The 55,562-nt window shown below is 63.0% G+C and carries 56 protein-coding genes, 1 tRNA gene and 2 pseudogenes (1 of these 59 running past the window's edge); 37 read left to right on the forward strand and 22 right to left on the reverse strand.

Annotation, left to right across the window (positions count from 1 at the left end; genetic code table 11):
* Positions 1-392 precede the first annotated feature (392 nt).
* Both rpoH and RFM98_RS21600 read right to left on the reverse strand, forming a co-directional pair.
* A complete protein-coding gene (gene rpoH, locus RFM98_RS21595; protein ID WP_320216692.1) occupies positions 393-1,304 on the reverse strand; it encodes an RNA polymerase sigma factor RpoH in 912 nt (303 codons plus the stop codon).
* A gap of 214 nt (positions 1,305-1,518) precedes the next feature.
* Positions 1,519-2,589 carry an RluA family pseudouridine synthase gene (locus RFM98_RS21600; RefSeq protein WP_320310741.1) on the reverse strand — a complete coding sequence of 357 codons (1,071 nt, stop codon included), beginning with the start codon at positions 2,587-2,589 and terminating at the stop codon, positions 1,519-1,521.
* A gap of 26 nt (positions 2,590-2,615) precedes the next feature.
* On the opposite strand from RFM98_RS21600, the gene RFM98_RS21605 reads away from it, so the two are divergent.
* The 5 genes from RFM98_RS21605 (at position 2,616) to RFM98_RS21625 (ending at position 5,257) form a co-directional block, all read left to right on the forward strand.
* A complete protein-coding gene (locus RFM98_RS21605; protein ID WP_320310742.1) occupies positions 2,616-2,999 on the forward strand; it encodes a fimbrial protein in 384 nt (127 codons plus the stop codon).
* Positions 2,996-3,409, forward strand: a complete 414-nt coding sequence (locus RFM98_RS21610) for a VOC family protein (protein WP_320310743.1) — start codon at positions 2,996-2,998, stop codon at positions 3,407-3,409. The genes RFM98_RS21605 and RFM98_RS21610 overlap by 4 nt, the downstream gene beginning before the upstream one ends.
* 190 nt (positions 3,410-3,599) lie before the next feature.
* Positions 3,600-3,674, forward strand: a tRNA-Glu gene (locus tag RFM98_RS21615).
* Between the two features lie 157 nt (positions 3,675-3,831).
* Positions 3,832-4,413, forward strand: coding sequence for a VOC family protein (locus tag RFM98_RS21620; RefSeq protein WP_320310744.1), 582 nt, complete (start codon positions 3,832-3,834; stop codon positions 4,411-4,413).
* Positions 4,414-4,435: 22 nt separating this feature from the next.
* Positions 4,436-5,257 carry a glutathione S-transferase family protein gene (locus RFM98_RS21625; RefSeq protein WP_320310745.1) on the forward strand — a complete coding sequence of 274 codons (822 nt, stop codon included), beginning with the start codon at positions 4,436-4,438 and terminating at the stop codon, positions 5,255-5,257.
* A 298-nt stretch (positions 5,258-5,555) separates the two neighbouring features.
* Here the strand turns inward: RFM98_RS21625 and RFM98_RS31270 are convergent.
* From RFM98_RS31270 to RFM98_RS21655, 5 genes and pseudogenes are all read right to left on the reverse strand, one after another.
* A pseudogene (locus RFM98_RS31270) lies at positions 5,556-5,992 on the reverse strand (GMC family oxidoreductase); the annotation flags it as partial.
* A 31-nt stretch (positions 5,993-6,023) separates the two neighbouring features.
* Positions 6,024-6,773 carry a 2-amino-5-chloromuconate deaminase CnbZ gene (cnbZ, locus tag RFM98_RS21640; RefSeq protein ID WP_320310747.1) on the reverse strand — a complete coding sequence of 250 codons (750 nt, stop codon included), beginning with the start codon at positions 6,771-6,773 and terminating at the stop codon, positions 6,024-6,026.
* A 123-nt stretch (positions 6,774-6,896) separates the two neighbouring features.
* Entirely contained in the window at positions 6,897-7,760 is an 864-nt protein-coding gene (locus tag RFM98_RS21645) for a fumarylacetoacetate hydrolase family protein (RefSeq protein ID WP_320310748.1), read from the reverse strand.
* 129 nt (positions 7,761-7,889) lie between these two features.
* Positions 7,890-9,329, reverse strand: coding sequence for an aldehyde dehydrogenase family protein (locus RFM98_RS21650; RefSeq protein WP_320310749.1), 1,440 nt, complete (start codon positions 9,327-9,329; stop codon positions 7,890-7,892).
* A 25-nt stretch (positions 9,330-9,354) separates the two neighbouring features.
* Positions 9,355-10,515 (reverse strand): amidohydrolase family protein, encoded by a 1,161-nt coding sequence (locus RFM98_RS21655; RefSeq protein ID WP_320310750.1) that lies wholly within the window; start codon positions 10,513-10,515, stop codon positions 9,355-9,357.
* 192 nt (positions 10,516-10,707) lie between these two features.
* Here RFM98_RS21655 and RFM98_RS21660 point away from each other — a divergent pair, with 192 nt between their 5' ends.
* The 7 genes from RFM98_RS21660 to tolA all read left to right on the forward strand — a co-directional run bounded on the left by RFM98_RS21660 (position 10,708) and on the right by tolA (position 17,095).
* A complete protein-coding gene (locus RFM98_RS21660; RefSeq protein WP_320310751.1) occupies positions 10,708-11,952 on the forward strand; it encodes an ABC transporter substrate-binding protein in 1,245 nt (414 codons plus the stop codon).
* A gap of 88 nt (positions 11,953-12,040) precedes the next feature.
* Positions 12,041-12,985: a carbohydrate ABC transporter permease gene (locus RFM98_RS21665; protein WP_320310752.1), complete on the forward strand. Its 945-nt coding sequence runs from the start codon at positions 12,041-12,043 to the stop codon at positions 12,983-12,985.
* Positions 12,978-13,805: a carbohydrate ABC transporter permease gene (locus RFM98_RS21670; RefSeq protein ID WP_320310753.1), complete on the forward strand. Its 828-nt coding sequence runs from the start codon at positions 12,978-12,980 to the stop codon at positions 13,803-13,805. The genes RFM98_RS21665 and RFM98_RS21670 overlap by 8 nt, the downstream gene beginning before the upstream one ends.
* A 10-nt stretch (positions 13,806-13,815) precedes the next feature.
* Positions 13,816-14,895, forward strand: coding sequence for an ABC transporter ATP-binding protein (locus tag RFM98_RS21675; RefSeq protein WP_320310754.1), 1,080 nt, complete (start codon positions 13,816-13,818; stop codon positions 14,893-14,895).
* Positions 14,889-15,581: a TetR family transcriptional regulator gene (locus RFM98_RS21680; RefSeq protein WP_320310755.1), complete on the forward strand. Its 693-nt coding sequence runs from the start codon at positions 14,889-14,891 to the stop codon at positions 15,579-15,581. The genes RFM98_RS21675 and RFM98_RS21680 overlap by 7 nt, the downstream gene beginning before the upstream one ends.
* Positions 15,578-16,675: a D-TA family PLP-dependent enzyme gene (locus RFM98_RS21685; RefSeq protein ID WP_320310756.1), complete on the forward strand. Its 1,098-nt coding sequence runs from the start codon at positions 15,578-15,580 to the stop codon at positions 16,673-16,675. Before RFM98_RS21680 ends, RFM98_RS21685 begins: the two co-directional genes overlap by 4 nt.
* Before the next feature lie 54 nt (positions 16,676-16,729).
* Positions 16,730-17,095, forward strand: a complete 366-nt coding sequence (tolA, locus tag RFM98_RS21690; protein ID WP_320310757.1) for a cell envelope integrity protein TolA — start codon at positions 16,730-16,732, stop codon at positions 17,093-17,095.
* A gap of 102 nt (positions 17,096-17,197) precedes the next feature.
* Here tolA and RFM98_RS21695 read toward each other — a convergent pair whose 3' ends face one another.
* Both RFM98_RS21695 and RFM98_RS21700 read right to left on the reverse strand, forming a co-directional pair.
* Positions 17,198-17,419: a hypothetical protein gene (locus RFM98_RS21695; RefSeq protein WP_320310758.1), complete on the reverse strand. Its 222-nt coding sequence runs from the start codon at positions 17,417-17,419 to the stop codon at positions 17,198-17,200.
* A gap of 645 nt (positions 17,420-18,064) precedes the next feature.
* Positions 18,065-18,412, reverse strand: coding sequence for a hypothetical protein (locus RFM98_RS21700; RefSeq protein WP_320310759.1), 348 nt, complete (start codon positions 18,410-18,412; stop codon positions 18,065-18,067).
* Between the two features lie 197 nt (positions 18,413-18,609).
* On the opposite strand from RFM98_RS21700, the gene RFM98_RS21705 reads away from it, so the two are divergent.
* The 7 genes from RFM98_RS21705 (at position 18,610) to phoB (ending at position 27,654) form a co-directional block, all read left to right on the forward strand.
* Positions 18,610-21,960, forward strand: a complete 3,351-nt coding sequence (locus RFM98_RS21705; protein ID WP_320310760.1) for a response regulator — start codon at positions 18,610-18,612, stop codon at positions 21,958-21,960.
* A 494-nt stretch (positions 21,961-22,454) separates the two neighbouring features.
* The gene (gene pstS / locus RFM98_RS21710; protein WP_320310761.1) at positions 22,455-23,513 is read left to right on the forward strand and encodes a phosphate ABC transporter substrate-binding protein PstS; all 1,059 of its coding nucleotides are present in this window, start codon (positions 22,455-22,457) and stop codon (positions 23,511-23,513) included.
* Positions 23,514-23,580: 67 nt separating this feature from the next.
* On the forward strand, positions 23,581-24,567 hold the full coding sequence (gene pstC / locus RFM98_RS21715) for a phosphate ABC transporter permease subunit PstC (RefSeq protein ID WP_320310762.1): 987 nt from the start codon (positions 23,581-23,583) through the stop codon (positions 24,565-24,567).
* A 3-nt stretch (positions 24,568-24,570) separates the two neighbouring features.
* Complete coding sequence (gene pstA, locus RFM98_RS21720) at positions 24,571-25,422, forward strand: phosphate ABC transporter permease PstA (protein WP_320310763.1); 852 nt, start codon at positions 24,571-24,573, stop codon at positions 25,420-25,422.
* A complete protein-coding gene (gene pstB, locus RFM98_RS21725) occupies positions 25,419-26,222 on the forward strand; it encodes a phosphate ABC transporter ATP-binding protein PstB (protein ID WP_320310764.1) in 804 nt (267 codons plus the stop codon). Before pstA ends, pstB begins: the two co-directional genes overlap by 4 nt.
* 19 nt (positions 26,223-26,241) lie before the next feature.
* Complete coding sequence (gene phoU, locus RFM98_RS21730) at positions 26,242-26,949, forward strand: phosphate signaling complex protein PhoU (RefSeq protein ID WP_320310765.1); 708 nt, start codon at positions 26,242-26,244, stop codon at positions 26,947-26,949.
* Between the two features lie 15 nt (positions 26,950-26,964).
* Complete coding sequence (gene phoB / locus RFM98_RS21735; protein ID WP_010911896.1) at positions 26,965-27,654, forward strand: phosphate regulon transcriptional regulator PhoB; 690 nt, start codon at positions 26,965-26,967, stop codon at positions 27,652-27,654.
* Positions 27,655-27,879: 225 nt separating this feature from the next.
* Here phoB and RFM98_RS21740 read toward each other — a convergent pair whose 3' ends face one another.
* Positions 27,880-29,115 carry an ROK family protein gene (locus RFM98_RS21740; RefSeq protein WP_320310766.1) on the reverse strand — a complete coding sequence of 412 codons (1,236 nt, stop codon included), beginning with the start codon at positions 29,113-29,115 and terminating at the stop codon, positions 27,880-27,882.
* A 270-nt stretch (positions 29,116-29,385) separates the two neighbouring features.
* Between RFM98_RS21740 and xylF the strand changes: the two genes are divergently transcribed.
* The 4 genes from xylF to RFM98_RS21760 all read left to right on the forward strand — a co-directional run bounded on the left by xylF (position 29,386) and on the right by RFM98_RS21760 (position 34,667).
* Positions 29,386-30,426 (forward strand): D-xylose ABC transporter substrate-binding protein, encoded by a 1,041-nt coding sequence (xylF, locus tag RFM98_RS21745; RefSeq protein ID WP_320310767.1) that lies wholly within the window; start codon positions 29,386-29,388, stop codon positions 30,424-30,426.
* A gap of 244 nt (positions 30,427-30,670) precedes the next feature.
* Positions 30,671-32,023 carry a sugar ABC transporter permease gene (locus tag RFM98_RS21750; protein WP_320310768.1) on the forward strand — a complete coding sequence of 451 codons (1,353 nt, stop codon included), beginning with the start codon at positions 30,671-30,673 and terminating at the stop codon, positions 32,021-32,023.
* A gap of 75 nt (positions 32,024-32,098) precedes the next feature.
* Positions 32,099-32,902, forward strand: coding sequence for an ATP-binding cassette domain-containing protein (locus tag RFM98_RS21755; protein ID WP_320310769.1), 804 nt, complete (start codon positions 32,099-32,101; stop codon positions 32,900-32,902).
* A 124-nt stretch (positions 32,903-33,026) separates the two neighbouring features.
* The gene (locus RFM98_RS21760) at positions 33,027-34,667 is read left to right on the forward strand and encodes a CHASE domain-containing protein (protein WP_320310770.1); all 1,641 of its coding nucleotides are present in this window, start codon (positions 33,027-33,029) and stop codon (positions 34,665-34,667) included.
* A gap of 94 nt (positions 34,668-34,761) precedes the next feature.
* Here the strand turns inward: RFM98_RS21760 and RFM98_RS21765 are convergent, their stop codons facing one another.
* The 6 genes from RFM98_RS21765 to RFM98_RS21790 form a co-directional block, all read right to left on the reverse strand.
* Positions 34,762-35,007 (reverse strand): YMGG-like glycine zipper-containing protein, encoded by a 246-nt coding sequence (locus tag RFM98_RS21765; protein ID WP_027166589.1) that lies wholly within the window; start codon positions 35,005-35,007, stop codon positions 34,762-34,764.
* A gap of 83 nt (positions 35,008-35,090) precedes the next feature.
* Positions 35,091-35,417, reverse strand: coding sequence for a hypothetical protein (locus tag RFM98_RS21770; protein ID WP_320310771.1), 327 nt, complete (start codon positions 35,415-35,417; stop codon positions 35,091-35,093).
* A gap of 94 nt (positions 35,418-35,511) precedes the next feature.
* Entirely contained in the window at positions 35,512-35,682 is a 171-nt protein-coding gene (locus RFM98_RS21775) for a hypothetical protein (protein ID WP_320310772.1), read from the reverse strand.
* 175 nt (positions 35,683-35,857) lie between these two features.
* On the reverse strand, positions 35,858-36,889 hold the full coding sequence (locus tag RFM98_RS21780) for a sensor histidine kinase (RefSeq protein ID WP_430682334.1): 1,032 nt from the start codon (positions 36,887-36,889) through the stop codon (positions 35,858-35,860).
* A 171-nt stretch (positions 36,890-37,060) separates the two neighbouring features.
* Positions 37,061-37,225, reverse strand: a complete 165-nt coding sequence (locus RFM98_RS21785; protein ID WP_018429836.1) for a DUF1328 domain-containing protein — start codon at positions 37,223-37,225, stop codon at positions 37,061-37,063.
* 171 nt (positions 37,226-37,396) lie between these two features.
* A complete protein-coding gene (locus RFM98_RS21790; protein ID WP_320214945.1) occupies positions 37,397-38,191 on the reverse strand; it encodes a response regulator in 795 nt (264 codons plus the stop codon).
* A gap of 217 nt (positions 38,192-38,408) precedes the next feature.
* Here RFM98_RS21790 and RFM98_RS21795 point away from each other — a divergent pair, with 217 nt between their 5' ends.
* Together RFM98_RS21795 and RFM98_RS21800 are read left to right on the forward strand one after the other, a co-directional pair.
* Positions 38,409-38,612, forward strand: coding sequence for a NepR family anti-sigma factor (locus RFM98_RS21795; protein WP_095767379.1), 204 nt, complete (start codon positions 38,409-38,411; stop codon positions 38,610-38,612).
* A 3-nt stretch (positions 38,613-38,615) separates the two neighbouring features.
* Entirely contained in the window at positions 38,616-39,167 is a 552-nt protein-coding gene (locus RFM98_RS21800; protein WP_027166584.1) for an RNA polymerase sigma factor, read from the forward strand.
* A gap of 37 nt (positions 39,168-39,204) precedes the next feature.
* On the opposite strand, the gene RFM98_RS21805 is transcribed toward RFM98_RS21800, so the two are convergent.
* Positions 39,205-39,585 (reverse strand): response regulator, encoded by a 381-nt coding sequence (locus tag RFM98_RS21805; protein ID WP_320214946.1) that lies wholly within the window; start codon positions 39,583-39,585, stop codon positions 39,205-39,207.
* 152 nt (positions 39,586-39,737) lie between these two features.
* Between RFM98_RS21805 and RFM98_RS21810 the strand changes: the two genes are divergently transcribed.
* From RFM98_RS21810 to RFM98_RS21825, 4 genes are all read left to right on the forward strand, one after another.
* Positions 39,738-40,499: a Crp/Fnr family transcriptional regulator gene (locus RFM98_RS21810; protein WP_320310896.1), complete on the forward strand. Its 762-nt coding sequence runs from the start codon at positions 39,738-39,740 to the stop codon at positions 40,497-40,499.
* Between the two features lie 198 nt (positions 40,500-40,697).
* Positions 40,698-41,024 carry an ElaB/YgaM/YqjD family protein gene (locus tag RFM98_RS21815; RefSeq protein WP_320310773.1) on the forward strand — a complete coding sequence of 109 codons (327 nt, stop codon included), beginning with the start codon at positions 40,698-40,700 and terminating at the stop codon, positions 41,022-41,024.
* Positions 41,025-41,030: 6 nt separating this feature from the next.
* Positions 41,031-41,495, forward strand: coding sequence for a phage holin family protein (locus RFM98_RS21820; protein ID WP_320310774.1), 465 nt, complete (start codon positions 41,031-41,033; stop codon positions 41,493-41,495).
* A gap of 167 nt (positions 41,496-41,662) precedes the next feature.
* Positions 41,663-41,869, forward strand: coding sequence for a hypothetical protein (locus RFM98_RS21825; RefSeq protein WP_430682335.1), 207 nt, complete (start codon positions 41,663-41,665; stop codon positions 41,867-41,869).
* Between the two features lie 7 nt (positions 41,870-41,876).
* Here the strand turns inward: RFM98_RS21825 and RFM98_RS21830 are convergent, their stop codons facing one another.
* Positions 41,877-42,401, reverse strand: a complete 525-nt coding sequence (locus tag RFM98_RS21830) for a diacylglycerol/lipid kinase family protein (protein WP_320310903.1) — start codon at positions 42,399-42,401, stop codon at positions 41,877-41,879.
* A 78-nt stretch (positions 42,402-42,479) separates the two neighbouring features.
* A pseudogene (locus RFM98_RS21835) lies at positions 42,480-42,797 on the reverse strand (diacylglycerol/lipid kinase family protein); the annotation flags it as partial.
* A gap of 242 nt (positions 42,798-43,039) precedes the next feature.
* Between RFM98_RS21835 and RFM98_RS21840 the strand changes: the two are divergent.
* Positions 43,040-44,407: a PRC-barrel domain-containing protein gene (locus RFM98_RS21840; protein WP_320310775.1), complete on the forward strand. Its 1,368-nt coding sequence runs from the start codon at positions 43,040-43,042 to the stop codon at positions 44,405-44,407.
* A gap of 162 nt (positions 44,408-44,569) precedes the next feature.
* Here RFM98_RS21840 and RFM98_RS21845 read toward each other — a convergent pair whose 3' ends face one another.
* Positions 44,570-46,123 carry an alkaline phosphatase family protein gene (locus RFM98_RS21845; protein ID WP_320310776.1) on the reverse strand — a complete coding sequence of 518 codons (1,554 nt, stop codon included), beginning with the start codon at positions 46,121-46,123 and terminating at the stop codon, positions 44,570-44,572.
* Positions 46,124-46,337: 214 nt separating this feature from the next.
* Between RFM98_RS21845 and RFM98_RS21850 the strand changes: the two genes are divergently transcribed.
* The 6 genes from RFM98_RS21850 to RFM98_RS21875 all read left to right on the forward strand — a co-directional run bounded on the left by RFM98_RS21850 (position 46,338) and on the right by RFM98_RS21875 (position 51,745).
* Positions 46,338-47,270 carry a VOC family protein gene (locus RFM98_RS21850; protein WP_320310777.1) on the forward strand — a complete coding sequence of 311 codons (933 nt, stop codon included), beginning with the start codon at positions 46,338-46,340 and terminating at the stop codon, positions 47,268-47,270.
* Between the two features lie 4 nt (positions 47,271-47,274).
* On the forward strand, positions 47,275-47,904 hold the full coding sequence (locus RFM98_RS21855) for an alpha/beta hydrolase (protein WP_320310778.1): 630 nt from the start codon (positions 47,275-47,277) through the stop codon (positions 47,902-47,904).
* Position 47,905: 1 nt separating this feature from the next.
* On the forward strand, positions 47,906-48,205 hold the full coding sequence (locus RFM98_RS21860) for a GNAT family N-acetyltransferase (RefSeq protein WP_040998912.1): 300 nt from the start codon (positions 47,906-47,908) through the stop codon (positions 48,203-48,205).
* Positions 48,206-48,466: 261 nt separating this feature from the next.
* Complete coding sequence (locus RFM98_RS21865) at positions 48,467-49,525, forward strand: dipeptidase (protein ID WP_320310779.1); 1,059 nt, start codon at positions 48,467-48,469, stop codon at positions 49,523-49,525.
* Positions 49,526-49,713: 188 nt separating this feature from the next.
* A complete protein-coding gene (locus RFM98_RS21870; RefSeq protein WP_320310780.1) occupies positions 49,714-51,024 on the forward strand; it encodes a flavin monoamine oxidase family protein in 1,311 nt (436 codons plus the stop codon).
* Between the two features lie 310 nt (positions 51,025-51,334).
* Entirely contained in the window at positions 51,335-51,745 is a 411-nt protein-coding gene (locus RFM98_RS21875; protein ID WP_320310781.1) for a hypothetical protein, read from the forward strand.
* Positions 51,746-51,992: 247 nt separating this feature from the next.
* On the opposite strand, the gene RFM98_RS21880 is transcribed toward RFM98_RS21875, so the two are convergent.
* Both RFM98_RS21880 and RFM98_RS21885 read right to left on the reverse strand, forming a co-directional pair.
* Positions 51,993-54,095: a GAF domain-containing sensor histidine kinase gene (locus RFM98_RS21880; protein ID WP_320310782.1), complete on the reverse strand. Its 2,103-nt coding sequence runs from the start codon at positions 54,093-54,095 to the stop codon at positions 51,993-51,995.
* A 34-nt stretch (positions 54,096-54,129) separates the two neighbouring features.
* On the reverse strand, positions 54,130-54,858 hold the full coding sequence (locus RFM98_RS21885) for a response regulator (RefSeq protein ID WP_320310783.1): 729 nt from the start codon (positions 54,856-54,858) through the stop codon (positions 54,130-54,132).
* 93 nt (positions 54,859-54,951) lie between these two features.
* Here RFM98_RS21885 and RFM98_RS21890 point away from each other — a divergent pair, with 93 nt between their 5' ends.
* Positions 54,952-55,562: the 5' portion of a winged helix-turn-helix domain-containing protein gene (locus tag RFM98_RS21890; RefSeq protein WP_320310784.1), read on the forward strand. The gene runs 91 nt beyond the window's last position; only the first 611 of its 702 coding nucleotides appear in the window; the start codon lies at positions 54,952-54,954; the stop codon falls past the right edge of the window.

Raw genomic sequence — 55,562 nt, forward strand, 5'->3', positions numbered from 1 at the left:
ACATCTTGACCGCTCACCCCCTCGACAAACCTATCGCAAGCAAAATGCGCAGAGCCAACTGGAGCAAAGACTTCTTCTATGAGCTCTTTACTCATATGCGATAGCCCTACCGTGAACGGGGAGAAGGTGCCCGAAGGGCGGATGAGGGGCGGCGCGGCGTTCCGAGGGTGAGCGCGCCGGCCCTTTGAAGCGATTGTTGGCTGATCGATAACCCCGCAGCGTCGGCGCTGCCCCTCATTGCCCTGCCCGTCCTTCGCTGCAGCTGCGCTGCAGCTACGGAGGGTGGACCGGGCTCCCCGTATACTGACGGGGAGAAAGGGCTGCTCCGCCGCTTTCGCCAAACAAAAAAGGCGGCGCCGAAGCGCCGCCTTTTCATTTATGCCTTGAGCTCGTTAAGCCGCCGGCTGCGCCTCGATGGTGCGCAGCGCCTGGGTCTGGCGCTTGGCGGCGGCCTTGACCGCGTCCTGCACCTTCTCGAAGGCGCGCACCTCGATCTGGCGCACGCGCTCGCGGCTGATGTCGAATTCGGCCGACAGCTCTTCCAGCGTCAGCGGCTCTTCGGCCAGGCGACGCGCCTCGAAGATGCGCCGCTCGCGGTCGTTGAGCACTGACAGAGCACCCGACAGCATGCCGCGCCGGTTTTCCAGCTCGTCCTGCTCGATCAGCATCTCTTCCTGGCTTTCATGGTCGTCGACCAGCCAGTCCTGCCATTCGCCGGACTCGCCTTCGCTCGCCCGGATCGGGGCGTTGAGCGAAGCGTCGCCCGACAGGCGGCGGTTCATCGACACCACTTCGGCCTCGGAGACGTTGAGGCGGGTGGCGATCTCGGCGATCTGATCGGGCTTCAAGTCGCCATCGTCAAGCGCCTGGATCTTGCCCTTCACCTTGCGCAGGTTGAAGAACAGGCGCTTCTGGTTGGCGGTAGTGCCCATCTTGACCAGGCTCCACGAGCGCAGGATGTATTCCTGGATCGAGGCCTTGATCCACCACATGGCATAGGTGGCGAGCCGGAAACCACGCTCCGGTTCGAATTTCTTCACGGCCTGCATGAGGCCGACATTGCCTTCCGAGATCACCTCGCCGATCGGCAGGCCGTAGCCGCGATAGCCCATGGCGATCTTGGCGACGAGCCGCAAATGGCTGGTGACGAGCTTGTGGGCAGCCGAAGTGTCCTGATGCTCGGCATAACGCTTGGCGAGCATGTACTCTTCCTGCGGCTGAAGCATCGGAAAGCGGCGGATTTCTTCCAGGTAACGGGCGAGACCGCCTTCACCGGAAACGATACTGGGTAATGATTGGGCCATGATAGCGCCCCTCTCTCTTTGGAGTGGATGCCCCCGAAACGCGGCGGGCATTCGACGCGGATGCCAAAGGCTCATCCGCGACAACCTGTGTATATAGGAACAAAACCAGAAAAGACAGGCATTTGTTCAACGCTAAACAGTCTGTCACGCTGAAGTGAACAACGCCGGTCAGGTTTTTTGATGCTGGTTTGCAGCTTGTTGGTGGCGGGTCGGTTCAGAGTTTTCGGAAGTCGCCGACGAGTACCTCCATGTCTCCCGGCATCGGCGCTTCGAACCTCATCGTTAGATGGGTGGTCGGATGCCGGAATTCAAGGAGCCAGGCGTGCAGGGCTTGCCGGGGAAAGGCATCAACCTTGCCTTTCAAGGGTTCCGGCAGCCGGTTGGCCTTGGTGCGGAAGGCCAGCCCGTAATCCGGGTCGCCGATGACGGGGTGGCCGATATGGGCCATGTGGACGCGGATCTGGTGGGTGCGGCCGGTCTCCAGCCGGCATTCGATCAGGCTGGCAGTGGCGAAAGCCTGCTGTCCTTCGCCGAAGCGCTCGACGACGCTGAAATGGGTGACGGCGTGGCGGGCGTCGTCGCGGCCCTCGGGCACGACCGCGCGGCGAACGCGGTCGGCGGCGCGGCCCAGGGCTGCATCGATGGTGCCGGTCGGCCGCCGCGGAATGCCCCAGACCAGCGCCAGATAGGCGCGCTCGAGATCTCCGGTGCGGCCGTGGTCGGCAAAGGCCTCCGACAAAGCCTTGTGGGCGCGGTCGGTCTTGGCCACGACCATGACGCCGCTGGTCTCCTTGTCCAGCCGGTGCACGATGCCCGGCCGCCTGACGCCGCCGATGCCGGACAGGCTGTCGCCGCAATGGTGGATCAGCGCGTTGACCAGCGTGCCGGTCCAGTTGCCGGCGCCGGGATGGACGACCAGCCCCGCCGGCTTGTTGATGACGATCAGCTCGTCGTCCTCGTAGAGGATGTCGAGGGCAATGTCCTCGCCTTGCGGCTCGGCGGGCTCCGGCGCGGGCACAAGAATTTCGATGCGCTCACCGGTGGTCAGCTTGCGCTTGGCTTCCAGCACCGGCTTGCCGGCGATGGAGACCGCGCCTTGTTTGATCAGTGCCTGCACGCGGCTGCGCGAGAGCTCCGGCTCGAGCCGGGCGGCGAGCCACTGGTCGAGACGCTGGCCGGCGGCATCCGAGCCGGCTTCGAGCACGACGGCTTCGCCCTCCTCGGATACATCTCCCGCCGATATCTGCCCTATCAATGTCGGGGTGTCTTCGTTATGAGCGCTCATTGAAACCCGTTGCGGATTGCTTAGCCATGGCCCGGCCCCTTGCCGAAGAAGATGAGGAAAAGCCGCTCGACCCGGCGGCCGAAAACGTGCGCCGCAAGCTCGTCCGCTTCATGATCGTCAATCTCGGCCTTCTGTTCCTCGCCCTTATGGTGGTGATCGGGGCGCTTGTCTACAAAGCCCGCAACGCGCCGGTTGCCGGCTTGGCGCCAGCCGGCGAGGTCCAGGTTCCGGCCGGCGTGCCGCTGTCGGGCGACATCGTGCTTCCCGTGGGCGCCAAGGTGGTTAGCCAGTCCTTGTCCGGCAACCGCCTGTCGATCGATGCCGAGCTGGCGGACGGCAGCCGTTCGATCTTCGTCTACGACATCGCCGAACGCCGCGTGATCGGCCAGTTCGCGATCCGTAACAAATGAGTGGCTTTGCCGAAAACCGCAGCGTTGCGACCGTCGCGCTGGTCGTGGGCAATTATGACGAGGCGGTTCGCTGGTATGTCGAGCGGCTCGGCTTCGCGCTGAGCGAGGATGTCGACCTCGGCGGCGGCAAGCGCTGGGTCACCGTTGCGCCAGCGAAGGGCCAAGGCGCGCGGCTGCTCCTGGCGGAAGCAGCCGGCGAGGAGCAGGCAAGCCGCGTCGGCAACCAGACCGGCGGCCGGGTGTTCCTGTTCCTCGAAACCGACGATTTTTCCCGCGACCATCAGGCGATGCTCGGCAAGGGCGTCGAGTTCCGCGAGGCACCGCGCCATGAGGCCTACGGCACCGTGGCCGTCTTTGCCGATCTCTACGGCAATCTCTGGGACCTGATCGAGCCGAAACGGCAGGGCTGAGCACCGCCGTTTGGCAAAGCGCGCGAAGCGGTCGAAAGCCCAAGCGGGGCATTCCTTGGCAAGCCAACGAATGCCCCGCTTGGGTCTATTTGTTTGTCGCAGATTTCTGTCGGAAAACCGCACGACACTTTTCCGGAATCTGCTCGGTTGCTTTTTCGCGGCCGCCAGCCTATGTAGCCGGTTCTTGAGCGCGCCCATCGTCTAGCGGTCAGGACACCGCCCTCTCACGGCGGGAACAGGGGTTCGATTCCCCTTGGGCGTACCAAGTCTTCTTCCTCAGCTCCGCCTTGCACGCTCGCGCATCTCTCTGGCGTGGCGCTGCCGATTGAATTAGCATTGCGTCATAATCCTTGGCAAAGGCACCAACGGTAACGGTCTCGAACTTGCCCGGCAAAGAGGCGAGCGAGCGGAGGAGGAGCTAGATGCAAAAACTGCAGTCGCAAGGCGTTCATCACATCACGCTGGTCGGCGCCGGGCGTCAGACCTCGATCGACTTCTGGGAGGGCGTGCTCGGCATGCCTTTCATCTTCGAGCAGCCCAATCTCGACAAGGCGAGCGAAAGCCATCTCTATTTCGATCCGGGCGACGGTCGGCTGATCACGGTCTTCACCGACGAGAGCCGGAGCCCGGTCAAGCGGCGCACGCCGACCGATATCGGCTGCGTCCACCACATCGCGTTCTCGGTGTCGCGGGTCACCTTCCTGCAGGCGGTCGAGCGGCTTGAGGAGCGCGGCATCAAGCACAGCGGCGTCAAGGATCGCGGCTTCATGGATTCGATTTATTTCGAGGATCCGCTGGGACTGTTGATCGAGCTTGCGTCCTACCGCTTCGAGCCGCCGGCCGGCTTCACCCATGCCGACGTGCTGATGGAGGCGCACGAGATCCGTGTGGCACGCGGCGACTACAACATCGCCGAACTCCACCTTGCCGATGCCATCCAGGCGCTGGTCGAGCAGTCGCGTGAAACCTTGTCGGAAAACAGGGCGGCAAAAAATCCGTACTAACCAGGTCAGAGGGAGGAGCAAAATGGCAAGGGCTGCAACGAAGATCGCGAAGAAACCCGCGGCCAAGGCCGCGCCAAAGCCAGTGGCAAAAGCCGCGTCCCAGGCGACGGCAAAAGCCGCGCCTAAAGCCAAAGCGAAGCCGGCTAAGAAGCCGGGCGTGAAACTCAGCATGCTGAGGCCAAGCGTCAACAACATGACGGTGCGGGTGTTCGCGCGCGCGGCCGGGCTCGATCCCGCGGAGACCGACGCCTGGGGCCAGACGCGCTCGCCGGAGTTCCTGGCGCGCAATCCGGCGCATCTGACGCCGATGATCGAGGACAAGGGCCTGCCGCGCGGCGTGCTGTGGGAAAGCTGCGCCATCATGCAATATCTCGCCAACAAGCATGGGCTGGAGAAGTTCTATCCGAAGGCGCCGGCCAAGCGGGCCATGGTAGACAGCGCCATGTTCTACCTCGTCGGCACGCTTTATCCTTATGTCGCCAGAGCCACCTATCCGGCGCTCGGCTTCCCGCAATATGCCGGCGAGGTCGGCCACAGCGATGCCCATCCGGAGAAGAAATCGGAAGCGCAGAAGGCCGCGATGGCCGCAATCGCCGAGCCGCTCGAGGTGTTTCACTCTTTCTTCCGCGACGGCAAACCGTTCATCGGCGGCAAGAATCCGTCGATCGCTGATATCCGGCTCGCGGCAACGCTCGAATTCCTGGCCGTCATCGACTACGCGCTGCCCAAATGGGCGAAGGAGTACATGGCGGCGCTGGAGAAGAAGCTCGGCAAGGCTTATGCGGAACCGGCCGGCGACGTGCGCGGCTATATCGCGCATGTGAAATCGCAGGCCAGGGCGTAGCAGCCCCGACGCCCGCCACTCGCGTTAAGGTTTCGTTTACCTAAGACCTGTCTACTGGTCGCAGTCCTCGCCGCGACCACGGATGTACTGGCGCCATGACGAGGCAAGGGAAAGGTCGGCTCCGTGCCGGCCTTTTGCTTTTTAGCGCAATCACGACAGTATGATTGCGTCGCCGACGGGCAGGCTGAAATCCTGTTGTCATCCTCGTCATGGATCGTACGATGCCGTCAGGCGACTGAGCGATGGCTTTCCCGGTTGCAGAAATCCCGCCCAAGCACCTGCGGCTGTAACCGACTACGTCGACCCGGAGTTCGCCGCCTTGGCCATGGAACGGACCGGAAAGGGTATGGTGGTCTTCCGACTTCCTGAACAGCGGCAGCACGTCGTCCCAGCCCCAGCCCGGATTTCCAAGCTGGCGCCAGTGATCGTAGTCGGCGGCCTGGCCTCGTATGTAGATCATGCCGTTGATGGACGAGCAGCCGCCCATCACTTGCCGCGTGGATAGGCGAGAGAGCGGCCGTTCAGGTCGGGCTCCGTTGCTGTCCGGTAGCCCCAGTCCGTGCGCGGATTGCCCATGCAGTAGAGATAGCCGACCGGGATGTGTATCCAGTGATAATTGTCCGAACCGCCGGCTTCCAGAAGCAGTACGCGCTTGCCGGGATCGGCGCTCAGCCGGTTTGCCAGAACGCAACCGGACGAGCCCGCTCCGACGATGACATAGTCATAGCTGCCGATGTCAGTACGCAGGGTCGTCCGACAAACACTTTCAGACGACGTGTTCCGCGGCGACGCCCCGGAGATCCATCTCGTATTCGAGATCCACGACGGGGGGATTGTTGTAGTGCCAGGTCAGGCCGGCGCGCGCAGCACCGCGCTTGACGATTTCGTCGGCCAGGAACGGGTAGAGATTGTGCACCGTGTAGACTTGGACCGCCGTCGCATTTTCCCATCCGAAGCCCAGCGTGCTGGCGCGACGCTCCATTTCCTCCAGCACGAATTGCGCCTTGGTGCGCAGGCCTTTGGAAGAGAGATCACCACGGCTGACGATATGGTCGCGATAGGCCGCATGTCCTTCCGGAACTTCGGCGGAACCGGAGATGACGAATGATGGCGTGACTTCGGTGGTAAGCACCGTGAACGAGAAGGCATAGATCGACGGAACCGGCGGCGGCGCAATCTGTGGACAGACGTTGCTGCGCGCCACGGGATTGAGGCCGGTGTCGAGCAGACCCCACGCCTTCAGCGTCTCCGTGTAGCTGCTGTTGAAGGCAACGAAACCCTCTTCGGTAAATGGCGCCGGAGACCGCAGTTCGCACGCTGCAAATGCCGTGAGGGGCCTGCCGGCAGCCTTGATGATCTTCTCGACCTCGGCAAAACCCTCATCCAGGGGCAGAGGCTGCGAGAAGCGCACCCGCTCCAGGCGAAAGCCCGGCAAGGCCGCGACACCACCCGAATATTGCGATACGCCTTTGATGAAACGGTAGCCGCCAGACGGAAATTCAATCACTTCGCCCATGGTGTCTCTCCTGAAAATGAATGCCAGATGGGCCTGTCGCCGTCTGGTCTGGATAAACGAACCTGCCCCTCGCCAAGTGCCGACCTGGCAAGGCAGGCACGGCTGTGCCTAGGCGCGTTGCCGCTAGGCGCTTTGGATGGCTTCACGCGCAATCCAGTTGCGCAGCAGGCCGACACCTTCGATGTCGACTTCGACCACGTCGCCTTCCTTCATGAAGAGGGGCGGCACGCGGGCGAAGCCGACCCCGCCAGGTGTGCCTGTCACAATCACGTCGCCGGACGATAGTGGAGTGATGCGCGAGATGTAGGCGATCAACTGCGCTACAGAGTGGATCATCTGGCTGGTACGCGCCGCCTGGACGGTGTCGCCGTTCAACCGGCAACTGATGGCCAGGTCCTGTGGGCAGGGGATCTCGTCGGCTGTGACGAGGAATGGCCCGAATGCACCGGTTGCGGGGAAGTTTTTGCCCGGGAGGAACTGCGACGTGTGGACCTGCCAGTCGCGTACGGAGCCGTCGTTGTAGCACGAGTAGCCGGCCACATGATCCAATGCGGCGTCCGCCTGGATGTTGCGGCCGCTCTTACCGATGATGACGGCGAGCTCTGCCTCGAAGTCAAACTGGGCGGAAGCCGCCGGCATCAGCATCGGCTCGCCATGCGCGCACTGGGAGTCGGCGAAGCGGGCAAACAAGGTAGGATGCTGTGTCGGCGCATGGCGCGTTTCGACCATGTGGTCGTGATAGTTCAACCCGACACAGATGATCTTTCCCGGATTGGGGATTGGCGCTTGCAGCCCGATGCCGGCAAGCGGCATTTCGGCGCTGCGGTCGATCGCCTGGGTGCTGATGGCGAGGAAGTTCTCCTCGGCGAGGAGACTGGCGAGCGTCGGAAAGCGGTCGCCAAGGACGCCGCTGATGTCGATGATGCGGTCGTCTGCCACGATGCCGTATCCGCCTCGGCCGTTATGGATATAGCTACAAAGTCGCATCGTTCCTCGCTGCGATTCGATGGTGTTTGGTCCCGGAACCCGGGGCATGTTCGCGGGTGGCGCGAAGCCGGCCGAGTTTGATTGGTGGTCTGCGAACCGGGCGGAGGCGGCCGCCGCCCGACCTGTTCCTCAGCTGATGTCGAACGTGATCGTCTTGACGTCGGTGACTTCGCGCAGCGTGTGCTTGCCGCCGAGGCGGCCCAGCCCGCTGGCCTTGCCCGACGCCCCGCCAAACGGCAGGTGCAGTTCCCAGTAGCAACTTGGGCTGTTGATATTGACGAGACCGGCACGCAGTTTCTCGCCGAATGAAAAGGCGCGGCTGAGATCGCGGGTGAACACGCTGGCGGCAAGTCCGTGCGATGAAGCGTTGGCCGTATCGAGCAAGTCGGCATCATCCGCGCAAACCACCAGAGGCGCTACGGGTCCGAAAGTCTCGGATGTGTTGAGCAGGGCCTGGCGGTCCACGCGTCCCATGACGGTGGGGTGGTACAGCAGACCAGCCCCCTTCTTTCCACCGGTGAGGATGTCGGCCCCGCGGGACAATCCGTCCGCAACATGTTGCTCGACCTTGGCGACCACCTGGTGGTTGTTCAGCGGTCCCATTGTCGTTTCGGCGCGAAGCGGATCGCCAAGGCGGATCGCCTCGGCAATGTCGGCGATGCGGGCGGCAAGGGCATCGTGGTTCTTTTCGGTGACGAGGATTCGGCCAGTGGCGGCGCAGACCTGCCCGGCATTGAAGAAGCTGCCGAAAGCGGCGGCCTTTGCCGCCCGATCCAGATCTGCATCATCGAGCACGACGACAGGCCCGTTACCGCCGAGTTCCAGCAGCATCGGCTTGCCGGCACCACGTTTTGCGATGGCGTTTCCGGTCTGCGGGCTGCCGGTGAAGCCGATCCCGTGTGTGCCAGGATTGGCGACGATCTCGTCGCCGACAACTGCTCCTGGACCGAGGACAAGGTTGACCGCACCATCGGGTAGACCAGCCTCCGCGATGCATTCCATCAGCTTGACGGCACAAAGCGATGTTGTCGGGGCGGGCACCCACACCACCGCGTTGCCTGCCGCGAGGCAGGGCGCGAGATACTCGACGGGAATGTTGATCGGGAAGTTCCAAGGCGTGACGATCGCGTAGGCGCCACGCGCCTGACGAAAGCTAATGGCTCGCTTGCCAGGTGTCTCGACTGGGATGAACTGGCCTTCGAGCCACTTGATCAGTTCGGCAGCTTCCCGGAATCCGGTGGCGGCGGCATCGACCTCGCCATAGGCCTCCGTTGCCAGCGGTTTGCCTTGCTCGTGTGCGAGCGTGAGCGCCAGTTCGTCGCGGCGCCTCTCGATGATATCGGCGACACGGTTGCAGAGGCGTGACCGATCCCATGCCGACATTCGGGATAACGCATTGAAACCGGCTTCCGCCGCCTTGATTGCATCTTGCGCGTCGCTGCGGTCACCCTCGGCAAGCGTTGCCAGGAGCTTGCCGTCGTAAGGTGACCTCGCCTCGAACGTCTTGCCGCTGTGTGAGGGCGTCCACTTGCCTGCTATGAAATGGTGCGCCTGAACGCTGTGATCCATCGTCGTTGTTCCGTCGGGGTTGTCTTTACTGGGATTGCAAGTGATGGCTGCCGCCCGCGGCGTCGATCTGGCGACCCTTCACGATAAGGCGATCGCACACCAATCTTCTGGTGACATCGAGGGCTTCGCCGGCCGCGTCCCTGAACGTCCAGGGTTCATCCCGCCATTTCAGGACGGCGACGTTGGCTTCGTCGCCGACAGCGATACGGCCGAGGTCTGGACGGCCGATCACCATCGCAGGGTTGGCGCTGCCGGCAGCTAGAGCCGTCGTCTGGTCGACGCCGAGTGCGACCATCTTGTTGATCGTGGTCAGAAGGTCGAAGGCAGGACCGTTGACCGAAAGGGAATGGATGTCCGAACTGATCAGGTCGGGCACGAAGCCTTCAGCCAGCATCTCGCGGCAGACGCGGAAGGAGAAGCCGCCCATGCCGTGACCGATATCGAAATGGACGCCGTTCTCGCGCGCCCGCCATACCGCCTCGCGGACGCGGCCATTTTCGGTCGCCGCATTCGGCTCCGGCCGGCAGCAATGCGTGATGATGTCACCGGGCCGCAGCCGCTGCAGGACTTCCTCGATGGTGGGAGGGTCAAGGTCAACGTGACACATCACCGGCAGGCTAAGGCGTTCGGCCACTTCAAGCGCAACCTCGAGAACGGCGCCGCCATTTTCGCCGGAAGCTTTCCGGCCGGCGCGCACCTTGATGCCGACGATGCGCTCCGGGTAAGCCTGCGCGGCTTCGATGCAGCTCTCGGCGTCGACGAGGCGCATGTCGCAGCATTCGCCGATCATGACGCGCTTCGAGAAGCCGAAGATTCCTGGAAACGAGATGTTAAGAAAGGCAAATGCGTGGAACGGCAAGGCTTCGAAGATGAAGGTCTTCAGACCTTCGAAGTTTCCTGCCCCGGCCGAACCAGCGTCGACGAAGGTTCCTGTCGCGGATCGATGCGCAACCAGATTAGGCCGGACTCCCAAAGAGGTAGCACCCCAGTAGATATGGGTGTGGATGTCGGCCAGCGCAGGTAGAACGATTGCTTCTCGCGCGTCGACGACGATATCCTCCGGGCGCGACAAGCCTGTGCCGATAGCGACAATGCGACCGTCGGCGATGGCGATATCGGCACCGGTTCCCGGGGCGCCGCCGAAGGCCAGGACGTGGCCGCCTTGTAGAACTGTTCGTCGTGCCATTGGCGAGTACTTGTCTCCAGTAGGGTTCCCGTATCGAGCCGGTGGTCAAGCTCCGGGGTCGTGCTGCGTTGGGTGATCGCCTGCGTGATAAAAAGCACATACCGACCAGTCAGTCAATATTGACAATAGCGCCGTTTTCGTACCTGATGGCTGCGTCATCCGACAACTTACAGCACTATTTGGGAGGTTCTGATGGGTAAGAAGTTTTGGGCCGCGCTGATCGTCAGCACGGCCACTGCAACTGCGCTGCTGCATTCCGGCAGCGCCTGGGCAAAGGACACCGTTCGGGTCCGCGTCGCAGAATACAGCGCCAAGACCGGTCCATTTTTCCAGGATCTGGCGGCAAAGTTCAACGCGGCGAACCCCGAAATCGAGGTCAAGGTCGAGCACCTGCCCTGGCCGGAGATGCAGCAGCAGCTGGTGAGCGACATTTCTGCCGGTACCGCGCCTGATGTCTCGCATATGGCGACACGCTGGATGGCGGGATTTGCAAAGGACGGGGCGCTCGCCCCGATCGAAGGACTGATGTCGCCTGGCTTCGCCGACACTTTTGTGCCGACCTACCTCGATCTTCAGAAGCAGGGTGACCATACCTGGGGACTGCCGATTGCGGCATCCGCACGAGGGCTATTCTACAACAAGAAGTTGCTCGAGCAGGCAGGGATCGCAAATCCGCCGGCAACCTGGGATGAGGCATTTGAGGCGGCCAAGAAGATCGATGCGCTGGGCGAGGGAGTCTATGGCATTGGCGTCCAAGGTAGAGACCTCGATACCGAAGGTTATTGGTTCTACAGCCTCTGGACCCATGGCGGCAGCATTCTGGGGCCGGACGGCAAGAGTGGATTCGCCTCGCCTGAGGCCGTAACGGCGACCAACAACTATTTGCGCATGATCAAGGCGAATGTCACCCAGCCGGGCGTTACTGGTTCCAGCCGCGAGGACCTGCAGAATCTCTTCGCCGCCGGAAAGATGGGCATGGTCCTGTCGGGTCCCTGGTTCAATGCGCAGCTCGCCGAACAGGGCAAGGATGTCGAGTACGGCATTAGCCGAATTCCGGTCGCCACGACCGAGGCGACCTATGGCGTCACCGACACCATCGCCGTCCTGGAATCCTCGAAGGTGAAGCCACAGGCTATGAAGTTCCTGGAGTTCATCTTCAACAAGGAGAACAGGCTTGAGTTCGGCAAGCTCGAAGGATTTGTGCCGGTCCTGAAGGCGGAATCGACCGAGCCCTTCTTCACCGAGAATCCGAAGATGTCGGTGTTCCTCGAAATGGGATCGATAGCCAAGTTCGCACCGCTGTTCCCGCGCTGGGAAGAGATGGCGGACGGCCTCAAGTCCGAACTGTCCAGGATCTACGCAGGCGAGATTTCGGCCGAGGAAGGCCTGAAGCAGGCGGCCGCAAAGATGGACACGATTCTGGCCGAAGAAGAATAAGTCCTGAAATCGTCGCCCGAGGGCGATCCCATTCTACTCAGGTGGCGTGTAGACCACGCCACCGCTCTTCCTCAAAGGTAAAGCGCGTATGCGGGGAATTGAGAAGACCGCTGCCAGACGGGCCTTAAGCGCAGGCCGGTCGAGCAAGACGGGGCTGCCGGGTCCGGCCTTCGCGCTGATCCTGATTGCGCCTTGTCTGCTGCTTTCGGTCACCGTGATCGGCTATCCGATATTCGACGTGATCCGCATGTCGCTCTTTGACGTAAGCCGCACTGGCGTTGTTCGCGATTTCGCCGGTCTGGCCAATTTTGCCAAGGCGTTCGCCGACCCTGTTTTTCTGCAGGCTGCACGCCAGACCCTTGTCTGGACCGTCGCCGTCGTGGGCGGTACCCTGCTGGCCTCGGTGCCGATTGCTTTGATCCTCAATGAGGATTTCCACGGCCGGACAATTGCTCGGACAATCGTGCTGCTGCCGTGGGCCATCTCGCTGGCGATGACGGCCGTGGTTTGGCGCTATGTCGTCAACGGGGATTTCGGTACGCTCAACATGACCTTGGCCGCCCTCGGCCTGCCATTCGAAAATTATCCATGGTTGGCTGATGCCAGGACGGCGTTCTTCCTTGAGATACTGGTCGGAATTTTGGTGTCGGTGCCGTTCACCGTGACGATCCTCCTCGGCGGGCTGACGTCCATCCCTGAGTCCCTGTACGAGGCCTCTGCCATAGACGGCGCGTCGTCGACCAAGAGTTTCTACTTTATCACCATGCCGCTGCTTCGGCCGTTCATGCAGATCGCGCTCGTCCTCAACGTCATCTATGTTTTCAATTCCTTCCCGATCATCTGGATCATGACCAATGGCGGTCCCGCCAACCGGACCGACATTCTGATTACCTATGTCTACAAGCAGGCCTTCGCGTTCGGAAAGCTTGGCAACGCAGCAGCCGGCTCTTTGGTCATGTTCGCGATGCTGCTGGTCTTTGCCGTTGTCTACCTGTTTCTGACAAAGGCGCAGGGGGCACGCAACGATGTCTAAGGCAAAGAAAAGTCTCGTTTGCTGGGCGTTGCTTTCGCCCTTCCTCGTGGTCGTACTCTTCCCCTACGCCACGATGCTGTCGACGTCGCTGAAACAGAAGGACGAGATATTCACCTTCCATCGGACCTGGCTGCCGCGTGAGTTCTACCTGGGGAATTTTGCCGAACTCATTTTCGAGAAGGGGTTTGGACGGGCATTGGCAAATTCGCTTGCCATCAGCATCGGGGCCACCGTGCTGTCCCTCGCGGTGGCAATACCTGCCGCCTACGCGCTCACCCGGATGCGGGTTCCAGCCAAGGGTGTCCTGACCAATTACCTGCTCATCACCCAGATGATCTCGCCGATCGTTCTGATCATTGGTCTGTTCCGGATGTTTGCCTATTTCGGCCTGGTCAACAGCCTGCTGTCGGTCATCATCGCGCACAGCGCCTTCTTCATGGCGTTTGCCGTGTGGATGCTGCAGAGCTATTTCGCGACCATTTCGAAGGATCTCGAAGAGGCCGCGTGGATCGACGGCGCCGGCCGGTTCAGCGCCTTCATCCGCGTCTTCCTGCCGTTGTGCCTTCCGGGGATTGCCGTCACGGCAATCTTCACCTTCGTCAATTCCTGGAACGAATACGCGATGTCGCTGACGCTGTTGCGCCAGGTCAGCCAGCAGACCGCGCCGGTACAGATCGCGTTCCTGACGGGCACTCTCTACCAAATTGAATGGCATCTCATCATGGCCGCGACGTTGCTTGCGTCGGTGCCCGTCGCAATCGTCTTTGCAACCATCCAGCGCTATCTCATTGGGGGAATGGCGCTTGGTGGGGTCAAGTAGGAGGAGCTAAGTGGCTTCGATCAATCTCGCCAACATCCGCAAGCAATATGGCTCGGTCACGATCATCGACGATGTCAGTATCGCAATCGAGGATCAAGAATTCGTCGTCCTGGTTGGTCCGTCCGGCTGCGGCAAGTCCACGCTCCTGCGAATGATCGCCGGGCTGGAATCGATCTCGGGAGGGACCATCGCCATTGACGGTGAGGTCGTTAACGACGTCGGGCCGCAGCGGCGTGACTTGGCGATGGTGTTTCAGACCTATGCGCTTTATCCCCATATGACGACCGCGCAGAACATCGGCTTTCCCCTGAAGCTGCGCGGCGCCAGCCAGGATGATATTGGCCGTTCTGTCGCCGGTGTTGCAAACACGCTGCATCTCGACGCGCTTCTTGACCGACAACCACGCGCCCTTTCCGGTGGGCAGCGCCAACGCGTAGCGATGGGCAGGGCGATGGTACGAGAGCCGCGGGCTTTCCTTTTCGACGAACCGCTGAGCAATCTCGACGCGAAACTCAGGCACCACATGCGCATCGAGCTGCGCCAATTGCACAAGTCGCTGGGCGCAACGTCGATCTATGTCACGCACGACCAGATCGAGGCGATGACCATGGCCGACCGGATCGTTGTAATGAACCGCGGCAAAGTCGAGCAGGTGGGCACGCCACTAGAACTTTTTGACAAGCCAGCAAATATTTTTGTCGCCGGGTTTCTTGGCTCCCCGACGATCAACCTGGCCAGCGCAACTCTTTCGGCCGGAGGCGGATCAGCCAAGCTAGAATTCCATGCCGGCTCCGGTCCGATCGACCTTGCCAACGTTACGCCGTCGGCTCACAAGGAGGTTGTGGCTGGGGTGCGTCCGCAACACCTGGAGGTTGTTTCTCCGGAGGGCGCCGGGCTCACCGGAACGGTTGACCTCGTCGAGCAAACCGGGTGTGAAACGAACATCATTCTTTCAGTTGGATCCGAGAAGTGGACGGTTCAATCTCGGATCCGCCAGCATCTCGTGCAAGGGGAGCGTGTCGGGCTCGTCTTCGACCCGACCAACCTTCACCTCTTCGCAGCCGAAACCAAGGAGCGTATCCAATGGTAGCAACGCGTATTCGCGGCTCCGCCAGCGAAGCAAAGCCTGCGGAGGGAAGAAAGCGTGACCCCGAGCGTACCAGACTTATGATCATCGAGGCAGCTCGCGAGGAGTTTGCCGAGAACGGCTACGATGGTGCTCGCACGGATCGGATCGCCACCCGCACGGGCATGAGCAAGGGTGTTCTCTATCACCACTTCAGTTCGAAGGATGATCTGTTCGTAGCAGTCCTGGAAGACATCTATCAGGAGCTTCGCTCGCAGAACGAAGCCCTGGTTCTGGACGAGTTCGAGCCGGAAGCCGGCATACGCGAACTCATCGCTCATACGTATAACTATTTCGTCAATCACCCGGAATTCATTGTGCTGGTAAACTCCGAAAACCTGATGAAATCTCAGCACTTAGAGAGATCGCAGAGTGTCCGCAGCATGTTTGCGCCGCTCTCCAAGCGTCTTGGTGAATTGATATCTCGTGGCCAAGAACAGGGGATCTTCCGGCCAAATGTCGATATTATCGAGCTATACATTTCCATAGTTGGGCTGGGCTATTTCTTCTTGTCCAATCGATGGACGCTCAGCGTGGTTTTCAATCGCGATCTGCTGGCAGAGGGGGCGGAGGAGAAGCGGCTCGCACATATGACGGAGCTCGTCCTCGACTATCTACGCAACGTCAAGCCAATGGATGGACTGAAATGAGTGACAACCCGTTGAACCTGCCGGCGGCCGGAGCTTCGCGCTGGCGCGAGGTTGTTGAAACACCGGCGGTCCTGATCGACCTCGATATCGTCGAGCGAAACATCAGGCGCTGCCAGGACCAGTGTGATCGGCTGGGCGTTGCGATCAGGCCACATATTAAAACACATAAGTTGCCACTGCTTGCCCGTGCGCAGCTGGCGGCTGGAGCGATTGGCATCACCGCGCAGAAGATCGGCGAAGCCGAGGTGATGGCGGACGAGGGCATCGACGACATCCTGATTACCTTCAACATCGTCGGTGACCGCAAGCTTGAACGCCTGAGACGTCTCGCGGAAAGGTGCCGCCTGTCCGTCGTTGCCGACAGCGCTTCAGTCATCGAGGGGCTGGCCCGCGCATTCGCCAATGCCAGGAGCGAAGTCGGCGTTCTGGTGGAATGCGACACCGGAATGCGCCGTTGCGGGGTGTTGACACCGGAAGACGCGCTCCAGCTCGCCCAGTTGATCGCGGATTCTCCGGGTTTGCGCTTCGCCGGCGTGATGACGTATCCGGCTCCCGGACAGGGTAACGCGGCTTGCGAATGGCTAGACGATGCCGCGCGCCTCATTCGCGCGGCGGGTATCGAGACCCAAACGGTATCCAGCGGCGGGACCCCCGATCTCTATGCAATGAAACGGCACGCAAGCCTGACCGAATACAGGCCGGGCAGCTACATCTATAACGATAGGTCAGTCGTTACCGCTGGCGCATGCGGCGTCGACGATTGCGCGCTGACGGTGCTGACCACCGTCATCAGCGCGCCTGCGCATGGGCGTGCCATCATAGACGCGGGGACAAAGGTGCTGACTTCCGACCTTTTCGGCATGAGCGGCTACGGCATGATACTTGAGCGTCCCGATTGCTCGGTCATTTCTCTCAACGAGGAGCATGGAAGGATCGAGTATACCGGCGACCTGGCACCTTTCGTGGGCGAGCTTCTACGTATTGTTCCCAACCATGCCTGCGTCGTCAGCAACATGGTCGATTCCGTGCATCTCGTCAGGGGCGAGAATTATGTCCGTGCGGAGCCAGTCGCCGCGCGGGGGCGGACCACTTGACACTGACTTAGGCCGGTTTGCCTCGGTTGATCTGATGGCAGCGAGGAACCCGCGATGAACACGGCAAGATCCTTGATGATTGCGGGCGCGCTGTTGGTTGCGCCCTTTCAATCGGTGGCCGCATCGCTCAACAGCATGGACGAAGTCGGCGCCGCCTTGCTCGCTTGCTGGACACCGCCGGCCAATTCCGAGAATTCCTCGGTCACGCTCAGCTTCAGCTTCAAGCGCGACGGCACGCTCATCGGGCCGCCGAGAACGACCGCTATTCATGTCAGCGGCGACGACAAGGCGCGCAAGGCCTATGTCGATGCGGCGACCAAGGCGCTCAACGACTGCCTGCCGCTCAGCTTTTCGCCGTCGCTGGCGCAAGGCGTTGCGGGGAACGTCCTCACGCTGCAGTTCAACTCGCCAAAGAAATAACGGCAGGCTTGACGTCTATCTTTGCGTTTGAGGCAGTTCCGGACGAAAGGCTACGGCGAAGGCGCCGAGCCCAACCGTGTCTCGCTTTTCCTGGAATTGCTCTCAGGTCAAGTTGCGCGCGCGCCTGACTTGGGCGTGCTTTTCCAATTCCGGCATCTCGAAGACGTAGTCGCTCCAGGCGGAGTCCGGGATCTGCCCGGCCAGATAACAATCCAGCAGAAGGCTTTGTTCGGCGGTAAGGGGTCTCGGCGCCGGCTCATGATCCAGCCCAAGCGAATGGATCAGGTTCCTGGTCAGGCCAGAGACGGTGAAGTGAATGGACATCTTCAGTCTCCACTGCGCGCGCGGATCACGTCAGCGCCCACAACGTCCGTCACCGGCCAAAGGTTTCATCAGCAATGCGTGATCGCGTCGCGGACTCAAGCGGATCTCGCCCGGAACCGCTGCAGCGCCAGATCGTCAGCATCGGCAATTCCGGCCGCGGCTCAGGATTGCAGGCCAGATATTTTGATTCGAATTGATCCGGCGTCGTTCTTAGTCTTGAAGCAAGGCACTAGTGGCACTGCACAGGGATTTTGACCGGTCGGCTCTGTTTGCGTTAGCAGGTGGCATGCCTTGGAGATTGGCCTAAACGCCCACTCCATCGTCATTCTAGGGCGGAGCGGGAAGCGAAGCGTACCGCGTAGACCCTAGAATCCATGCCGTGGCCTTGATCGAAGGCGCTGCGGAGCAGAATTCTGCACCGCAGCAACGCTTCCAAGTCACGGCATGGATTCTATGGTCTGCGCGCGTCGCTTCGCTCCTTGCTCCGCCATAGAATGACGACGTTGGGGCGGCTTCAACCAATCTCCGGCGTTTGCGCTGATTTCACGGAAATGAATGGAAAATCTTGCACCAAAACAAACGGCAACCTTTCAAAATCCCTGTGCAGTGCCATTAGGTCGGTGCTGCCTGACGGATTGAAGCAAACTATTCGCAGACGACGCGATGGCGCTTGCCGTTTTCGCCGACATCCCTGCAGGTGAGGGGTTTCTGCTCGACGGAAGACGCATCGGGCAGTTCCTGGCTCAAGGATGGCTTGGCCGAAGCGGGCCTGGAATAGCGCCGTACGGCGGGGCTCGCCGGCGCGCTCGGCGGCAGAGGAAACACGTCCGACGCGATCTGCCTCGACGCGGTCGTTCCCGGCGGCGTCCTGTCCCAGACACGCCTGACGTCCATCCGGCTTGGAACGATCACCGTGCCGTCGTCACTGCGCGCGCAACCGCCCGCTGCAAGCAGCGCCGGGCACAGGATGAAAGCAGCGATTCGACCGAACATTAGCAATACCTCAGGCACCTTATAATGCGTCGTTGCCTTGTTCGCCAACGGGCGGATTACCGCAGCCGGCGCCGCGATCGAACTATCTCAATGGCATCGGACGGCGGTGGCTGCAATCATTATGGTTAGCGGATCGTTAATGCTTGTCGGGCACATTTCCGCCGGCGAACCGGCGCGGTTCGGCCTTGGGGGTGGCAATGGCGGATACGGACGGGACTGTCGGGGCGGACAGCGCGGGGGATTTCAACAAGGCGGACATGCGCGGCAACGGGGTCTCCCTCGGTGAGGGCCACGATGTGGCCGGGACTTCGGAGGCGCCCGCCAATCTCAGCCTGATGGTCGATTCGATGCCGATCGGCGTCATTGTTCTCGATGCCGAATTGCGGGCGGAGGTGGTCAACCGGGCATTCTACGACTTCTGGAAGATCGACCCGCGGCGCGCGCCGGCCGGGAGCCGCTTTCGCGACCTCATGGAAGCCAGCCGCGACGCCGATCCGTTCGGCGGCGAGGAGCAGGCCTGGCAAAGCCACGTCGCCGAACGCGAGGCCGAAATCCGGGCCGGCGCCGCAGGCTCCAGGCAGTTGCCGCGCAAGGACGGCCGCACGCTGATCGCCTCGCTGGCGTCGCTTCCCGGCGGCAAACGGCTGATCTCCTATGTCGACATCACCGACATGAAACAGCGCGAGACAGAAGCCGAGGATGCGCGCAGGAACCTCGCCATCGTGCTGGAGTCGCTGCCGGCCGGCGTCATCATCTACGACCGCGACGACCGCTTCGTCTTCGCCAACCGCAAGCTGCAGGATACGCTGCCCGCGCTGAAGCCGGCCTGGCAGCCGGGCCGCACCTTCCGCGAGGCGCTGGCGCTCGGCCATTCCGTCGGCTATTTCCGCTCGAGTGGCGACACCGAGATCGACAGCCTGCATGGCGTCGACACCGAGCGTTGGCTTGACGCCATGCTCAGGCGATACCGTTTGCCGAACTCCTCCTACGAACGCCTCAACTCCGACGGGCGCTGGTACCAGGCTTATGACATGCGCACCGACGACGGCACGTTCATCGGTGTGCGTGTCGATATCACCGATATCAAGGTTCGCGAGAAGGCGTTGCGTGACTCTATGCGCCAGATAGACCTCTACCGGCACGTGATGGACGAGCTGCCCGTTGCCGCCTTCATCAAGGCCGACGATCTCAGCATAGAATTCGTCAACAAGGCCTGGTGCGCGCTGACCGGCCTTCCCAAGGAAGAGGTGATCGGCAAGACGGATCGGGCGCTCTTCGCCACGGAAGAAGCTGACGGCTTCAGCAGTGACGACATCGAAGTTGTGACGACCGGCGAGGGACGTGAGGTCGAGGAGGCTGTCACCCATCGCAACGGCACGGTGCGGCAATTGATGACGCGCAAGAGCCGGCTGGTGGCGACCGACGGCTCGGTGCATCTGGTCGGCTCCAGCACCGACATCACCGACGTCAAGGCGCGCGAGCAGGCGCTCAAGGAAAGCATGAGCGAGAACGAGGTGTTCCGCAGCCTCATCGACAACGTGCCGGTGTCGATCTACGCCAAGCGCTCGGACCTCCGGCAATTCTACGTCAACAAGGGTTGGAGCGATCTGACCGGCTTCAGCAAGGAAGAGGCCGTCGGCAAGACCGATGTCGAGATTTTCGGCGCGGACGGCGAAGCGTTCATCGCCGGCGACCTTGCCGTGCTGCGCACCGGCCAGACGCAGGAGATCGAAGAGACGGTGACGATGCCGGACGGCAGCGTAAGACACCAGTTCGCGCGCAAGGGCGCGATGATCGCCTCCGACGGCTCGCTCTATCTCATAGGCTCCACCACCGACATCACCGAGCTCAAGCAGCGCGAGGCCGAACTCAGCGAGGCGCGCCGGCGCGCCGTGCTCGCGGACCGGGCCAAGTCGGAATTCCTCGCCAATATGAGCCACGAGATCCGTACGCCGATGAACGGGGTCCTTGGAATGGCCGAGCTGCTGGCAAAGTCGGACCTCGATCCGAAGCAGAAGACCTTCACCGACATCATCGTCAAATCCGGCAACGCGCTGCTCACCATCATCAACGACATCCTCGACTTCTCCAAGATCGATGCCGGCCAGCTGGTGCTCGACCCGGCGCCGTTCAATCTCGCCGAAGCGATCGAGGACGTGGCGACGCTGGTGTCGACGCGCGCCAAGGAGAAGGACCTCGAGCTCATCGTCCGCGTGCAGCCGGGGCTCGACAGGCAGTTCGTCGGCGATGTCGGCCGCGTCAGGCAGATCGTCACCAACCTGGTCGGCAACGCGGTGAAGTTCACCGACGAGGGCCATGTGCTGGTCGACGTTACGGGCGAGCCGGTTCCCGCGGGAACGAGGCTCACCATCTCGGTCACCGATACCGGCATCGGCATCCCGGAAGACAAGCTGAAGCTGGTGTTCGAGAAATTCAGCCAGGTCGACACCTCCTCGACCAGGCGGCACGAAGGTACCGGGCTTGGCCTTGCCATCACCTCGCGGTTGGTCGAGATGATGGGTGGCGCGATCGGTGTCGACAGCGCCGAAGGCAAGGGTTCGACCTTCTGGTTCACCGTCACGCTGCCCAAGGCCGAGCAGGGCGGGCAGCGCATCATGCCGGTCGACGTCACCGGTGCCCGCGTGCTCATCGTCGACGACAATGCCGTCAACCGCTCGATCCTGAGCGAGCAGATGGCGTCGTGGACGTTCGATTCCTGCGCAGCCGAAAGCGGCGCCGAAGGGTTGAAGGTGCTGATTGCCGCCGCCGCCTATGGCGTGCCGGTCGATTGCGTCGTGCTCGACTACCAGATGCCCGGCATGACCGGCGCCGAGATGGCGCGCATCGTGCGCAGCACGGCGGGCCTGGCGCACACGCCGATCATCATGCTGACCTCGGTCGACCAGTCGCTTGCCAACACCGCCTATCGCGACCTCGGCATCGATGCGCAGCTGATCAAGCCGGCGCGCTCCTCGATCCTGCTGGAAACCCTTGTCGCGACCATCCAGCGCCATCGCCACTCCAGCGGCGCGGTGCACCCGGCCGTCGGCCCATCGCAAGCCGTGCCGGCGCCGACGGCGGCATCGGACCGCGCCATGCTGCAGCCGCCGCCGGTGCGCGCGCGTCCACGCCCTGCCGATGCGGAGCGCGGGCTCGACATCCTCGTCGCCGAGGACAATGAGGTGAACCAGCTGGTGTTCACCCAGATCCTTGGCGAGACCGGCTATCGCTTCGAGATCGTCGGCAACGGCCGCAAGGCGCTCGATGCTTTCGGCAAGCTCAATCCGCGCATGATCCTGATGGATGTGTCGATGCCGGAAATGAACGGGCTGGAGGCGACGGGCGCCATTCGCCGGCTCGAGCAGGACATGGGCACGCATGTGCCGATCGTCGGCGTCACCGCGCATGCGCTGAAGGGCGACCGCGAACGCTGCCTGGAGGCCGGCATGAACGATTACCTGCCGAAGCCGATCAGTCCGCGGGCGTTGCTCGAAAAGCTCGACCGCTGGCTGGGATCCGACGCCGAGGCACGGCGCGACGCCGGCTAACGGCACGAACTCCGGCGGCCGCTGCCAGCGAGAGGCTGACGTATGCGTATGGTGCGATCGCACCATACCAAAGCGAAGGCCAAGTCAGGACAATAGCCCCATCGATTCCGCCTTTCGGTTACGGGCGGGAGCGGCGACCGCCGGCATGGAACAGCGTCGACTCTACCCCAACGGACCTGTTTTCGGCGATGGCCAGGCCATGATCCGCTCTGGCATTCAGGCAACGCGCTCTCGTCCGGATTTTATTTCCCGGCGGCCGTGACCCGGCCGCCGGGATAAATTTTGTTTCAAAAGTCAGACAAGTTGCTGATTCCCGCGGCAAACTCCGGATGACCCCGAGAGGCCGCCCGAGGCCACTCCCGACGTCACCGTTCAGCCGTTACCGGGCTGACATGAAACTGTCATGCGACTGTAATAATCGAAGGCTATTGCCCTCGTCAGGCGCCGACAGAAATGGGCGCCGCGAGACCATCTTCCGAACAGGAGCAGGCCACATGAGACACTTCATCCGCTCGGCGGCCGTTGCGATTGCAATCGCTGCGGCATCAACCCTTAGCATCTCCGCCGCGGTGGCTGCCGACATTTCCGGCGCCGGCGCCACCTTCCCCTATCCGATCTACGCAAAGTGGGCAGACGCCTACAAGAAGGAGACCGGCATCGGTCTCAACTACCAGTCGATCGGCTCCGGCGGCGGCATCAAGCAGATCAAGGCCAAGACCGTTACCTTCGGCGCTTCCGACGCGCCGCTGAAGGGCGATGAGCTCGACTCCGCCGGGCTGGCGCAGTTCCCGATGGTGATGGGCGGCATCGTTCCGGTCGTCAACCTCGAAGGTGTCAAGCCGGGCGAACTGGTGCTCGACGGCCCGACGCTGGCCGACATCTTCATGGGCAAGATCACCAACTGGAACGACGCGGCGATCAAGAAGCTCAACCCCGACGCCAAGCTGCCCGACCAGGCGATCGCGGTCGTCCATCGTTCGGACGGCTCCGGCACCACGTTCAACTTCAGCTACTATCTGGGCGACGTCAGCGCCGACTGGAAGTCGAAGGTTGGCGTCGACAAGGCGCTTGAGTGGCCGGTGGGCATCGGCGCCAAGGGCAACGAAGGCGTCGCCAACAACGTCTCGCAGACCGGCGGCGCGATCGGCTATGTCGAGTATGCCTACGCCAAGCAGAACAAGCTTACCTATACCGACATGATCAACAAGGACGGCAAGAAGGTCGAGCCGACGGCGGCGGCGTTCTCGGCTGCCGCGGCCAATGCCGACTGGAGCTCGCAGCCGGGCTACGGCGTCATCCTGGCCAACCAGGCGGGCGCGGAATCCTGGCCGATGACCTCCGCCACCTGGATCCTCGTCTACAAGAAGCCCGACGACGCGGCGGCCACGACCGAAGCGCTCAAATTCTTCGCCTGGTCCTACGCCAAGGGCGACGAGATGGCCGGCGCACTGGACTACGTCCCGATGCCCGACGCGGTCGTGAAGAGCGTCGAGGAAATGTGGGGCAAGGACATCGTCGACAAGGACGGCAAGCCGCTCTACTCCGGCATGTAATTCCTATGGAACGAGGGAGGGCGCTTCCGGTGCCCTCCCGTCTCTCTTTCGAAATGCGAGGGGCTAGATGACCGCCGTTTCCGAAGCCGCGACTTTGTCCGCCGTGCGGACCAGGGAAGCGACAGTGCGCCGTTTCGCCTTGACCGATACGGTCTTCCGGGCGGCCACGCGCGCATCCGCCATCCTCGTGCTGGTTCTTCTCGGCGGGGTCGCCATCTCGCTGATCGCCGGATCGTGGGAAGCGCTGTCGAAATTCGGCGTATCCTTCCTGACGACCGAATCCTGGAATCCGGTCACCGAGAATTTCGGCGCCTTGGCGCCCATCTATGGCACCGTCGTCACCTCGGCCATCGCCATCATCATCGCCGTGCCGATCGGTATCGGCATCGCCATCTTCCTGACCGAGCTCTGCCCGCGTCCACTTAGGCGCCCGATCGCCATCGCGGTCGAGCTGCTCGCAGGCATTCCCTCGATCATCTACGGCATCTGGGGCCTGTTCGTCTTCGCGCCGTTCCTGCAGACGACGGTCCAGCCCTTCGTCATCTGGCTCTTCAAAGGCATCCCCGGCCTCAACAGCCTGTTTGCCGGCCCGCCCTACGGCATCGGCCTGCTGACCTCGTCGCTGATCCTCGCCATCATGGTGCTGCCGTTCATCACCTCGATCACCAAGGACGTGTTCGACACCGTGCCGGCGGTGCTGAAGGAATCGGCATACGGTATCGGCTGCACGACCTGGGAAGTGACCCGGCGCGTGACCATCCCCTATACCCGCGTCGGCATCATGGGCGGCGTCATGCTCGGCCTTGGCCGCGCGCTCGGCGAGACGATGGCCGTGACCTTCGTCATCGGCAACGCGCATCGCATCAGCGCCTCGCTGTTTGCGCCGGGCACGACAATATCGGCGACGATCGCCAATGAATTCACCGAGGCCGATGGCGCGCTTTACACGTCCTCGCTGGTGGCGCTCGGCCTGATCCTGTTCATCATAACCTTCATCATCCTCGCGCTCGCACGCTACATGCTGTTGCGCATCGATAGCCGCACGGGAGCCTGATCGATGTCGACAGCCGCATCGCTTCACCAAAGCCGCAAGCGCAAGAATGCCGTGATGATGGCGCTATGCGTCGTCGCGGCGGGCATCGGCCTCGCCTGGCTGGCGCTGATCCTCGGCGCCCTGCTCTACAAAGGGCTCTCCGGAGTATCGCTGGCCGTGTTCACGCAAATGACGCCGCCGCCCGGCGATGCCGGCGGCCTGCTCAACGCCATCTACGGCAGCATCATGATGACCATCATCGGCATCGTCGTCGGCACGCCGATCGGCGTGCTGGCCGGCACCTACATGGCCGAGTATGGTCGCTTCTCGAAGCTCACCACGGTGGTGCGCTTCATCAACGACATCCTGTTGTCGGCGCCCTCGATCATCGTCGGCCTGTTCGTCTATGAGCTGTTGGTGCGGCCGATGGGGCACTTCTCGGCGATTGCCGGCGCCGTCGCGCTGTCCATCCTGGTGATCCCCGTCGTGGTGCGCACCACCGAGGACATGCTCAACCTTGTGCCCAACGCGCTGCGCGAGGCGGGCACCGCCATCGGCGCGCCGCGCTGGGTGGTGATCCGCTCGGTCGCCTATCGCGCGGCAATGTCAGGCATCGTCACCGGCATCCTTTTGGCGATCGCCCGCATCTCCGGCGAGACGGCGCCGCTTCTCTTCACCGCGCTCAACAACCAATTCTGGTCGAGCAATCTCAATGCCCCGATGGCCAGCCTGCCGGTGACCATCTTCCAGTTCGCTCTCAGCCCCTATGAGGAATGGCAGCAACTGGCCTGGACGGGCGCACTCATAATCACCCTGACGGTTCTCGGGCTGAGCATCATCGCCCGCAGCCTAACCGGACGCAGAGAGGACAGATGAAACCGATGTTGTCCACCGACCTGAACGTAGCCGACACGACAGTCGAGAAGGCCAAGATCGAGGTCAAGAACCTCAACTTCTACTATGGCCAGTCGAAGGCGCTGAAGGACATCAACCTGTCCCTGCCCGAGCGCAGCGTGACCGCCTTTATCGGGCCGTCGGGCTGCGGGAAGTCGACGCTGCTGCGCGTGCTCAACCGCATCTACGAGCTCTATCCGAAGCAGAGCGCGGAAGGGCAGGTGCTGCTCGACGGCAAGAACATCCTCGACCGCTCGCAAGACCTCAACCTGCTGCGCACCAAGATCGGCATGGTGTTCCAGAAGCCGACGCCGTTCCCGATGTCGATCTACGAAAACATCGCCTTCGGCGTCAGGCTCTATGAGAAGATCAGCAAGGCCGAGATGGACAGCCGCGTCGAGCAGGCGCTGAAGCGCGCCGCGCTCTGGACCGAGGTCAAGGACAAGCTCAACGCCAGCGGACTGAGCCTTTCCGGCGGTCAGCAGCAGCGCCTGTGCATCGCCCGCACCGTGGCGGTGAAGCCGGAAGTCATCCTGCTCGACGAACCGGCCTCGGCGCTCGATCCGCTGTCGACGGCCAAGATCGAAGAGCTGATCGACGAGTTGCAAGTCGACTACACGATCGTCATCGTCACCCACAACATGCAGCAGGCGGCGCGCGTGTCGCGGCAGACGGCGTTCATGTATCTTGGCGAGCTGGTGGAGTTCGACCGGACCGAGAAGATCTTCACCTCGCCGCGCGAGAAGCGCACGCAGGACTACATCACCGGCCGCTTCGGCTGAGTTCATCGAGGACATCATTATGGCCGAACATACCGTCGCCTCCTTCGACGAGGATTTGAGGCAGATCAGCCGGCTTATCAATGACATGGGCGATCTCGCAGGCTCCATGGTCGGCGCCTCGACCAGGGCACTGCTCGAGACCGACAATGCGCTGGCGCAGCGCGTCGTCTCCGACGACGCCATCATGGACGCGCGTCAGCGCGAGCTTGACGACCGCGCCATCACGCTCATCGCCAAGCGGCAGCCGATGGCGGACGATCTTCGCCACGTGGTCGGCTCGATCCGCATGGCGGGCGACCTCGAACGCATCGGCGACCTTGCCAAGAACATCGCCAAGCGCGTAGGTTCGGTCGGCGTCAGCGCGGCGCCGCGCGACCTCACGCATTCGATCGATTCCATGGCGCAGCTGGTGCTGATCCAGGTCCAGGCCGTGATCCAGGAATATACGGTGGGCGACGCCACGGCGCTGGCCAAGCTTCGCAACGACGACGAGCGCATCGACGTCAAATACACCTCCGTCTTCCGCGAGCTCCTGACCTATATGATGGAAGATCCGCGCAACATCACCGCTTGCACGCATCTTCTGTTCTGCGCCAAGAATCTCGAACGCATCGGCGACCATGTGACCAACATCGCCGAGAACGCCTACTATGTGCTGACCGGCATCCAGTTGCCCGCGAATCGCCCGAAGCAGGACGAGACGGCAATGTCGGCGCCGGCGGCCTGACAAGGGTAACCTGCAATGATCGCGCCACGCATCATGGTGGTGGAGGACGAGGAGCCGCTGGGGGTGCTGCTCCGCTACAATCTCGAATCCGAGGGTTACCAGGTCGAAGTGGTGACCCGCGGCGACGAGGCCGAAATCCGCCTTCAGGAAAACGTTCCCGACCTGCTCGTGCTCGACTGGATGGTGCCGGCCGTTTCCGGCATCGAGCTTTGCCGGCGCCTCAGGATGCGGCCCGAGACCGAGCGGCTGCCGATCATCATGCTGACGGCGCGCGGCGAGGAAAGCGACCGTGTGCGCGGCCTCTCGACCGGCGCCGACGACTATCTGGTCAAGCCGTTCTCGACGCCGGAGTTCATGGCCCGCGTCAAGGCGCTGCTGCGTCGCGCCAAGCCGGAGGTGCTGTCCAGCGTGCTCAAGGTCGGCGACATCGTGCTCGACCGCGAATCGCATCGCGTCTACCGCAAGAAGAGCGAGATCAGGCTCGGCCCGACCGAGTTCCGGCTGCTCGAATTCATGATGCGTCATCCCGGCCGGGTATTCTCGCGCAGTCAACTGCTCGACAATGTCTGGGGCGAGACGATCTATATCGACGAGCGCACGGTCGACGTGCATGTCGGGCGCCTGCGCAAGGCCGTCAACAACGGCCGCATGCCCGATGTCATCCGCACCATCCGCGGGGCGGGCTATGCGATCAGGGAAGATTAGGGATATGCCGATATTCAGGTGAGGCCGGCCTGCGAATGGCGGCTTCCTGCGCTTCCGGTACTCACGTACTTAAGTACGCTCCGTTCCGGCCTTCGCCGGCCGAAGCGCTCATAAGTGTTTCCGCCCTATGAAGGCTACGGCCGGCGTAGGCCGGTTGTCGGAATCCACCATTCTCGACTCGGCCTGACCTGAATCTCAGCATATCCCGGCGCTTGAGCCTGCCGTTCATGCGACGTGCTTGCCCGCTCTCGCCTGGCCCCCGGGCGCGAAAATCTCCTGGTCGACGAAGGTCAGCGCGCGGGCGGCGCAGCCTTCGCGGATGAGCGGCAATTCGTTCGGCTCGGTGTCGAAGGAGATCGATTTCGAGTGCTGGCCGCCGGCGGTCTGGGCGATCGCTTCTCTCAGCGCCGGCTCGATCAGGTCGAAGGCGGCCGCGCTGACGCCGACCATGGCGACAGGCGCCGGATCGATCAGGGCGAACAGGCTGCCGAGACCGAAGCCAAGCGCTTCGCCGGCGCGGCGATACGCCTCCCGCTCCGGACCGTCCTCCTGCCGGGCCTTCGCGGCAAGCGCCCGCATGTCGGCGTCGCCGACGTCGACCGGCTCGGCGTCCTCGCTCATCTTCATGGCGCTGCGCCAGATCGCATAGTTGCCGGCATAGGCCTCGACGCAGCCGCGGCGGCCGCACCGGCAAAGCGCGCCGCCCGGACGATGGATCATATGGCCGAACTCGCCGCCCGAGGAATGGGTGCCGGTGAACAGCGCGCCCTTGAGCACTAGGCCCATACCAATGCCGTGCGAGAGCAGGATGGCGATGAAATCGTCACGATAGCGCTCGGGATCGCGCCATTGCAGCGCCACCGCCATCATGTTGCAGTCGTTCTCCATGGTGGCGGGGATGCCGAATTCCTTCTCGAGGATGTCGGCAAAAGGAATGTCGGTCAGCGGGGTGATCGGCGACCACAGCATGGCGCGCGCCCGGGAATCGGTGATGCCCTGAATGCCCATGGCGATGCGGGCGACGCTGCCGACGTCGAGGTCGGGATCCTGCAGCCGGCGCCGGACGATTGCCATGCATGCGCCGATCAGCTCGTCGCGCGGCATGACAAGCGTGTCCAGGCGCTGCTGTTCCTCGGCAATCACCTGGCCGGCATAGTCGATGACGGCGACCGACAGGAAGTTCAGCGACAGCACCACGGTCAGCACCGCGGCGGCTTCGGGGTTCAGCGCCAGGCCGATCTGCGGGCGGCCGCGTTTCAACGCCGTCGGCTCGTTGGCCTTGCTCTCGGTGAGAATGCCCTCCTGGATCAGATCGGCGGAAATCGCCGAAATGGTCGAGTGGCTGAGCCCGGTGGTGGCGGCAATCTCCGTCCGCGATGGCTGGCCGGCGCGGCGCACGGCCGAAATCACCATGGCGCGGTTGCGCCGGCGCAAATCGTCGTGGCGGATTCCGACCGACATTATCTCGCACCGTCCTCCCGGGTCATCGCGGCCTTGTGATGATGCCATGGCCTGTCGCTGACACCCCAGCAATAGTGGCAGAAGCCAAAGCCGATGTCATTATTTATTGCGAACGTCGAAAAAAATGCCGGGACCCATCAAAGGCCATCAGAATCGCGGTTGACAGCGTCGTTTCGCTGGATCACTATTTTTTTGAGGCTCGAAAAAAAGCCTCTGTGCCGGCCTTCGGGCCAGTCTGGGTCGCGCCGCACAGGGCGCAGGGAGGATATCATGAAGAAATTCGCAGCCGCCATTCTGGCGGGCGTTGCCATGTCGCTGACGCTGGCGTCGGTCGCCGAGGCGAAGGGCAAGGTGATCGGCGTCTCGTGGTCGAATTTCCAGGAAGAGCGCTGGAAGACCGACGAAGCGGCGATGAAGAAGGCAATCGAGGCCGCGGGCGACAAGTACATCTCCGCCGACGCGCAGTCCAATCCGGGCAAGCAGCTGACCGACGTCGAAAGCCTGATCTCGCAGGGCGCCAACTCGCTGATCATCCTGGCGCAGGATGCCTCGGCGATCGGGCCGGCGGTGCAGAAGGCGCTCGATGAAGGAATCCCGGTCGTCGGCTACGACCGCCTGATCGAGAACAAGGACGTGTTCTACCTGACCTTCGACAACAAGGAAGTCGGCCGCATGCAGGCCCGCGAGGTGTTCAAGGCCAAGCCTGAAGGCAACTACGTCTTCATCAAGGGCTCGGGCGCCGATCCGAACGCCGACTTCCTGTTCTCGGGCTCGATGGAAGTGCTGAAGGAAGCCATCGACAGCGGCAAGATCAAGAATGTCGGCGAGGCCTATACCGACGGCTGGCTGCCCGCCAACGCGCAGAAGAACATGGAGCAGTTCCTGACCGCCAACGACAACAAGGTCGATGCGGTCGTGGCGGCCAATGACGGCACCGCCGGCGGCGTCGTCGCGGCGCTGACGGCTCAAGGCCTGGCCGGCACCGTTCCGGTCTCGGGCCAGGACGGCGACCACGCGGCGCTCAACCGCATCGCGCTCGGCACGCAGACCGTGTCGGTGTGGAAGGACGCGCGCGAGCTCGGCAAGAACGCCGCGGAGATCGCCTCGCAGCTCGCCGACGGCAAGAAGATGGCCGACATCGCCGGCGCCAAGGACTTCACGACGCCCGGCGGCAACACCGTCAAGTCGCTGTTCCTGACCCCGATCGCCATCACCAAGGACAATCTCAACGTCGTCATCGACGCTGGCTGGATCAAGAAGGACGAGGTTTGCGCAGGCGTTGCCGCCGGCAGCGTCAAGGTCTGCAACTAAGCTTTGCCGACGTTCGATCTCAACACTTGCGCCGCGGCGCCGGGAGGGTTCAGTGTTTTGCCATTGAACCTCCCGGCCCTTTAACCGCCGCAATTCCGGACGGAAAACCGTCAAACACTTTTCCTGGAATTGCTTCAAAGCCGCGGCGTTTTTTCAATAAGATTTGTGTTTCCGCCTCTGGCGGATAGCTTCTAGGCTTGGCTCCGGCATCCGCGCCAGACGGGCAAGCCGGCGGGAGGAAATCATGACCGACACGACGTCTCCCTCACAGGCAGACACCGCGCGTGCATCGGAACTAAGCGCCGCCGCCCGGTTCCTGAAGGCAACCGAGCTCGACACACGCATGCTCGGCATGATCGGCGCGCTGCTCCTGATCTGGACCGGGCTGCATGTCATCTCCAGCCTGCGCCTTGGCGTCAATCCGCTCGACTTCGACAGCCGCACCTTCCTGACGCCGCGCAATCTCTGGAACCTGTCGGTGCAGACTTCGGCCGTGGCGATCATGGCCTCCGGCATGGTGCTGGTCATCGTCACGCGCAACATCGACCTGTCGGTCGGATCGGCCGAAGGCGTGATCGGCATGGTCATGGGCTTTGCCCAGGTGCATTTCCTGGTGCGCTTCGTCGGGCTTGAATTGGGCAATCCCTGGATCTGGATCCTGGCGTTGCTGATCGGCCTGGCGCTCGGCCTGCTCATCGGCGCCTTCCAGGGCTTCATCATCGCCTATCTCGAAGTGCCGGCCTTCATCGTGACGCTGGGCGGACTGCTGGTATGGCGGGGTGCTGCCTGGTGGGTCACCAGCGGCCAGACGGTGGCGCCGCTCGACGCTACCTTCCAGCTGATGGGCGGCGGCCCGGCGGGCTCGATCGGCGCCAGATGGAGCTGGGCCGTCGGCATCGTCGCCTGCCTTTCGGTGGTTTTCATGCATTTCAACGGCCGCGTGCAACGCAAGCGGTTCCGCTTCCCGCTGCGTCCGATCTGGGCCGAGACGCTGCTCGCCACGGTCACCTGCGCAATCATCCTGGGCGCGGTGTGGCTCGCCAATTCCTATCCGTGGCCGGTCGGCATCGTGAACCGCTACGCCGCCGCCAACAACATCACCGTCCCCGAAGGCGGGCTGTTCATCGCGCATGGCATCGCCATTCCGGTGCTGATGGCCGTCGCCGTCGGCCTGATCATGACCTTCGTCACCAAGCGCACACGCTTCGGCCGCTATGTCTTTGCCATTGGCGGCAATCCGGAAGCAGCCAATCTTGCCGGCATCAACACGCGCTGGATCACCATGAAGGTGTTCATGATCATGGGCGTGCTGGCGACGATCGCGGCGGCGATCTCGTCGGCCAGGCAGAACTCCGCGACAAACGTGCTGGGAACGCTGGACGAGCTCCTGGTCATTGCCGCGGCGGTCATCGGCGGCACCTCGCTCGCCGGCGGTTCCGGTACGGTGCTCGGCGCCATGCTGGGCGCATTGCTGATGCAGTCGCTGCAGTCCGGCATGGTGCTGCTCGGCGTCGATTCGCCGCTGCAAAGCATCGTCGTGGGCGCCGTGCTGGTCGTCGCGGTCTGGCTCGACACCATATATCGCAAGCGCGTCTGAGCATGGTCCCGAAACGTGGAAACCGGTTTTCGGACCGCATCATGCTTGAGCATGGACTTCAGGGGAGGAACAACGATGATAGCTGACAAATCCGCTCCCGCCGGCGTTCCGCTCGTCGACATGCGCAACATCTCGATCGCCTTCGGCGGCATCCGCGCCGTCGACGACGCGTCCGTCGATCTTTTCCCCGGCGAAGTGATGGCGCTGCTCGGCCACAACGGCGCCGGCAAGTCGACGCTGATCAAGATCCTGTCAGGCGCCTACAAGCGCGATAGCGGACAGATATTCATCAATGGCGAGGAGGCTTCGATCGCCAACCCGCGCGACGCCAAGAAATACGGCGTCGAGACGATCTACCAGACGCTGGCGCTGGCCGATAATGTCGATGCGGCGGCCAATCTCTTCCTCGGCCGCGAGCTGATGACGGGCTGGGGCACGCTCGACGACGTCGCCATGGAAGCCGAGGCGCGCAAGGTGATGGGCCGGCTCAATCCGCGCTTTCAACGCTTCAAGGAGCCGGTCATCAAGCTGTCGGGCGGGCAGCGGCAGTCGGTGGCGATCGCGCGCGCTATCCTGTTCAACGCCCGCATCCTGATCATGGACGAGCCGACGGCGGCGCTCGGCCCGCAGGAGACGGCCCAGGTCGGCGAACTGGTCAAGCAGCTCAAGGCCGACGGCATCGGCATCTTCCTGATCAGCCACGACATCCATGACGTGTTCGAGCTCGCCGACCGGGTCTGCGTGATGAAGAACGGCCAGGTGGTCGGCACCGCGCGGACGGTCGATGTCACCCAGGACGAGGTGCTCGGCATGATCATTCTCGGCAAATGCCCGCCCGGTGCCATCCCCGGGCCGGGCGCACTGAGGATCGCGGCTTGAGGCGATGAATTAGCCGGCTGCCGGTGGCCGGCTCCCATGCCAGCCGCCTTCATGGTTTGGCCTCGCCATTGTCTTGTCATCCAGACTTGCCCATAAAGGTTCGACCGTTCCTGGACCCGGCTTGTTGAAGAAACTCTTCCCCATCGTCGCTTTCATCGCCGTCGCCCTGATCAGCCTGACGATGGCGGGGTTTGCCTATTTCGCGACGCAAGAGGCGGCGCGGATAAAATTCGAAGGCACCGCCGACGATGCGCTCAGTCGCATCGAGAGCCGCATCGATCTGCATCTGTCGCTGCTGCGCTCGACGCAGGCGCTGTTCGATGCGCGCAACGGCGACATCAAGCGCGGCGAATTCAACGCCTTCTTCACCGCGCTGAACATCGACGACAACTTTGCCGGCCTGCGCGGCATCGGCTTCCTCAGGCTCGCCAAAACCGGCGACGAGGCGACGGTCGAACGCGACATTCTGCACGATTATGGATCGGCCCACCCGATCTATCCCGCCACCACCGAGGCATGGCGGACACCCATCGTGCTGTTCGAGCCGCTCGACACGTCCAACCAGTCGATCATCGGATTCGACATGTTCAGCGAGCCGGTACGGCGCGCGGCAATCGAAAAGGCGATGGCCGACGACCAGCAACATGCGAGCGGCCTGGTCCAGCTTGGCCAGGGCGCCGGCGTGGCGCAAACCTTCACGGGTTTCCTGGTTTTCGTGCGGCTGAACGTCGAAACCGCTCCCGACGTCATCAATGTAAGCCGCTCCTCTACGGCCGGCTTTCTTTATGCCGCCTTTCGCGCCACCGACCTGTTCCAGGTCGCGCTCAGCCATTCACCGCTGCTGCCGGTCAATGTCGAGGTCTATGACGGCAAGCCGGAGGCCGGCAAGCTGCTTTTCCGTTCGGAGGCGCCGCCGGCGGAACGTATCGGCGCGAAGCTTTTGGCGCGTCGCGATATCGTCGTCGCGGGCCGGCCTTGGTCCGTGCTGTTCAGGCCGACAAGCGCCTTCGAGCCACCGTCCTCGCGCGCCATTCCGGTGATGCTCGGGCTGTTCGGCCTGTTGCTTGCCGGGGCTATCGCCCTCGTGGCGCGCTATCAGGAGCGTGCCTATGATGCGAAATCGGCGCTGCACGAGGCGACAGAAAAGAGCCTGCTGGAAAAGGACCTGATCCTGCAGGAGATGAAGCACCGCATCAAGAATTCGATCACCCGCGTGCTGGCGATCGCGCGGCAGACGGCCTCGCAAGCCACCGACGTCAAGGAGTTTTCGGCATCGTTCTCGGCGCGCCTCCAGGCCATGGCCGCATCGCAGGATATGCTTACGCGCTCGCGTTGGCAGAAGGCCGATCTCGGCGACCTACTGCGCATCGAACTCGGGCAGGTGTTCGGCAAGGACCTCCCCGATGGGGTGGTGTCCGGGCCGCAAGTGCTGCTCGACGAGACGACGACGCAGGCACTCGGACTGACCTTCCACGAACTCGCCACCAATGCGCTGAAGTATGGCGAAGCCGGCAATTCTGCCAATTCCGTCAAGGGAAGCTGGGCCCTCAAGGTCGACTGGAGCATCGAAGGGCGCAGCCGCGAGCGGACGCTGGTGCTGAACTGGCGCGAAGCGGGTCACAAGAAACTGGAAGCGCCGGCCAAGACCGGCTTCGGCACCAAGCTGATTGACCTCAACGTCACACGCGAATTGCGCGGCACGATCGCGCGCGACTATCACGCCGACGGACTGAAGGTGGAAATCAGGATCCCTCTGACCGCGTGAGCGGCCCAAAAGTCCCCCGGTGGCGGGCGAACCGGCGACTTGAATTCAAAAAGAAACCGGGGGCCGGCTGCCGGTCCCCGGTTTCTTTCGGGTATTAGTTGCAGCGAGCCGTGTAGATCCGGCCGCGATGATCGCGATACTGGCAATAGCCGTTGCGCAGGTTGCGCACCAGGAGGCCCGACCCGGCGCCGACAGCCGCGCCGATCAGCGCGCCCTTGCCGCCGCCGACCAAACCGCCCACACCGGCGCCGATCAGGCCGCCACCAACGACGTCCTGCTCGGTCGTGGTGCAGCCGCTGACGGCGACTACGGCAACCATGGCAATGATCATCTTCCGCATAGAATTGCTCCTCACTTTTGTCCTCACTTTCGGCAGTGCCAGCCGCCATTTAGCATGAAAAAACGGGCTTTGCCTGCCAGATCTCACTGTTGTTTAAGATAGTCTTTTTCGGGGCGCCCGCCGTTCGACGCGACAAGCATGCCGGAAACCTCCAAAGATGCGACCAGCGTGCCGTCGGGCCGCACGTTCCAGTCGATCCGGTCGTAGTCGTCCTCCAGAGCCGGATCGACGGCCAGGCATTTACCGATGATGCGGGGAGCCTGGCCCTGCAGGTCGCCAAGGGCGAAGGGCCTTTCGGCGACACAGGCTTGCGCGGTCTCGAAGACACTGACCGGCACCTCGAGTTCGCGGCAATCGGCCATTGTGCTCGAACAGCCGACGACGAAGAGCAATGCGGCGATGTGTTCCATGGCTCCGAACCTCTCGCCGCAAGCAACGATTCTGGGCGAGCAAAAGTTCCGGGGGCCGGAGTTTAAAGCGCGCCGTCAAAACGGCGTACGGGGATCAGAACAATTGCCAGGCCGCGGTCAGGGCCATGGCGGCGAAAAGCGCGATCGCGCCAAGGCGAAGCGCAAGATGAGATGATCGCGGAGCGGGCGGCGGCTCGGCATCCTGGAAGCCGCTCATCGAGACGCGGGCGGCCTGCTCAAGCCTCTTCATGTCGGCAACCATCATTTTTGGTCTCCCAGGTCGCGCCGGGGCGCGGATGGGTTGCCGGCGCATCGTTAGCCGGGAGCACAGGATCGGACTTTATGGTGAACAGCCGGTGAAGGGCCTTCGTCGGCAAAGCCAGAACGGCTCGCCGTTTCCCTGGAAACGGCGAAACGCTCTCACGCCATCGGCAGCGCGATCAATCCGTTTCGAAATTCCCGCGCGGGACAGTGAGGCGGTATTCCATCCGGTCTTTGCCGATATCGAGCGTCGCGGAGCCATTCAGCGACATCGGCACGACGCGCTCCAGCGCCACGCTGCCGAAGCGCTTCTCATTGCGCGGCGCGTCGCCGACCGCCTCCGTCCAGGTCAGCAAAAGGTTAGGCGGGGTTCCGTCTTCGGCCTCGAGCCTGGCACGCACCTCGACGTGGCCGTCCGGCCGCGACAGTGCGCCATAGCTCACCGAGTTCACGGCCAATTCATGCATCGCCAGGCCGATGTGCAGGGCGGCGTTGGGATTGAGATAAGGATTTTCGCCCGCGAACCGCAGGCTTTGCGCCAGATCGCTGCTGTAGCGGCCGACTTGGCCGGATACGAGCTCCTGCAGTGCCGCTCCCCGCCAGTTGGATGATGTGACAAGGTCCTGCGAGGAAGCGAGCGATTGCAGCCGGCCGCGAAACCGCGCCAGGAACTCGCCAAGCGTCTCCGTATAGCGCCCGGTCTGGGTGGCGATGCTCTGGATGATGGCCAGGAGATTTTTCGATCGATGGCTGACTTCGCGCAACAGCGTCTTCAGCGTTTGCTCGCGGTGTTTCTGCTCCGTCGTCTCCACCATGGTGGTGACGACGCCGATGACTTCGCTGGCGTCCCCGCGGTCGGCATCGATCCAGAGCTGGAACCAACGGACGCCCTGGCTTCCCGGTATGCTGAGCTCGAACTGGTCCGCGTTACCAGATTCGATCACCTTGAGTTTGGCGGCTCTTATGTGTTCGGTCTGCGCCGGCGATAGCAAATCCTTGCCGTCGGCGGTTTCGGATGCCCAGGGCGCGCTCATGTTGCGGGCCCAGACCGTTTTCATCTGTCGATCCTGGTAGAGAACCGAAATTCCGGCATTGTGCAGCGCATGAAGCAAGGCGCGCCCCACCTGCATCCCACTTTCGGCGGGATGCATCGCGATCACTTCGCCGTCCTGTTTTTCAATCCTGTCCTTCGTGGGACCCTCGGAAGGCATTGGAAACATCCCGTACTCGGTCCTTGAACGGCTCAATTAACAACTGGTTCCGCACGGTATCGACCCTAAGTACGGGCTCTCCAAAAGCGGTCCGCCGGACGGTGCCCCTTTCGAGGCTCCGCCCGGCGGTGGCTGGAAACCGTTTGAGGGGTGCGGCTTCCAGTGTTGCGGTCAGGCTCTCCTGAAGAGACCCGCGATGAGCGAAATCACCAGGAAGGCGAGGAAGATAAAGAACAGGATCTGCGCGATGCCTGCCGATGTACCGGCGATGCCGCCGAACCCAAGCGCGCCGGCGATGATCGCAACTACGAGAAATACGAGCGCCCAGTACAGCATGATGCGTCTCCTTCTTATGTCGGGAAAAGAACGTGGCCCGGTGCCGTTTGTTCCACCATTCGATGAAAAAGACGATCCCCTTGAAGGGCTTTTCAGGTCGCGAAACAGACAAGCGCCACACGAGGCGCGAAGGCCTCGCATGACGCTCGAAAGTTCAGGTTTCGGAACTGATCAGGCGGCGGCCTTCGCCTGACGGTCGAAGAACAGGGCCTGGCTGATCAAAGCCTTGACCATGTCGGGATTGAACGGCTTGGTGACCAGAAAGGCTGGCTCCGGGCGCTCGCCGGTCAGCAGGCGTTCCGGGAAGGCGGTGATGAAGATTACCGGCACCGGCGTCGAGGACAAAATCTCGTTGACGGCTTCGATGCCGGAACTGCCGTCGGCAAGCTGGATGTCGGCCAGAACCATTTTCGGCCGTGTCTTGCCGAACATGGCCACCGCCTCGGCATGCGTGCGCGCCGTGCCGACGACGCGGTGGCCGAGGCTTTCGACCATCTCTTCGATGTCCATGGCAATCAGCGGCTCATCCTCGATGACCAGAACGTCGGTCGCGACCTGCCGCGAAATCTCGTTGCTTGCCTGGGCAAGCAACTCTGAAAACTCATCCTCGTCGACATCGAGAATTTCCGCCGCCTCGTCCTCGCTGAAGCCCTCGACGGCAACCAGAAGGAAAGCCTGCCTCGGCAGGGGCGCGATCGCATTCAGATTGGCCGCGGCCCGCTGCTCCCAGGCTGTCTGCGCCTGTTCCTGCGGCACGCGGATGGCCACGGACGTGAACAGCTTGGCGAAAACCTTATATATCGCGATGCGGTCGCTGGAGGCTTCGGGAAAGATATTGGTGTCGGCGATGATGGCTTCCAGCATGGCGGCGACCAACGCGTCACCGCTCTCCTGCGATCCCGATACCGCCCGCGAGAAGCGGCGCAGGAAGGGAAGATGCGGAGCGATGGTTGCGGACAAACTCATTATTTGCGTCTCCCTCAGATGACGTTGCACATTCAAGGCCACGCTGACGCAAGCCCCTGAAATCAAACGCCGGCTTCCAGAAAAAGTTCCGCCGGCTGTGGAACTAAATTAGCGGGCGGGCGTTTGGGGGGCTCGGGATGGGCAGCCAGACGAGGGTTCCGCTTACATTGTGGTTTGAAGTCAAAGAGCGGTTCGCGTGCTGGAAACTAGGGCGACTATGAAAGAAATGTCAAAAAAACAGATGGCTGATGCCGCAAGCAGGCATCGGAACGGGGATGGCAACCCGCTTGGGGCAAACTCCGAAATCGCCCGCAAGCTCAAGCAGTATTATGACGAGTTGGTCTCCGACCACGTGCCGGACCGCTTCGCCCAGTTGCTGAGCCAGCTGGAACAGACCGAACCTGCCCAGAAAAAGGACTGAGGCATGGCGGCGGTATCCCAGAGCTTCAAGACCGAGCTGCTCGGTGCGATCCCGAGCCTGCGTGCCTTTGCCGTGTCATTGACACAGAATGCCGACCGGGCCGACGACCTCGTCCAGGAGACGCTGGTCAAGGCGTGGGACAAGCATGAGAGTTTCCAGCCGGGCACCAACCTCAAGGCCTGGCTATTCACCATCCTGCGCAACGAATTCTATTCGCAGATGCGCAAACGCGGCCGCGAAGTGCAGGACAGCGACGGCATCATGACGGCCAGGCTTGCAGTTCATCCGGCCCAGCATGGCCAGCTCGACCTCAAGGATTTCCGCGGCGCATTGGAACAATTGCCGGAGGACCAGCGCGAAGCCATCATCCTGATCGGCGCTTCCGGCTTTTCCTATGAGGAAGCGGCCGAGATCTGCGGCTGTGCGGTCGGCACGATCAAGAGCCGTGTCAGCCGGGCGCGCACCAGGCTGCAGGAGATCCTCAAGATTTCCGGAGAGGACGAGTTCGGGCCCGACGCGATTTCGGCGCAGGTTACAGGTTCCAACGCCGCGTAAGCCGCACCACCATGGTGCCTGCCGCGGCGATGGCCCGTCAGGCCGCGTTCGCGCGCCCGCAGGCGATGGCCACCGCTTCGATCAGATCGTCGCCCGAGTAAGGCTTGGTCACCAGCCGAATGTCAGGGAACGAGCCCTTGACTTCGTCCGAATCCGAATAGCCGGAGGCGAACACGAACGGCACGCCTTCGCTGCGCAGCCGCGCGGCGAAATCCAGCGTCGAAACGCCGCCGAGCATCAGATCGACAACCGCCGCGTCGAAGCGCGAAGGTAGCGCCTGCCCGTCGATCTCACCAAGATCGCGCGCGATCGTCACATCCGCGGCGCCGTGGTCCCGGCAAAGCTGCTCGACATCCATCGCGATCAGGAACTCGTCTTCCAGGACGAGGATGTGGAGTCCGTCAAGCAATGCTGGCACCTATCAGTGTCTCCTCGGCAGGACCGCACTCATGCGCGGAATTCGTCGCCATGTCATTTAAAAAAGACATGGGCATGACGCTGGCGGAACCCGTGTCGGTCTCAAGCGTTTCTATGCGCCCGACAGGGCAGGGATTTCGAAGAGGGGTCGAAATGTCCGGCCAAAGCGTACGTTCGTTTGCCAGTCGTCAATACCCTTGCGAAAAGTGTCCGCTGCGGCCACTGCCCGCCTTTCGCGAATTCGACAAGCAGGAATTGTCCTTTATCAGCACCTTCAAGCGCGGCGAACTGGCAGTCGATAAAGGGGCGACCGTATTGGTCGAGGGAAGCCATAGCGCTCATCTTTATACGGTGCTTTCGGGCTGGGCGTTTCGCTACAAGCTCTTGCCCGACGGCCGGCGACAAATTCTCAATTATTCGATGCCAGGCGATCTCATCGGCTTGCAAGGCAGCCTGATGGGCGAGATGCAGCATTCCGTCGAAGCATTGTCGCCAATGCTGCTGTGCGTTTTCGAACGCGAACAGTTGCACGAACTCTACCGTAACTATCCGGGCCTTGCCTACGACATCACCTGGATCGCGTCGCGCGAAGAGCGCATGCTGGACGAGAACCTGCTCAGCATCGGCCGCCGCACAGCGCTCGAACGCGCCGCCTATCTCATCGCCTTCATTGCCAGCCGGGCGCGCGGCGTCGGCCTCAATGGCAAGACGCCGGTGCAGATTCCGATCACGCAGCAGCACATCGCCGACACGCTTGGCCTCTCGCTTGTCCATACCAACAAGACGATCCGCAAGCTGATGGACCGCAAACTGGTCGTGTGGCGGGACGGCGGCTGCGAGGTTGGCGATTATGATGGACTGAAGAAGCTCGCCCGCTGGGAGGGCCTCGGCGAGGAGCGCAGGCCGCTGATTTAGAGTGGTTCAGCGTTTCATTGAATCGCCGACCCGCTCTGAGTATTTTTGCAATTTCCGGACGGTTGGCTACGGCGAAGCCGTCGAGTCCAACCGTTTCACATTCTTCCTGGGATTGCCTTGGAGCGCCCTGAGCCGCGAAGACTGGAACCTTGGCATCGAACGGACGTTGAAACCGACGCAAACGCAAGGAGTTAGAGAATGGCAACCGCTGCCGGCAAATCCGCGACGAACGAAGCAACCACCGCCGATCTGGAGGCCGATATCGAGCAACTGAAAGCGGACATCCAGAAGCTCACGGAGCAACTCGCCAAGACAGGTCAGCACGGCTATGGCGCGGCCCGTCGCGCCGCCGCGGATGGCGTGGAACAGTTGCGCGCGCAGGGCGAAGCCGCGTTCGAGAGCGTCCGGGGCAGCGCCGAGGATATAGAAGCACAACTGATAGCCAAGGTGCGCGAGAAGCCGGTGACGTCACTGGCAATCGCGGCAGGCGTCGGCTTCCTTTTCGCCCTTCTTTCCCGCCGCTAGCCTCAGATGGGGACGCTTGTCTCGCTGATCTCGGCCTTGGCTTCGGGCGAGGCCATGGCCGCTTTGCAAAGAGCGCGGATGACGGCGATCCTTTACGGACTTGCCGCAGTTCTTGCCCTGTGCGGCGTCGGCTTCCTCATCGGCGCCGCCTATATCTGGTTGGCGGGGCGCTACGGACCGCTGGCGACCAGTCTCGGCTTCGGCATCGGGTTCCTGGTGATTGCCGGCCTCATCCTTGTCATTCACAAGCTGACGATCGGGATGCGGGCCAAGGGGCGTGCAAGACGGCGCCAGGCCGACATGACGGCGGTAGGCATTACCGCGGCGCTCGCCCTGCTTCCGGCGCTTGCCAAGAGCAAGGGCGGGTTGGGCGCCGTTGTCGCGCCCGCTCTGGCTGTCGTCGCCTACGCCATCTATCGCGAGAACGCCAAACCCAGGCCGCCCAAGCCGGACCCGGAAGACATGCCTTAGGGCGGTTCGCCTTTTCCCAGAGCCGCTGACCCGCCAGGTATTTGCTTTGACGGCCGACTTGTCCGTCACGCTCCCCAATCCGTCACGGACTTGCCACCGGTTGGGAACCTTCCCGAATAGAGCCCGTTACCGCCTGAAGCGCCCGCCGCCGCGCAGGATGGAGGCCGATGGTGACCAAGATCATACCTGAAGACAAAGCGCGCCAGGGACATTGGGGATGGCATGCTCTCAGAATCCTTATCGCCGGGATGTTGCTCGCTTTCATCGCGTGGGGGGCAGTCGAGATTTACGGGGAGCTGATCAAGTCGCCGACGACGCAGCAGAGCGTGCCGACGGCGCCGGCCGCAGAGCAGAAATCCACCCAAGGGAGCTGATCTTTCCTCACGCCGCCTTTGCCTGCGTGTTGCTCGCAGGGACAAGCACGTTCAGTGCGCCAGGGTGAATCTCGATTGTGGTTTCGCGTTCGAGCCTGATCAATTCGCCATCCAGGACGGCGCTGAACTTCCTGGTGGGCGAGTGGATTTTCAACACCGCCTTGCCAGCCTGATGCACCTCGATATGCGCGCTTTGGCGCCACCTGCCGCGCAGCGTGTCGAGCAACAGCTTCGCCAGATCATGACGCCGGCGCGCGACGCTGACATAGATGCCGAGCACGCCGCCAGCCGGGTTGTCGGCATAGGGCAGATGGCCTTCGCCGAACAGATTGTTGCTGATGCCGATACCGGTGGTACGGGTGACGATTTCGACCTTGCCGATGGTCAGACTCACCTTGAGCGCCGGCGGGTTCTTGATCGTTGCCCAGGCGGCGCGCACGGAAGCCTGCATTTTCCCAAGGCGCGAGCCAAAATCCATCTTTTCGCGCAGCTGAACCATCTTTGCGTGCATGCCGATGGAAAACTGATGCACGAAAGGCTGACCGTTGGCGCTCGCCATATCGACGGCGATTACCTCTCCGTCGGCGAAGGACTTCAACGCAGCCTCCAACGTTTGCGGAATGCCGAGGCCGCGGGCGAAGAGATTCATCGTACCGGCCGGGAGAATGGCCAAGGCTTTTTCCTTGTTCATGAGAAGGGATGCGGCCGTGGAAATCGTCCCGTCGCCGCCGGCGGCGAGGATGACGTCGACGTTCCGCTTCGCAATGGCTCTTTCCAACGCCGTGGCGATGTCGCGACCGGCGACGATTTCGATCTCAACAGAATGTCCGGCAGCTTCGAGTATCTGACGCAGCTGGTCGGAAAAAGCCTGGATGTCGATGGTGCGAAGCATGCCACCGTCCTGGTTCAGCACTGCAGCAAACCGCATACCCACTCCGTGTCATCCTCAGCATGGCTGAATGACGCCTCAGCCGCAGGCTGGAACGGAAGTGCCGGCGCAAAGGTTCCCGCGGGGGTCAGGAATCAGAGCGGCGATGCCGACATGGCTTTTTGGAACAACGTCACGGTCACAACGTTGTGAACCTGTCGACAATGCCGCTTCCGACCTGCCGATCCGAGGCTAGGCCCAGGGAGCGTCATGCACGAAATCAGGCACGAGGAGAGACCGTCATGATCCGCACCCTTTTTGCGACAACCGCACTTGCAACGCTGGTTGCAACCGGCGCTTTTGCGCAGACGACAACGCCTGCGCCGGCTCAGGCTCCCGCAGCCGAAAACCCGGCTCCGGCCATGCGCGCCGAGGGCGCGCTGATGACCAACATTATCGGCGTGTCCGTCTATAACGGCACCGGAGACGATGCCCAGGATATCGGTAAAGTCGACGATGTCGTCTTCGATTCCAGCGGCAAGGCCAAATCCGCCATTATCGGGGTAGGAGGCTTCCTGGGCGTCGGTAAGAAGGACGTCGCCTTCGACTACGGCAAGCTGGAATGGGCCGAGAAAAATGGCGACCGCTGGCTGGTGGCAAAGACTACCAAGGATGAGCTGAACGCCCAGCCGGCATTCGACCGCAAGCCATACGATCCGGCCCCGGCGCAATCAGCCGATGCGACGCAGCCAGCCGCGACCGACAGTACGGGAGCGCAGAAGCCAGCCGCGGTGCAGCCGGCCGAACCGGTGAAGAAAGCGGAAGGCAACCTCGCCACCAACATCATGGGTGAGTCGGTCTATAACGGCACTGCGGACGATGCCCAGAAGATCGGCGACGTGAAGGACATCGTGCTTGCCAAGGACGGCAAGGCGGACTCGCTGGTGATCGGTGTCGGCGGCTTCCTCGGCATTGGCACGAAGAACGTCACTTTCGACTTCGCCAAGGCCAAGTGGGCCGAGAAGAACGGCGACCGCTGGCTGGTGGCGGAGACCACCAAGGAAGAACTGCAGGCGCAGCCGGACTTCAACCGCAAACCCTATGATCCGGCGCCCGGCTCCACGACGGCTGCAAGCAATGCTCCGGCCACGACCACGCCCGCGGTGGTATCGTCGGACGCAACTTCCGACAAGGGAGCCAAGCCGGCGCAACCGGCCCAGGCGACCGCCGAGACCAAGCCCGCGGCGCCAGCACCGACAACGGCTGAAAACAAGCCGGCCGATAAGGGCGCTGCTGCCACCGACCAGACCGAGACCGCGTCGATCGACAAGTCGACGCTGACCGAGATGCCCATGGGCAATATTCGAGGCGACGACCTCAAGGGCACCACTGTCTATGGTGCCAACGACGCCGAGATCGGTTCTATCGGCGACGTCGTGCTGACGCCCGACAACAAGCCTGACGCGGTCATCATCGACGTCGGCGGATTCCTCGGCATCGGCGCCAAGGAAGTGGCGGTCGGCATGGACAAGCTCAAATTCATGGCCGACAAGGACGGCAAGAAGTACCTCTACACCAACTTCACCAAGGAACAGCTGGAGGCCCAGACTGCCTATGACAAGGGTAGTTATGCCGCCAATCGCGACCAGCAGCGGATGATGTTGAAATAGGAATGAGGCAGTAGGGATTAGGCAGTAGGCAGTAGGTAAAAGAAGAGTTGCCAAAGCGCCTCGGCGATTGGGAATATTCTACTGCCTACTGCCTACTGCCTACTGCCTACTGCCTACTGCCTACTGCCTACTGCCTACTGCCTACTGCCTACTGCCTACTGCCTACTGCCTACTCACATAGCCGGCCACGCCATCGTCCGTCAGTTCCGCCAATGCCAGCGACTGATCGAGGTGGGCGGCGCGCCAGGCAAGCATCTTCTCGGCGAACTTGAGCCGCACCGGCAGATAGGCCGGATCGTCAGCCACGTTGTTCAGCTCGCCGGGGTCTTTCGACAGGTCGAACAGAAGCGGCGGCAGACCGCCACCGAAATGGACATATTTGAAGTCGCCCGTGCGGATGGCGGCGAGGTTGCATTGTTGTGAGCCGATGCCGAAATGGCGCTCGGCATCGCCTCCGGCGATTGTACGGAAATCAAACTCCCAATGCGCGGCGTCGCGCCAGGTCTGCGGCTGCCTGCCGTCGATCCAAGGCGCGAGCGAGCGGCCGTCGAGATGGCGCTGCGGCGCTGCACCGATCAGGTCGAGCAGGGTCGGGAAGATGTCGACGGCCTCGGTGAAATGGTCCACCGATGAGCCGGCCGCGGCTCTTCGGCGCGGATCGCGGATGATCAGCGGAATATGGTAGCTGGCGTCGAAGAAGCCGCCTTTGCCGAGCATGAAATGGTCGCCCATCATCTCGGCATGGTCGGAGGTGAGCACGATGACGGTGTCGTCCCAGGCGCCTGCCTGCTGGAGCCCCTGCCAGATGCGGCCGAGTTGTGCGTCGACCTCGGAAATCATGCCGTAATAGATCGCACGGATGCGGCGGAAGTTCTCCTCGCTCCAATCCGGCACCTTGCCCTCGATGCCGGGGACGAACTTTGTCCTTTTCTGACTGGCGAGATCGTAGGCGAGGTAGGGGTGGCTCCGGGCTTCGGCTTGCCAGTTTGCCGCGCGGTTGAAAGCGGGACCTTCAGCCGGATCGTACATGGTGTTGTAGGGTTCCGGCACGATGAAGGGCGGGTGCGGGCTGATGAAGGAAATGTGCGCGAACCATGGCGCGCTCTTCTCCTGCTCGCCAAGCCAGCGGATGAATTCGCCGGCCAGGAAAGCGGTCGGCGTCTGGTCCTTCGCGTAGATCGGAGGTGCGTTGGTCACATCGCGTTCCGCCTGCCCGCTGACCGGGCGGTGGATGTCAGGACTGCCAGCGCCGGCGTCGATGCCTTGGGCCCGCAGCCATGACAGCCACTGCTTCTGATGCTCCGGCAGGGACTGCCGCACGGTGAAGCCGGGCAGAACGCCTTCATAGCTGCGCAGCCGCGGATCCTCGGCCGCAAGCTGGCGCGGATCGAGCGAGACATCGGTGTAGCCGAACAGGGTCGGGTCATAGCCAGCCGCGCGGGCCGAAAGCGCGATGTTGCCATGACGCGCGTCGAGCGGCGTGCCGTTGCTGCAGACGCGATTGTTCATCTGGTAGAGGCCGGTATAGAGGCAGGCGCGGGCCGGCGAGCACGGTGCTGCCCCGCCATAGTGGCGTCGGAAGAGCACGCCTTCGGCTGCGAGCGCATCCACATTCGGCGTCTTCACCACCGGATGGCCGGCCGCCGACAGGCAATCGCCACGCCACTGGTCACAGGTGATGAGGAGAACATTCGGGCGGCTCGTCGGATTGTCCAAGATTGTCTCCTTGTGGAAGGGCCCAGATGGAACGGAAATCGCCGGCGTTGCAAGCCGACGCTGGTGATGGATTGGTGAACATATTTCGAACAGCCGTTCACTTTTATGAAACAGTCCATCCTGTGTTTGCCCGCTTTGCCACTGGCCGGGCTATCCTCATATTGGCGTGGACAGCGGCGAGGGCCGCATAAGCACAAGGGAAAGGAGCAACATCATGCTCAATCAGATCAAGGGTCTGCATCACGTGACCTCGATGGCCAGCGATGCGCGCCGCAACAACGAGTTCTTCACCGGAAAGCTCGGCCTGCGCCGGGTCAAGAAGACGGTCAATTTCGACGCGCCGGACGTCTACCATCTCTACTACGGCGATGGGGCCGGCACGCCGGGCTCGGTGATGACCTATTTCCCGTTCCCCGATATCGCCAAGGGCCGGCATGGCGTCGGCGAAGTCGGCACCACGGTGTTCTCTGTGCCGGAAGGCACGCTCGCCTATTGGGAAAAGCGCTTCGCCGATGAAGGCGTGGGCAACGTTGCCCGCGCGGAAAGCTTTGGCGAGAAGCGCCTCACCTTCACCGGTCCCGACGGCGACAGCTTCGCTCTGGTCGAGGACAAGGCCGACAGCAGAGCGCCCTGGGTCAAGGGCGGCGTTCCCGGCGACGAGGCGATCCGCGGCTTTCACTCTGTCTCGCTCAGGCTGAAGGATGGCGGCGCCACCGAGGAGCTTTTGAAGTTCATGGGCTATGAGGAGGTCGACAAGTCGGGCAACGTCCGCCGGCTGGCGATCAAGAACGGCAATGGCGCCGATGTCGTCGACATCGAATCGCTGCCGGGCGCCGGCTTTGCCAATCTCGGCGCCGGCTCGGTGCACCATGTCGCCTTCGCGGTCGAGGATCGCGCCAAGCAGCTCGAAGTGCGCAAGGCGCTTGTCGACACGGGCTATGGCGTGACGCCGGTCATCGATCGCGATTACTTCTGGGCGATCTATTTCCGCACGCCGGGCGGCGTGCTGTTCGAGGTGGCGACCAACGAGCCGGGCTTCGACCGCGACGAAGACACCGCGCATCTCGGCGAGGCGCTGAAGCTGCCGTCGCAGCATCAGCATCTGCGGCCTTACCTCGAAGAGCACCTGCAGAAGCTGGAAGACTGAAGCCATGAGCAAGGACGCTTACATCCACAAAATGCTGCCCGGTTCGCCGGGCAGTCCGCTGCTCTTCGTCTTTCACGGCACCGGCGCGGATGAGAACCAGCTTCTTGGTTTCGGTCGCGAGCTTGCGCCTTCGGCGACGATCATCTCGCCGCGTGGCGATGTGTCGGAGCAAGGTGCTGCCCGCTTCTTCCGCCGCACCGGCGAAGGTGTCTACGACATGGACGACCTGGCGCGCGCGACATCGAAGATGGCGGGCTTCGTCAAGGCGCATGTCGAGGCGGCAAAACCCTCGGCGGTGTTCGGCCTCGGCTATTCCAACGGCGCCAACATCCTGGCTTCGGTGGTGTTCGCGCAGCCGAACCTGCTCGACGCGACGGCGCTGATGCATCCGCTGATCCCGTTCGAACCCGATGTCCAAGGCAGCCTTGCAGGCCGCCGTATCCTGATCACGGCGGGCAGGCGCGACCCAATCTGCCCGCCCAACCTGACGTCGCGGCTCGAGGCCTATTTGCGCGCCGACGGCGCCGATGTCACAGTGGAATGGCACGACGGCGGGCATGAGGTTCGGCCGAATGAAATCGAAGCGGCGCGGCGGCTCTTTGCGCCGGCGCCGGCTGCCGAAGGAGGCAAATGAAATGGCTGACCAACTGCCCGAGATCGAACTTGAGGACCACGGCTCCAAGGGGCGCTACGTGCTGCGCGGACCAGGTGGCGCCGAGGCCGAGATGACTTTCACCAAGATCGGCGAGCACCAGCTCATCATCGATCACACCGAGGTGCCGGATGTCTTTCGCGGCCAGGGCGCCGGGCTTCGGCTCGTTACCCGCGCGGTCGAGGACGCGCGTGCGGCCGGCAAGAAGATCATCCCGCTCTGCCCCTTCGCCAACGCCCAGTTCCGCCGCCACCCGGAATGGGCGGACGTGCTGAAGCAGTAAGCGCCTTCTCCTTCTCCCCTTGTGGGAGAAGGTGGATTGGCGCGCAGCGCCAAGACGGTTGAGGGGTGCTCCAGCGGAGTGAGGCGTCGGCTTTCTCTGGAACACCCCTCATCCGGCCGCTTCGCGGCCACCTTCTCCCACATGGGGAGAAGGAAAGAGCCGGCCTTCGCATTTGCACGGCTCGGCCATCTTGCCTAAGTTGACGGTTCGCTCGGACGAAACTTGTCGTCCCGCCCGTCTCCGATTTGAATGGCTTCCCTGATGACCGATACCGACCTGATCCCCGTTTTCGACGGCCATAACGACACGCTTCTTCGGCTCTACCAGTCGAAGGAAGCCGACGTTGAAAAGCTGTTCATCGAGGGGACGCCGGGCGGCCATATCGACCTGCCCCGCGCCAGGAAGGGCGGCTTTGCCGGCGGCATGTTCGCGATCTTCCCGCCGCCGGTCGAAAAGTCGAAGCGCAGCGCCGTGCCGCCCGCGCCAAGTGACAATGAGCCTCTGCCGCCGGAACTGCCGCAGGCCGAGGCGATCACCTCGACCATCGGCATGGCTTCGATCCTGTTCCGGCTGGAGCGCGCCGGCGCGCTGACCGTCTGCCGCAGCGCCGGCGATGTGCGCGAGGCGATGGCAAAGGGCTCGATCGCCGCGGTGTTCCATATCGAGGGCGTCGAGGCGATCGATCCCGACCTTGCCATGCTCGACGTGCTGCATGCCGCCGGGCTGCGCTCGCTGGGCATCGTCTGGAGCCGCCCGAATGCCTTCGGCAATGGCGTGCCGTTCCGCTTCCCGTCCTCGCCCGACACCGGACCTGGCCTCACCGATCCCGGCAAGGCGCTGGTCAAGGCCTGCAACAAGCTCAAGATCATGATCGACCTGTCGCATCTCAACGAAAAGGGTTTTCGCGACGTTGCCGATCTTAGCGATGCGCCGCTGGTCGCCACCCATTCCAACGTGCATGCGATCTGCGGCCATTCGCGCAACCTGACCGACTGGCAGCTCGGCGCGATCCGCGAGACCGGCGGCATGGTGGGCCTGAATTTCGCCACCGGCTTCCTGCGCGAGGACGGCCGCATGAATGCCGACACCAGCCTCGACATCATGGTGCGCCACATCGATTCGCTGCTGCAGGCGCTGGGCGAGGATGGCGTCGGCCTGGGCTCCGATTTCGATGGCGCCATGATCCCGGCCGTCATCGGCGACGTCGCCGGCCTGCCCAAGCTCACCGACGCGCTCGCCGCGCGTGGTTTCGGCCGCGCGCTGATCGAGAAGATCGCCTATCGGAATTGGTTGGGCGTGCTCGAGCGCACGATAGGCTGAGCCGGCGCTACTGCGCGTAGCCGGTGCGGTGCAGTCGGCAAGGGGTCTTCGTCGAGCCGGGCACGCAGGAAGCTCCGGTAGTCTCGACAAACATCCGGAGGCGACGAAGGTGCTTGACAGGGGTGACGGCGCCCCACTCATCTGCGCGGTGGAGGCCGGTCGAATTGCCGGCAGATCAAGGCGGGCTATTGAGCAGCAAGATCGAAAGAACCGACGTTGCAATCGTCGGCGCCGGCTTCACCGGTCTCGCCGCTGCGCTCGAACTGAAGCGCGCCGGCATCGATTTCCTTGTGCTCGAAGCGCGCGACCGTGTCGGCGGCCGCGTGGAAGCCGTGCAAAACGGGCTGGGCGAGCGGTTCGACAGTGGCGGCCAGTTCCTGTGCGAGGACATGCCTGAGGTGATGGCGCTGGCCAAGGCGCGCGGCAAGACCTTCGTCGAGACCTATGTCGAGGGCAATTTCGTCACCTATCCGCCGATGCCGGTCGAGCGGGCGGTGAGGACCTATCATGCCGCGATGGCGATCCGCGAGCGTATGAATACGATCGAGCCGGACGATCCGGCGATCGCCGGCTTGAGCGTCGCTGACTGGCTCGAACGCCAGAACGACTCGATCGAAGCCAAGGCCGGCTTCCGTTCGATGATCGAAGGCCTGTGGTGCCTGGCGCTGGACAAGGTGCCGCTCTGGCACCTGATCGACAATGACCGCCGCATCACTAACGAGGTCCCGGAGCTGCAATATTCCTTGCGCGAAACCATGCAGTCGCTTGCCGACGATCTGGCGGGCGATCTCGGCGAACAACTGCGGCTCAACGACCCGGTCACGCGCATCGAGCACGGGCACGAGGGCGTTCGAGTCTCCACGATAAACGGTACGGTCGAAGCGCTCGCGGTGCTGGTCGCGCTGCCACCGGCGACGGCCGCCAAGCTCGATTTCGAGCCCGCCTTGCCGGCAGCGCTGGCGAAGGCGCTGGGCGTCTGGGAAAGTGGCGCGGTGATCAAGATCCTGGTGCGCTTCGCCAGGCCATTCTGGCGCAAGCGGAGCCTGAGCGGCATGGTGATGTGGCGCGACCAGCCGGGGCTGTTTGCTTGCGATTCCAGCAAAGATGCCGAGCATGCCGCGCTCACCGTCTTCGTCGGTGGGCCAAGGGCATTGCGCTGGCGCGAGTTCGGCGAGGCGGGGCTGCGCGCGGAGGTGACGGCGAGGCTTGTCGATGCGCTCGGCCCGGATGCGGCCGACATGCTCGATTTCAGCCGCCGCGACTGGACGCATGACCGCTGGAGCGGCGGCGCCTATAGCGATCTCATCGTCGATGTGACGGCAAGGTACGCCGAGCGCACCATTCTTGCCGGCGCGCCGCCCGTCCATTTCGCAGCCTCGGAATTGTCGCCGTCCTTTCCGGGCTATGTGGAAGGCGCGATCGTTGCGGGCCGCAGCGCTGCCCGGAAGCTCGCGGCCGAGCTCCAACGGGTCGTTGCCGGCAGGGCGTCGCGGTCGTAGGCGAGGCGGGCGCCGACCGCGGCCGCCGTTCCGAGCGAGCCCTCGGGCTTGTCGGTTTTGACGCGGCCAAAAATCTCGCCGACCGGAGCGCTGTGTGAGGTCGCTTACAGTCCGCCGCGTCCGACAGGCGCATGTGTCCCTCAAACCAGAAGCGGAACGCTCGCTGGCGGCAAGCAGGGACAGAAGGCGGTGGCGACGAACCCCTGTTTCAATCCTGTTACACAGGCAATCCTCGCCAATCATCCGGCTGTTACCTGGTGCGATTAAGTTCGTTTCATAGCAAAAAGAAAGATAACGAAGGGAACAACCGATGTTTGCGAAAGTTCGCGCTGCCGATGCTAATCGCCGCCTGCATGGCCCGGTACGCAATGACCGCCGGCCGAAGCTTGCGCTGCGCCAGCGCGCCAGCGACCATCCGATGGCGATGTTCATGCTGATCGGCGCCTGCGCCTTCGTCGGCATGCTGGTCGCACCGGCCTCGGGTCCTGCTTTCGCGTCGATCAATCCGCCGGCCAATGTCGTCGAGGGTGCGCAGACCACGCTCAAGACCGCCCGCCTGCCGGAACCCTCGATCGACTTTGCCTGCAAAGGCCAGAACTGGGGCGCCGAGAGCATCGACTGCCTGCGCGCCATCGCCGAGCAGTCCGGCCAGCACAGGGCGCGCGCGGTGCGCATGATCGCCAACGCCGCGCCGCTCGCCAACACGCCGAACATCTTTTAAGTCCTCCCCTGAGCGCGCCCTCCTGCGCTCCAGTCAGGCTCCCGCTGCATGGTCGGTCGGGAGCCTCTTTTTTCCGGATCTGCCGGGATTCAGGTGAAGCCGGCCTGCGAGTGGCGGTTCCCTGCGCTTCCGGTGCTCACGTACTTCAAGTACGCTCCGCTCCGGTTCTCGGAAACCACCACTCTCGACTCGGCTTGACCTGAATCTCGGCAGATCCTGCGGCGGCGCGAAGCTACGCGACCTCGGCTCAAATGTGGGCGCCGTTGTCGGCGGCGGCCTCGTCCGCCACGACTGAGAGGATGCCGCGAACGTCGAGCGTCGAAAAGGGCTTCTCCAGAATCTGCGGCCGCTGCAGCGGCGGCAGCGCCTCGATCTCCGCCTTGGCGCCGATCAGGTCGCCGGTCACCAGGACGAAGCGCTTCGCCAGCGCCGGCTTTTCGGCAAGCAGTTCGCGGTAGATCGCCATACCGCTGGTGCCCGGCATGCGCAGGTCTGAAAAGACGATGTCCGGCGGCATATGGCCGCCCAGCACGTCGGCGGCGGACGTCCAGCTTGCCACCACGCGCGACTTCAGGCCCATCAGTTCGAGTATGTCGGACAATGAGGCGGCGACGTCCGGCTCGTCGTCGATCACCAATGCATGGCGCAGCCCGCTCGAACGCGCCGGGCCTTCGCCGGGCTTGGCGCTGTTGCCCGCGATCGCCGGCAACTGCACGACGAAGCGCGCGCCGTGCGGCTCAACCTCCTCGAACCAGATATTGCCGTTGTGCCGCTCGACGATCGATTTCGAGATCGACAGGCCGATGCCGGTGCCGACGCCGACCGGCTTGGTGGTGAAATAGGACTCGAAGATGCGCGAGCGGATCGCTTCGGGAATGCCCGGGCCGTTGTCCTCGATGGAGAAGCCCGGATTGCCGCGCTCGCCGCGGAAAGTCCGCACCTTGATGCGCCGCTCGCCGGTGATGCCGACAAGCGCGTGCTGGCTGTTGATGAGGAAATTCGCCGCGACCTGCGTGACATGGTCGGCATCGGCCATGGCAAGCAGCGGTCCGTTGGCGAAATCGGTGTCGATGACGATGCCGCTGGAACGTGCGCCATAGGCGGTGACCTCGAGCGCCGCCCGTACGACCTGGTTGAGGTCCGTCTCGGCCTGCTCGGTCGGATGCAGGCGAACCATCGACAGGAAGCTCTTGACGATACGGCCGCAGCGCTCGGCGGCGGCACGCACCTTCTCGGCGCGCACCTTGGTCTGCGGGTCGCTGGCGAATTCATGCAGCAGCGTCGACTGCGCCACCACCACCGCCAGCGGGTTGTTGAGCTCGTGCGAGACCCCGGCCAGCAGCGAGCCCATCGCCGCCATCTTCTCGTTCTGGTGCAGCTTCTCGCGCTGGCGGTTGATCTCTTCCTCGGCCTGCAGCTTTTCGCGCAGGTCGCGGATCGAGCCGAAGATCAGGCGGCGGTCGGCAACGCGCATTTCCGTTGCCGTCAGTTCGATCGGAAAAATCTCGCCGGCGGCGTTCTGGGTGACGGTTTCCAGGCGCTGGCCGACCATCGGCGCGCCGCGGCCGGCCATGTATTCGGCGCCCGAAGCATAGCCTTTGCGGTAGTATACCGGAACGATGGTATCGAGCAGATCCTTGCCGAGAATGGCGCTGCGCTGGAAGCCGAACATCTTCTCGGCGGCCGGATTGAACTCGATGATCGAACCCGTCTCGTCGATGACGATGATGGCGTCCAGCGAGGCCTGCAGCATGGTGCGGCGGATCACTTCGCTGGCATGCGCCTCGGACGGCGAGTGCTCGATGGCATCGCCGATGGCCAAGGCGATGATGTGCAGCGTCGCTTCTTCCTCGTCCGTCCATTCGCGCTCGTCGACGCAGTCGTTGACAGCCAGCGTGCCCCAGAGATGGCCATGCGCGAAAACCGAGACCGAGAGGAACGACTTGATGCTCTGCTTCTCGAAATCCGCTCGCAGGAAACCGTCGAGGTCACGCGTATGGCCGGAGAAAATCTTGCCTTGCCGTTCGTCCTCCTGCAGCCGCTCCAGCAGCAAATCCGAGTTGATGATCGACTGCATGATCACCGTGGGCGACGCCAGCTCGCCGCCGAAATCCGGGTCGATCCAATAGGCGGCGACGGATTGGGCGAAGCCTTCGCTCGGCAATTCGCGCAGGCGGAAGAGAATGCCGCGCTGGCAATCCATTTTGCGGCACACCGTTTCCAGTATGCCGTCCATCTCGCGCTGCCAGTCGCCCGCTTCGCGCAGCCGGCGCACGACATGGACGGCCGCCATCGCGGCGCCACCCGGACGCGAGCCATGCATATCGGCGCGTGCTGCATCAGCAGTCATGGTCGGCCGTCTCTCGTAGCCCGCGTCGGCGGGCTCAATTGCTGTCGCCGCTCGGCAGCGAGAAGATATAGCCTTCGCCACGCACCGTGCGCAGGAATTTTGGATTGGCGGGGTCGGCCTCGATCTTCTTCCGCAACCGCATGATGCGGATGTCGACGGCGCGCGACGATTCCGGATCCTCGACGAAGCCGATCGCTTCCGAAATCGCCGCCCGCGTCAGAAGCCGGTTGACGCGGGTGAGGAAAACCTCGAGCACGTCGAATTCGCTCTTGGCCATTTCGATGACCGCACCATTGGCGCCGATGACCATGCGGCCGTCGAAGTCGGCCTGGAAGCCGCCGAAATTCATGAAGCGGCGATTGCCGGTTTCGGCCTTCGCCGCTTGCGGCTCGGCCGGCTGCGGCACGCGGCGCAGCACGCTGCGCACCCGCGCCAGCACCTCGCGCAATTCGTATGGCTTGACGATGTAATCGTCGGCGCCGAGCTCCAGCCCGACGATGCGGTCGAGCGCGGTGCCGGCGGCCGTGGCGTAGATGATGCCGATCTGGGTCTTGGAGCGCAGCCAGCGGCCGAGCGACAGCCCGTCCTCGCCGGGCATGGCGATGTCGAGGATCGCGAGGTGGAAGGACTGCGCCTCAAACAGCGCGCGCGCGGCCGCGGCGTTCTCGGCCGTGACGACGTCATAGCCGCTGGCGCCAAGATACTCGGCCACGGCTTCCCTCAGATCCGGTTCGTCCTCGACGACGATGATGCGTGCCTTCACGACGCGCTCGCTCCCGCTTTCAGCGGAAAGTAGATTGGGTATAAACATGATGTCCAGCACTCATCTCGAGTTGTCTGTGGCGGGGTGGAGAAAATGGCCGCACGATCCGTCATTGCGCTTGTGTCCGTCGCCGAAGTGGTGGCGGGCGATCTCGCCGACCATCTCGACCGGCGCGGGCACGACGTGCGCCAGGCGCGCCAACCCTGGGAGGCGGAGACGCTGCTTTCGGCTGGCGGCATCGATATCGTGGTCGTCGGCGACGATGTCACCCAGGCCGAGGGCCGCGAACTGCTCAGGCGCTATAGCAGCCAGGGCGGGGGTGGCGAGGGCGGCCCCGACTTCATCCTGATCTGCCGGCCGCGCGATCTCGTCGACAAGGTGCTGGCGCTCGAACTTGGCGCTGCCGATGTGATCGAAAGCCCGCTCAACGTGCGCGAGCTTGCAGCGCGCATCGGCGGCCTGCTGACCAGACGCGGCAGGGCCGCCGGGGAACTGATCGTGCTCGAGAACGCCACCGTCGACCTGCGGTCGGCCATGGTCATGCATCGCTCGGGCACGGAGGATCAGCTTTCTCCCGGACAGGTGGCGCTGCTCAGGCTGTTTCTGGCGTGCCCGCGCAAGGTGCTGACGCGCGACGACATCATTGCCGCGGCTCCGGCCGAGAATGCCGACGCGTTCGACCGGTCGATCGACTCGCGCATCGT

The sequence above is a fragment of the Mesorhizobium australafricanum genome (assembly GCF_033977265.1).
Lineage (GTDB): Bacteria > Pseudomonadota > Alphaproteobacteria > Rhizobiales > Rhizobiaceae > Mesorhizobium > Mesorhizobium australafricanum.

What these genes read in the sequence shown, in the direction of transcription:
- rpoH (WP_320216692.1), bottom strand. Translation starts at nt 1,304, where the DNA reads ATGGCCCAATCATTACCCAGTATCGTTTCCGGTGAAGGCGGTCTCGCC.
- RFM98_RS21600 (WP_320310741.1), bottom strand. Translation starts at nt 2,589, where the DNA reads ATGAGCGCTCATAACGAAGACACCCCGACATTGATAGGGCAGATATCG.
- RFM98_RS21605 (WP_320310742.1), top strand. Translation starts at nt 2,616, where the DNA reads ATGGCCCGGCCCCTTGCCGAAGAAGATGAGGAAAAGCCGCTCGACCCG.
- RFM98_RS21610 (WP_320310743.1), top strand. Translation starts at nt 2,996, where the DNA reads ATGAGTGGCTTTGCCGAAAACCGCAGCGTTGCGACCGTCGCGCTGGTC.
- RFM98_RS21620 (WP_320310744.1), top strand. Translation starts at nt 3,832, where the DNA reads ATGCAAAAACTGCAGTCGCAAGGCGTTCATCACATCACGCTGGTCGGC.
- RFM98_RS21625 (WP_320310745.1), top strand. Translation starts at nt 4,436, where the DNA reads ATGGCAAGGGCTGCAACGAAGATCGCGAAGAAACCCGCGGCCAAGGCC.
- cnbZ (WP_320310747.1), bottom strand. Translation starts at nt 6,773, where the DNA reads ATGGGCGAAGTGATTGAATTTCCGTCTGGCGGCTACCGTTTCATCAAA.
- RFM98_RS21645 (WP_320310748.1), bottom strand. Translation starts at nt 7,760, where the DNA reads ATGCGACTTTGTAGCTATATCCATAACGGCCGAGGCGGATACGGCATC.
- RFM98_RS21650 (WP_320310749.1), bottom strand. Translation starts at nt 9,329, where the DNA reads ATGGATCACAGCGTTCAGGCGCACCATTTCATAGCAGGCAAGTGGACG.
- RFM98_RS21655 (WP_320310750.1), bottom strand. Translation starts at nt 10,515, where the DNA reads ATGGCACGACGAACAGTTCTACAAGGCGGCCACGTCCTGGCCTTCGGC.
- RFM98_RS21660 (WP_320310751.1), top strand. Translation starts at nt 10,708, where the DNA reads ATGGGTAAGAAGTTTTGGGCCGCGCTGATCGTCAGCACGGCCACTGCA.
- RFM98_RS21665 (WP_320310752.1), top strand. Translation starts at nt 12,041, where the DNA reads ATGCGGGGAATTGAGAAGACCGCTGCCAGACGGGCCTTAAGCGCAGGC.
- RFM98_RS21670 (WP_320310753.1), top strand. Translation starts at nt 12,978, where the DNA reads ATGTCTAAGGCAAAGAAAAGTCTCGTTTGCTGGGCGTTGCTTTCGCCC.
- RFM98_RS21680 (WP_320310755.1), top strand. Translation starts at nt 14,889, where the DNA reads ATGGTAGCAACGCGTATTCGCGGCTCCGCCAGCGAAGCAAAGCCTGCG.
- RFM98_RS21685 (WP_320310756.1), top strand. Translation starts at nt 15,578, where the DNA reads ATGAGTGACAACCCGTTGAACCTGCCGGCGGCCGGAGCTTCGCGCTGG.
- tolA (WP_320310757.1), top strand. Translation starts at nt 16,730, where the DNA reads ATGAACACGGCAAGATCCTTGATGATTGCGGGCGCGCTGTTGGTTGCG.
- RFM98_RS21695 (WP_320310758.1), bottom strand. Translation starts at nt 17,419, where the DNA reads ATGTCCATTCACTTCACCGTCTCTGGCCTGACCAGGAACCTGATCCAT.
- RFM98_RS21700 (WP_320310759.1), bottom strand. Translation starts at nt 18,412, where the DNA reads ATGTTCGGTCGAATCGCTGCTTTCATCCTGTGCCCGGCGCTGCTTGCA.
- RFM98_RS21705 (WP_320310760.1), top strand. Translation starts at nt 18,610, where the DNA reads ATGGCGGATACGGACGGGACTGTCGGGGCGGACAGCGCGGGGGATTTC.
- pstS (WP_320310761.1), top strand. Translation starts at nt 22,455, where the DNA reads ATGAGACACTTCATCCGCTCGGCGGCCGTTGCGATTGCAATCGCTGCG.
- pstC (WP_320310762.1), top strand. Translation starts at nt 23,581, where the DNA reads ATGACCGCCGTTTCCGAAGCCGCGACTTTGTCCGCCGTGCGGACCAGG.
- pstA (WP_320310763.1), top strand. Translation starts at nt 24,571, where the DNA reads ATGTCGACAGCCGCATCGCTTCACCAAAGCCGCAAGCGCAAGAATGCC.
- pstB (WP_320310764.1), top strand. Translation starts at nt 25,419, where the DNA reads ATGAAACCGATGTTGTCCACCGACCTGAACGTAGCCGACACGACAGTC.
- phoU (WP_320310765.1), top strand. Translation starts at nt 26,242, where the DNA reads ATGGCCGAACATACCGTCGCCTCCTTCGACGAGGATTTGAGGCAGATC.
- phoB (WP_010911896.1), top strand. Translation starts at nt 26,965, where the DNA reads ATGATCGCGCCACGCATCATGGTGGTGGAGGACGAGGAGCCGCTGGGG.
- RFM98_RS21740 (WP_320310766.1), bottom strand. Translation starts at nt 29,115, where the DNA reads ATGTCGGTCGGAATCCGCCACGACGATTTGCGCCGGCGCAACCGCGCC.
- xylF (WP_320310767.1), top strand. Translation starts at nt 29,386, where the DNA reads ATGAAGAAATTCGCAGCCGCCATTCTGGCGGGCGTTGCCATGTCGCTG.
- RFM98_RS21750 (WP_320310768.1), top strand. Translation starts at nt 30,671, where the DNA reads ATGACCGACACGACGTCTCCCTCACAGGCAGACACCGCGCGTGCATCG.
- RFM98_RS21755 (WP_320310769.1), top strand. Translation starts at nt 32,099, where the DNA reads ATGATAGCTGACAAATCCGCTCCCGCCGGCGTTCCGCTCGTCGACATG.
- RFM98_RS21765 (WP_027166589.1), bottom strand. Translation starts at nt 35,007, where the DNA reads ATGCGGAAGATGATCATTGCCATGGTTGCCGTAGTCGCCGTCAGCGGC.
- RFM98_RS21770 (WP_320310771.1), bottom strand. Translation starts at nt 35,417, where the DNA reads ATGGAACACATCGCCGCATTGCTCTTCGTCGTCGGCTGTTCGAGCACA.
- RFM98_RS21775 (WP_320310772.1), bottom strand. Translation starts at nt 35,682, where the DNA reads ATGATGGTTGCCGACATGAAGAGGCTTGAGCAGGCCGCCCGCGTCTCG.
- RFM98_RS21780 (WP_430682334.1), bottom strand. Translation starts at nt 36,889, where the DNA reads ATGCCTTCCGAGGGTCCCACGAAGGACAGGATTGAAAAACAGGACGGC.
- RFM98_RS21785 (WP_018429836.1), bottom strand. Translation starts at nt 37,225, where the DNA reads ATGCTGTACTGGGCGCTCGTATTTCTCGTAGTTGCGATCATCGCCGGC.
- RFM98_RS21790 (WP_320214945.1), bottom strand. Translation starts at nt 38,191, where the DNA reads ATGAGTTTGTCCGCAACCATCGCTCCGCATCTTCCCTTCCTGCGCCGC.
- RFM98_RS21795 (WP_095767379.1), top strand. Translation starts at nt 38,409, where the DNA reads ATGAAAGAAATGTCAAAAAAACAGATGGCTGATGCCGCAAGCAGGCAT.
- RFM98_RS21800 (WP_027166584.1), top strand. Translation starts at nt 38,616, where the DNA reads ATGGCGGCGGTATCCCAGAGCTTCAAGACCGAGCTGCTCGGTGCGATC.
- RFM98_RS21810 (WP_320310896.1), top strand. Translation starts at nt 39,738, where the DNA reads ATGTCCGGCCAAAGCGTACGTTCGTTTGCCAGTCGTCAATACCCTTGC.
- RFM98_RS21815 (WP_320310773.1), top strand. Translation starts at nt 40,698, where the DNA reads ATGGCAACCGCTGCCGGCAAATCCGCGACGAACGAAGCAACCACCGCC.
- RFM98_RS21820 (WP_320310774.1), top strand. Translation starts at nt 41,031, where the DNA reads ATGGGGACGCTTGTCTCGCTGATCTCGGCCTTGGCTTCGGGCGAGGCC.
- RFM98_RS21825 (WP_430682335.1), top strand. Translation starts at nt 41,663, where the DNA reads ATGGTGACCAAGATCATACCTGAAGACAAAGCGCGCCAGGGACATTGG.
- RFM98_RS21840 (WP_320310775.1), top strand. Translation starts at nt 43,040, where the DNA reads ATGATCCGCACCCTTTTTGCGACAACCGCACTTGCAACGCTGGTTGCA.
- RFM98_RS21850 (WP_320310777.1), top strand. Translation starts at nt 46,338, where the DNA reads ATGCTCAATCAGATCAAGGGTCTGCATCACGTGACCTCGATGGCCAGC.
- RFM98_RS21855 (WP_320310778.1), top strand. Translation starts at nt 47,275, where the DNA reads ATGAGCAAGGACGCTTACATCCACAAAATGCTGCCCGGTTCGCCGGGC.
- RFM98_RS21860 (WP_040998912.1), top strand. Translation starts at nt 47,906, where the DNA reads ATGGCTGACCAACTGCCCGAGATCGAACTTGAGGACCACGGCTCCAAG.
- RFM98_RS21865 (WP_320310779.1), top strand. Translation starts at nt 48,467, where the DNA reads ATGACCGATACCGACCTGATCCCCGTTTTCGACGGCCATAACGACACG.
- RFM98_RS21875 (WP_320310781.1), top strand. Translation starts at nt 51,335, where the DNA reads ATGTTTGCGAAAGTTCGCGCTGCCGATGCTAATCGCCGCCTGCATGGC.
- RFM98_RS21880 (WP_320310782.1), bottom strand. Translation starts at nt 54,095, where the DNA reads ATGACTGCTGATGCAGCACGCGCCGATATGCATGGCTCGCGTCCGGGT.